44 protein-coding genes (1 of these 44 running past the window's edge) are annotated in these 44,370 nt (G+C 62.1%); 19 read left to right on the top strand and 25 right to left on the bottom strand.

The annotated features are described in order from the left end of the window. On the top strand, nucleotides 1–249 hold a 249-nt coding region (locus AC1DZU_RS04760), incomplete at its 5' end, for a hypothetical protein (RefSeq protein ID WP_477282159.1). A gap of 64 nt (nucleotides 250–313) precedes the next feature. Here the strand turns inward: AC1DZU_RS04760 and AC1DZU_RS04755 are convergent. The 9 genes from AC1DZU_RS04755 to AC1DZU_RS04715 form a co-directional block, all read right to left on the bottom strand. Continuing rightward, nucleotides 314–1,336 carry a type II secretion system F family protein gene (locus tag AC1DZU_RS04755; protein ID WP_477282157.1) on the bottom strand — a complete coding sequence of 341 codons (1,023 nt, stop codon included), beginning with the start codon at nucleotides 1,334–1,336 and terminating at the stop codon, nucleotides 314–316. A gap of 9 nt (nucleotides 1,337–1,345) precedes the next feature. Next, on the bottom strand, nucleotides 1,346–2,359 hold the full coding sequence (locus tag AC1DZU_RS04750; protein WP_477282155.1) for a type II secretion system F family protein: 1,014 nt from the start codon (nucleotides 2,357–2,359) through the stop codon (nucleotides 1,346–1,348). A gap of 20 nt (nucleotides 2,360–2,379) precedes the next feature. Beyond that, nucleotides 2,380–3,885 carry a CpaF family protein gene (locus tag AC1DZU_RS04745; protein ID WP_477282153.1) on the bottom strand — a complete coding sequence of 502 codons (1,506 nt, stop codon included), beginning with the start codon at nucleotides 3,883–3,885 and terminating at the stop codon, nucleotides 2,380–2,382. A gap of 29 nt (nucleotides 3,886–3,914) precedes the next feature. Next, on the bottom strand, nucleotides 3,915–5,198 hold the full coding sequence (locus AC1DZU_RS04740; RefSeq protein ID WP_477282150.1) for a CpaE/TadZ family protein: 1,284 nt from the start codon (nucleotides 5,196–5,198) through the stop codon (nucleotides 3,915–3,917). Nucleotides 5,199–5,241: 43 nt separating this feature from the next. Beyond that, nucleotides 5,242–5,979, bottom strand: a complete 738-nt coding sequence (locus AC1DZU_RS04735) for a CpaD family pilus assembly protein (RefSeq protein ID WP_477282148.1) — start codon at nucleotides 5,977–5,979, stop codon at nucleotides 5,242–5,244. 12 nt (nucleotides 5,980–5,991) lie between these two features. Beyond that, nucleotides 5,992–7,509 (bottom strand): type II and III secretion system protein family protein, encoded by a 1,518-nt coding sequence (locus tag AC1DZU_RS04730; RefSeq protein WP_477282146.1) that lies wholly within the window; start codon nucleotides 7,507–7,509, stop codon nucleotides 5,992–5,994. After that, entirely contained in the window at nucleotides 7,506–8,321 is an 816-nt protein-coding gene (gene cpaB, locus AC1DZU_RS04725; protein WP_477282144.1) for a Flp pilus assembly protein CpaB, read from the bottom strand. The genes AC1DZU_RS04730 and cpaB overlap by 4 nt, the downstream gene beginning before the upstream one ends. A gap of 214 nt (nucleotides 8,322–8,535) precedes the next feature. Continuing rightward, a complete protein-coding gene (locus tag AC1DZU_RS04720) occupies nucleotides 8,536–9,054 on the bottom strand; it encodes an A24 family peptidase (protein WP_477282142.1) in 519 nt (172 codons plus the stop codon). A 169-nt stretch (nucleotides 9,055–9,223) separates the two neighbouring features. Next, nucleotides 9,224–9,403, bottom strand: a complete 180-nt coding sequence (locus AC1DZU_RS04715) for a Flp family type IVb pilin (RefSeq protein WP_477282140.1) — start codon at nucleotides 9,401–9,403, stop codon at nucleotides 9,224–9,226. 328 nt (nucleotides 9,404–9,731) lie between these two features. On the opposite strand from AC1DZU_RS04715, the gene AC1DZU_RS04710 reads away from it, so the two are divergent. The 3 genes from AC1DZU_RS04710 to AC1DZU_RS04700 all read left to right on the top strand — a co-directional run bounded on the left by AC1DZU_RS04710 (nucleotide 9,732) and on the right by AC1DZU_RS04700 (nucleotide 11,530). Continuing rightward, entirely contained in the window at nucleotides 9,732–10,154 is a 423-nt protein-coding gene (locus AC1DZU_RS04710; RefSeq protein ID WP_477282138.1) for a pilus assembly protein N-terminal domain-containing protein, read from the top strand. 138 nt (nucleotides 10,155–10,292) lie between these two features. Then, nucleotides 10,293–10,874 (top strand): TadE/TadG family type IV pilus assembly protein, encoded by a 582-nt coding sequence (locus AC1DZU_RS04705; RefSeq protein ID WP_477282136.1) that lies wholly within the window; start codon nucleotides 10,293–10,295, stop codon nucleotides 10,872–10,874. 44 nt (nucleotides 10,875–10,918) lie between these two features. Then, complete coding sequence (locus AC1DZU_RS04700) at nucleotides 10,919–11,530, top strand: TadE/TadG family type IV pilus assembly protein (RefSeq protein WP_477282239.1); 612 nt, start codon at nucleotides 10,919–10,921, stop codon at nucleotides 11,528–11,530. Nucleotides 11,531–11,574: 44 nt separating this feature from the next. Here the strand turns inward: AC1DZU_RS04700 and AC1DZU_RS04695 are convergent, their stop codons facing one another. Beyond that, entirely contained in the window at nucleotides 11,575–12,540 is a 966-nt protein-coding gene (locus AC1DZU_RS04695) for a phosphate/phosphite/phosphonate ABC transporter substrate-binding protein (protein WP_477282133.1), read from the bottom strand. A gap of 280 nt (nucleotides 12,541–12,820) precedes the next feature. Between AC1DZU_RS04695 and AC1DZU_RS04690 the strand changes: the two genes are divergently transcribed. From AC1DZU_RS04690 to AC1DZU_RS04650, 9 genes are all read left to right on the top strand, one after another. After that, complete coding sequence (locus AC1DZU_RS04690; RefSeq protein WP_477282131.1) at nucleotides 12,821–14,062, top strand: phosphopentomutase; 1,242 nt, start codon at nucleotides 12,821–12,823, stop codon at nucleotides 14,060–14,062. Next, the gene (gene mutM / locus AC1DZU_RS04685; protein ID WP_477282129.1) at nucleotides 14,055–14,945 is read left to right on the top strand and encodes a bifunctional DNA-formamidopyrimidine glycosylase/DNA-(apurinic or apyrimidinic site) lyase; all 891 of its coding nucleotides are present in this window, start codon (nucleotides 14,055–14,057) and stop codon (nucleotides 14,943–14,945) included. Before AC1DZU_RS04690 ends, mutM begins: the two co-directional genes overlap by 8 nt. Before the next feature lie 133 nt (nucleotides 14,946–15,078). After that, a complete protein-coding gene (locus AC1DZU_RS04680) occupies nucleotides 15,079–15,852 on the top strand; it encodes an enoyl-CoA hydratase (protein ID WP_477282127.1) in 774 nt (257 codons plus the stop codon). A 160-nt stretch (nucleotides 15,853–16,012) separates the two neighbouring features. Continuing rightward, entirely contained in the window at nucleotides 16,013–16,279 is a 267-nt protein-coding gene (rpsT, locus tag AC1DZU_RS04675) for a 30S ribosomal protein S20 (RefSeq protein WP_095084274.1), read from the top strand. Between the two features lie 846 nt (nucleotides 16,280–17,125). Further along, nucleotides 17,126–18,673, top strand: a complete 1,548-nt coding sequence (gene dnaA, locus AC1DZU_RS04670; protein ID WP_477282125.1) for a chromosomal replication initiator protein DnaA — start codon at nucleotides 17,126–17,128, stop codon at nucleotides 18,671–18,673. Nucleotides 18,674–18,975: 302 nt separating this feature from the next. Beyond that, a complete protein-coding gene (gene dnaN / locus AC1DZU_RS04665; protein ID WP_095082385.1) occupies nucleotides 18,976–20,094 on the top strand; it encodes a DNA polymerase III subunit beta in 1,119 nt (372 codons plus the stop codon). 186 nt (nucleotides 20,095–20,280) lie between these two features. Beyond that, nucleotides 20,281–21,420, top strand: a complete 1,140-nt coding sequence (gene recF, locus AC1DZU_RS04660) for a DNA replication/repair protein RecF (protein ID WP_477282122.1) — start codon at nucleotides 20,281–20,283, stop codon at nucleotides 21,418–21,420. 156 nt (nucleotides 21,421–21,576) lie between these two features. Then, entirely contained in the window at nucleotides 21,577–22,332 is a 756-nt protein-coding gene (locus tag AC1DZU_RS04655; RefSeq protein ID WP_477282120.1) for a molybdopterin-synthase adenylyltransferase MoeB, read from the top strand. A gap of 31 nt (nucleotides 22,333–22,363) precedes the next feature. Next, nucleotides 22,364–22,825, top strand: coding sequence for a GNAT family N-acetyltransferase (locus AC1DZU_RS04650; RefSeq protein ID WP_477282237.1), 462 nt, complete (start codon nucleotides 22,364–22,366; stop codon nucleotides 22,823–22,825). Between the two features lie 27 nt (nucleotides 22,826–22,852). Here the strand turns inward: AC1DZU_RS04650 and AC1DZU_RS04645 are convergent, their stop codons facing one another. Then, nucleotides 22,853–23,854: a 2-hydroxyacid dehydrogenase gene (locus AC1DZU_RS04645; protein ID WP_477282118.1), complete on the bottom strand. Its 1,002-nt coding sequence runs from the start codon at nucleotides 23,852–23,854 to the stop codon at nucleotides 22,853–22,855. A 151-nt stretch (nucleotides 23,855–24,005) separates the two neighbouring features. Here AC1DZU_RS04645 and AC1DZU_RS04640 point away from each other — a divergent pair, with 151 nt between their 5' ends. Continuing rightward, a complete protein-coding gene (locus tag AC1DZU_RS04640) occupies nucleotides 24,006–24,566 on the top strand; it encodes an SH3 domain-containing protein (RefSeq protein ID WP_095084275.1) in 561 nt (186 codons plus the stop codon). Between the two features lie 55 nt (nucleotides 24,567–24,621). Here AC1DZU_RS04640 and AC1DZU_RS04635 read toward each other — a convergent pair whose 3' ends face one another. Further along, nucleotides 24,622–24,981: a DUF4260 domain-containing protein gene (locus AC1DZU_RS04635; protein WP_477282116.1), complete on the bottom strand. Its 360-nt coding sequence runs from the start codon at nucleotides 24,979–24,981 to the stop codon at nucleotides 24,622–24,624. A 60-nt stretch (nucleotides 24,982–25,041) separates the two neighbouring features. After that, entirely contained in the window at nucleotides 25,042–25,473 is a 432-nt protein-coding gene (gene irrA / locus AC1DZU_RS04630) for an iron response transcriptional regulator IrrA (protein ID WP_167458528.1), read from the bottom strand. Between the two features lie 243 nt (nucleotides 25,474–25,716). On the opposite strand from irrA, the gene fabA reads away from it, so the two are divergent. The 4 genes from fabA (at nucleotide 25,717) to AC1DZU_RS04610 (ending at nucleotide 30,088) form a co-directional block, all read left to right on the top strand. Beyond that, complete coding sequence (fabA, locus tag AC1DZU_RS04625) at nucleotides 25,717–26,235, top strand: 3-hydroxyacyl-[acyl-carrier-protein] dehydratase FabA (protein WP_095082399.1); 519 nt, start codon at nucleotides 25,717–25,719, stop codon at nucleotides 26,233–26,235. A 36-nt stretch (nucleotides 26,236–26,271) separates the two neighbouring features. After that, the gene (gene fabB, locus AC1DZU_RS04620) at nucleotides 26,272–27,492 is read left to right on the top strand and encodes a beta-ketoacyl-ACP synthase I (RefSeq protein ID WP_095082401.1); all 1,221 of its coding nucleotides are present in this window, start codon (nucleotides 26,272–26,274) and stop codon (nucleotides 27,490–27,492) included. A gap of 32 nt (nucleotides 27,493–27,524) precedes the next feature. Beyond that, nucleotides 27,525–28,337: an enoyl-ACP reductase FabI gene (fabI, locus tag AC1DZU_RS04615; RefSeq protein ID WP_477282112.1), complete on the top strand. Its 813-nt coding sequence runs from the start codon at nucleotides 27,525–27,527 to the stop codon at nucleotides 28,335–28,337. Nucleotides 28,338–28,543: 206 nt separating this feature from the next. Next, complete coding sequence (locus tag AC1DZU_RS04610; protein ID WP_477282111.1) at nucleotides 28,544–30,088, top strand: putative bifunctional diguanylate cyclase/phosphodiesterase; 1,545 nt, start codon at nucleotides 28,544–28,546, stop codon at nucleotides 30,086–30,088. Between the two features lie 65 nt (nucleotides 30,089–30,153). On the opposite strand, the gene AC1DZU_RS04605 is transcribed toward AC1DZU_RS04610, so the two are convergent. From AC1DZU_RS04605 to rimP, 10 genes are all read right to left on the bottom strand, one after another. Further along, entirely contained in the window at nucleotides 30,154–31,173 is a 1,020-nt protein-coding gene (locus AC1DZU_RS04605) for a class I SAM-dependent methyltransferase (RefSeq protein ID WP_477282109.1), read from the bottom strand. A 114-nt stretch (nucleotides 31,174–31,287) separates the two neighbouring features. Then, nucleotides 31,288–33,435, bottom strand: coding sequence for a polyribonucleotide nucleotidyltransferase (gene pnp / locus AC1DZU_RS04600; protein WP_184877565.1), 2,148 nt, complete (start codon nucleotides 33,433–33,435; stop codon nucleotides 31,288–31,290). 276 nt (nucleotides 33,436–33,711) lie between these two features. Then, entirely contained in the window at nucleotides 33,712–34,023 is a 312-nt protein-coding gene (gene rpsO, locus AC1DZU_RS04595; RefSeq protein ID WP_269470859.1) for a 30S ribosomal protein S15, read from the bottom strand. Between the two features lie 140 nt (nucleotides 34,024–34,163). After that, nucleotides 34,164–35,258, bottom strand: coding sequence for a magnesium/cobalt transporter CorA (gene corA / locus AC1DZU_RS04590; protein WP_477282106.1), 1,095 nt, complete (start codon nucleotides 35,256–35,258; stop codon nucleotides 34,164–34,166). A 98-nt stretch (nucleotides 35,259–35,356) separates the two neighbouring features. Beyond that, entirely contained in the window at nucleotides 35,357–36,352 is a 996-nt protein-coding gene (gene truB, locus AC1DZU_RS04585; protein WP_477282104.1) for a tRNA pseudouridine(55) synthase TruB, read from the bottom strand. Next, on the bottom strand, nucleotides 36,352–36,777 hold the full coding sequence (gene rbfA / locus AC1DZU_RS04580; protein WP_477282102.1) for a 30S ribosome-binding factor RbfA: 426 nt from the start codon (nucleotides 36,775–36,777) through the stop codon (nucleotides 36,352–36,354). Before rbfA ends, truB begins: the two co-directional genes overlap by 1 nt. Nucleotides 36,778–36,916: 139 nt before the next feature. Next, a complete protein-coding gene (gene infB, locus AC1DZU_RS04575) occupies nucleotides 36,917–39,484 on the bottom strand; it encodes a translation initiation factor IF-2 (protein ID WP_477282100.1) in 2,568 nt (855 codons plus the stop codon). Continuing rightward, nucleotides 39,481–40,131 carry an RNA-binding protein gene (locus AC1DZU_RS04570; protein ID WP_477282098.1) on the bottom strand — a complete coding sequence of 217 codons (651 nt, stop codon included), beginning with the start codon at nucleotides 40,129–40,131 and terminating at the stop codon, nucleotides 39,481–39,483. Before AC1DZU_RS04570 ends, infB begins: the two co-directional genes overlap by 4 nt. Before the next feature lie 38 nt (nucleotides 40,132–40,169). After that, nucleotides 40,170–41,765 carry a transcription termination factor NusA gene (gene nusA / locus AC1DZU_RS04565; RefSeq protein WP_184877555.1) on the bottom strand — a complete coding sequence of 532 codons (1,596 nt, stop codon included), beginning with the start codon at nucleotides 41,763–41,765 and terminating at the stop codon, nucleotides 40,170–40,172. 49 nt (nucleotides 41,766–41,814) lie between these two features. Beyond that, nucleotides 41,815–42,462, bottom strand: coding sequence for a ribosome maturation factor RimP (gene rimP, locus AC1DZU_RS04560; RefSeq protein WP_477282096.1), 648 nt, complete (start codon nucleotides 42,460–42,462; stop codon nucleotides 41,815–41,817). Nucleotides 42,463–42,751: 289 nt separating this feature from the next. Here rimP and AC1DZU_RS04555 point away from each other — a divergent pair, with 289 nt between their 5' ends. Next, nucleotides 42,752–42,916, top strand: a complete 165-nt coding sequence (locus AC1DZU_RS04555; RefSeq protein ID WP_095084276.1) for a hypothetical protein — start codon at nucleotides 42,752–42,754, stop codon at nucleotides 42,914–42,916. Between the two features lie 66 nt (nucleotides 42,917–42,982). Here the strand turns inward: AC1DZU_RS04555 and trmB are convergent, their stop codons facing one another. Together trmB and metK are read right to left on the bottom strand one after the other, a co-directional pair. After that, nucleotides 42,983–43,684 (bottom strand): tRNA (guanine(46)-N(7))-methyltransferase TrmB, encoded by a 702-nt coding sequence (trmB, locus tag AC1DZU_RS04550; protein WP_477282094.1) that lies wholly within the window; start codon nucleotides 43,682–43,684, stop codon nucleotides 42,983–42,985. Nucleotides 43,685–43,707: 23 nt separating this feature from the next. Continuing rightward, nucleotides 43,708–44,370: the 3' portion of a methionine adenosyltransferase gene (metK, locus tag AC1DZU_RS04545; RefSeq protein ID WP_477282092.1), read on the bottom strand. Its footprint extends 603 nt past the window's final position; 663 of the gene's 1,266 nt are visible here — the last part of the coding sequence; the start codon falls outside the window, past its right edge; it ends in the stop codon at nucleotides 43,708–43,710.

The raw sequence follows: 44,370 nt of genomic DNA, 5'->3' as shown, positions 1-44,370 counted from the left end.
CAAAACCGCCGCTACAACCCGCTCGCGAAGATCATTGGAAAGAGGTCGGGTCATCAGATGCTGGCCTCCATTCCCAGCCAGCATCTTGAATCACACAACCGACAAATCGGGAATCCCCTTCGATTCCATCAAAGCGTGAACCGCTCTAGAGCCCGTCTCTCCGAACGTGCTTTAAGTCTTTGTTTCATGCATGAACCGCTGCGCACTTTTGGGCGACATGCATTAGACGACCATCCGCGACAACCTTGAAATGAAGAAGCCGCGCTGCGTTCAGCGCGGCTTCGTCATTTGTGATGCGGGACGAGCCTCGCCTCTATTGCGCGGTCGATGATGGTGCCGAACGATCGCCGAAGATGCCGCGCTGGCTGACCTGAATGCCGGCGGGGCCCAGGATGATGGCGAAAAGCACCGGCAGGAAGAACAGGATCATCGGTACGGTGAGCTTCGGCGGCAAGGCCGCAGCCTTCTTCTCCGCCGCGTTCATGCGCATGTCGCGGCTTTCGGCGGCCAGCACGCGCAGTGCATGCGCCACCGGCGTGCCGTAACGTTCGGCCTGGACGAGTGCCTGCGACACCGACTTGACCGATTCCAGGCCGGTGCGGCTTGCCAGATTCTCGTAGGCCTGCTTGCGCTCCTGCAGAAAGGAAAGCTCGGCGTTGGTGAGGATGAACTCTTCCGCCAGCGCCACCGACTGGGCGCCGATCTCGTCGGCGACCTTGCGCAGGGCTGCTTCCACCGACATGCCCGATTCGACGCAGATCAGCATCAGATCGAGCGCATCCGGCCATGCCATCTGGATCGACTGCTTGCGCTTGGTGGCGCGGTTGTTGACGTAGACGACCGGAGCGTAGAAGCCGGCATAGGCCACGAGGATGCAAACGAACAGCCGGATGACCAACGGTTTGTCGGGCAGTCCTCCGAGCACGAAAATGTAGATCGAGGCCAGCGCGAAGCCGACAAAAGGAAGCACGAGCCGGAAGAAAAGAAACTGCGTCAGGGGGTTCTGCCCGCGAAACCCGGCCACCTTGAGCTTCTGCAACGTGCCCTCATCGGCAAGCGCGCGCCTCAGATCCAGCCGGTCGACAATGTTGCGCATGCCAACTGACTGTTCCTCGCGCAGGCCCTTACGACGGCGATCTGCCTCGACGGCAAGCCGGGCGCGCTGCTTGGCGCGCAGTTCGTCGCGTTCCAGCGCGACCGTTTTCATGCGTGACTTGAGCTGGTTTCCGCCAAACGCCGGCAGCAAGGTGAACACGGTCGCAAACACCGCTACGGCGACCAGCAACGCGATCAGGAAGCTCGGATCGGTCAGGGATTTGATGACTTGGTCGGTCATGCCAGCATCCTAGACTTCAAAGTTCATCATCTTGCGCATCACAAAGATACCGATCGACATCCAGACTGCCGAGCACCCAAGGATCAGGTGTCCAACACTGGTGACGAACAGCGGCATCAGGTAGTTTGGGCTCGACAGGTAGACGAGAAACGCGACGATGAAGGGCAGCGCGCCGATGATGGCGGCGGACGCTTTTGCTTCCATCGACAGTGCCTGGACCTTGGCTTTCATCTTCTTGCGATCGCGAAGCACGCGCGAAAGGTTGCCCAACGCCTCGGACAGATTGCCGCCAGCCTGAGACTGAATCTGGATGACGATGCCGAAGAAGCTTGCCTCCGTGCAAGGCATGGTTTCGGGCATGCGCAAGGTGGCATCGGGGATCGACAGGCCCATCTGCTGTGAATCCACGATACGACGAAATTCGGTCTTCACCGGTTCGGGCGATTCGTTGGCAATCAGGCGCACGGCGTCGTTCAGCGGCAGGCCGGATTTGACGGCGCGCACGATGATATCGAGCGCGTTTGGAAATTCGTTGAGGAATGCCTTGACGCGGCGGGTGCGACGAAACGAGACGAACCAGCGCGGCAGGCCGAGTGCGCCGGCCAGCAGCACGCCAGGCAGAACGACCATCGGCGCTCCGGCCACAAAGGCAGCTATCGTCAAAGCGAGACCGCATATGGCGGAGTATACATAGAAGCGCTCGACGGTGGTCTTCAGGCCGGCCTGACGGAGCTGGGCCTTCAGCGGTGGCTTCTTGACCACGCTGTCCTTGGTTTTCTGCTTTGCGTCGAGCTCGTTCAGTGAATCCTGAACCGATTTGCGCCGCTTGGCGGCTTCCGCCACGCGGTCGCGCGAGGCCTTGACGACGGAGCGATCGGTCTCGGCCGACTTGATCGTTTCAAGCCGCTTGCCGACCTGTTTCTCGTTGCTGATCCGGGTGAACAAAAATGCATAGGCGACCGCGCCGGCGCTGAAGCCGGCGAGCACGACAAACGCCAGTACTGTGCCGTCAATTCCAAACATTGGCCAGAACCCTCACGCCGTCAGTCAGCGCGTTTCTCCATCGCCTCGAGCGCAGTGGCGAGGCGCTGCTCCTCGCCATAATAGCGAGCCCGGTCCCAGAAATGCGGACGACCGATGCCGGTCGACACATGCTCTCCCAGCAGCCTGCCACTGGCGTCCTCGCCCTTGATGTTATAGAGGACGATATCCTGTGTGATGATGACGTCGCCTTCCATTCCGATCACCTCGGTGATGTGGGTGATGCGACGCGATCCATCGCGCAGGCGCGCCGCCTGGATGATCACGTCGATGGAGCCGACGACGATTTCGCGCACGGTCTTCTGCGGCAGCGAGTAACCGCCCATCGCGATCATGGATTCGATACGGTTCAGGCATTCGCGCGGGCTGTTCGAGTGGATCGTTCCCATCGAACCGTCATGGCCGGTGTTCATCGCCTGCAGAAGATCGAAGACCTCGGGTCCGCGCACTTCGCCGACGATGATGCGCTCGGGACGCATGCGCAGGCAGTTCTTGACGAGGTCACGCATCGTCACCTCACCCTCGCCCTCCAGATTGGGCGGGCGGGTTTCGAGGCGCACGACATGCGGCTGCTGCAATTGCAGCTCGGCCGAGTCCTCGCAGGTGATGACGCGCTCTTCGCGGTCGATATAGTTGGTCAGGCAGTTGAGCAGCGTCGTCTTGCCCGAGCCGGTGCCGCCCGAGATGACGATGTTGCAGCGAACACGGCTGATGATCTTGAGAACTTCGGCTCCCTGCGGTGAGATGGCGCCGAACTTGACCAGCTGATCGAGGGTCAGCTTGTCCTTCTTGAATTTGCGGATGGTGAGCGTGGCACCGTCGATGGAGAGTGGCGGTGCGATGACGTTGACGCGGGAGCCGTCGGGAAGACGCGCGTCGCAGATCGGGCTGGATTCGTCGACCCGGCGGCCAACCTGGCTGACGATGCGCTGGCAGATGTTGAGGAGCTGCTGGTTGTCGCGAAAGCGGATGCCGGTCTGTTCGACCTTGCCGTTGACTTCGATGTAGACGTTCTTGGAGCCGTTGACCATGATGTCGGCGATGTCGTCGCGCGCCAGCAACGGCTCGAGCGGCCCATAGCCGAGCACATCGTTGCAGATGTCCTCGAGCAGTTCCTCCTGCTCAGCGATCGTCATCGCGAAATTCTTGATCGCGATGATGTCGTTGACGATGTCGCGGATTTCTTCGCGTGCGCTTTCGGGATCAAGCTTGGAGAGCTGCGACAGATCGATCGTGTCGATGAGCGCGGAGAAAACCTGGCTCTTGGTGTCGTAGTAGGATTCGCTCTTTTCGCGCTGGACCCGCTTCAGGTCCGGCGCCGATGGCGGCGCCTCGATTGTGCGGCGCGCCGGTGGCGCGACAGGTGCGCTTGGCAAAGGCGCGGCGGGGCGGGCAAGCACCGCCGTATCCGCAGAACTTGCGGCCGCCGGCGCAACCGGGGTCGGTGCCGGCTGGCGAAATTCCGGCGTGAACCGGTTTCCGTCGTCGCTGCCTCTTTTACCAAACATGATCTGCTACCGATTCCACCGCTGAAACGTCACTTCTTCTTGCGCGAGAGCTTGCCAAGCAGGTTGCCGAGGCCAGCTTTCTTCTTCGTCTTGATTTCACTGCGCCCGGTCAGCACATGCGCGATTTCGTTGATCATCGCGACAACCGAGTTCTTGGCATCCATTTCGCCAAGCATGCGCCCGTTGTTGGCGGCATTGCCGAACAGCAACGGATCAAAGCCAATGACCGACATCGGCGACAGGCCGAGCGGCTCCGCGAAATCGGACGGTGAAATCTCCGGGCGCTTGGGAACGCCGGCCTGGTTGATGATCAGCTTCGGCGGCGGGTCGTTGGGACGAAGCCGCTTCAACATGTCGACCATGTTCTTGGTGTTGCGCAGATTGGCCAGTTCCGGCGTCGCCGTGATGACGATCTCGTCGGCCTTGATCAGCGTGTTCTTGGTCCAGCCCGTCCAGGCATGTGGAATATCGAGCACCAGCAGCGGCACGCTGCGCTGGGCGGTGTCGATGAGCTGCGCGAAGGCTTCGGGATCGAAGTCATAGACCCGTTCGAGCGTCGAAGGGGCTGCCAGCAGCGACAGGTGTTCGGCGCACTGGGTCAGCAGACGGTCGAGATAGACTTCATCGATGCGCTCCGGCGAAAACACCGCTTCAGCGATGCCTTGCGCCGGATCCTGATCGAAATTGATGTTGGCGGTACCGAAAGCGAGGTCGAGATCGGCGACGACCACCTCGGATTTGAACAAGGAGGACATCGCCCAGGCCACATTGTGGGCAATCGTCGAGGAGCCGACACCACCCTTGGCGCCGATAAAGGCGATCGAGCGGCCGAGCGGCTCGGCTTCCGGATCAATGAAAATCGACGACACCACGCTGACGATGTCAGCCATCGACACAGGCGCGATCACATATTCGGAAATGCCGGAGCGGATAAGCTCACGGTAGAGACCGACATCATTGTAATGACCGATCACCACCACCTTCGAGGTCGGATCGCAATATTCCGAGAGCTGGGCGAGTTGCTCCAGCAATTGCTTCGGCTCGCTGCGCGATTCCAGCAGGATCAGGTTGGGCGTTGGCGCCGACTGATAGAATTCAATGGCTGTGGGGACGCCGCCCATATGGACCTTGAGATGCGCCTTCGTCATGCGGCGGTCCTCGCCGGCGCGCTCGACCGGATTGGCAACGCCCTCGGTCTCGCAGAATGCCTGGATCGAGATGCGCGGGATCGGCCGCAATGCCTGCATCGCGGCGATGTCCTGCTGCGAAGTATCGCTGCCATCCACCGGGGCGTCGTAGGCAAGGTTGCTCATGGTCATACTCTTTCGCGTGGCCTGTTCTGTCCGAGACGGCGGCTCAGTAGTCTACTTCCGAATTGCCAAGGAAATCGCCCGAGATGCCCCTCTGACGGTAGACATCGATCACCGCGCCGCGATTCTCGGCATCGATGTCGGTGGATTTGCGCGGGCCGAGCAGATCGGCCGGGTTGGCCATCTGGGCGGCGAGATTGTTCTGATAGGAGCAACCGAAGTCGGCATAGTGCTTGTTTTCCGAGGTATTGACCAGGTCATCTGGCCAGCGTCCGCATTTGTCGGTCTGGGCTCTCACCGAGACAAAGGAGACGCGAACCGGCGAGGAGACCTCGCTCGAGGCGGCCTGATAGGAGGTGACGACGACCCGGTTGCGCTTGACACCGGCGGCGACCGCGAGCCGGGCGAAATCGCGGGCGGCCGCCGTCGCGGCGACCTCGTTGGCCGACCCGCTCGGGACCTGGATCGTCAGCGTCGGGGCGGCACTCTTGTCATAGCTGTCGAGGAAGCCCAGAAGCGTGTCGCGCTGCGATCCGGTCATGCCGCGATCGCCGGCGCCGACAGGCAGATCGATCTTCTGGTTCTTCTCCGCGATCACGATCGGATGATTGGTGCGATAATCATCCGGAATCGCGCCGACGGTGACGCTGTCACGATTGGCGCAGCCGGACAGCAGCGCCGCCAACGCAATTGCCAGGACCGGAACGGCTCGCCCGCAAATCCGCGAACGGCCAAACGGCATCGTCGTGGCGCTGGTGCTTGCCTTCAATGCTGACTGAGACATATCCGCTCCCGCCTATTTGTAGATGAAGCCGACAACGCCATGGTAACGGCCGTTGGGCTTGTCAGTCTGCATGGTGCCGTAGACGCGATTGACCCTGCCAAGGAACATGGCGGCGCCATCGCTGGCAGCGTTGAAATTGTCGTCCGGCTTGGCAAGGTCGTTGCGTGCCACGGGCCGTGCGAGATACGGCGTGATGATGATCACCAGCTCTGTTTCGTTGCGCACGAAATCCCTGCTGCGGAAGAGCGCGCCGAGCACCGGGATCTTTGTCAGCCCTGGCAACCCGTTGACGGCTTGCCTGACATCGTCGCGAACCAGGCCGGCGATCATCATGGAGCCGCCCGAGGGCAGTTCAACGGTCGTATCGGCAAGGCGCTTGCGCAGTGACAGGGCATTCATGCCGGGGCTGGTCACGCCACTGGAAAACGAAACCGACCCCTCCGTCGTCGGCTCGGAAACCGAGGTTCTGACTTTCAGGCTTATACGGCCGGGAGACAACACCACCGGCTGGAATTCCAGACCGATGCCGTACTCGATCTTGTCGACGCTGTAGGTCTTCAGGCCGGTCTGGTTGTCGGTCGATACATTCTGGGAGACGCCGCTCACCATGTTGTATTCACCACCGACCTTGAAGGTCGCCTTCTCGCCGGACACGGCGGTCAGGGTCGGCTCAGCCAGGGTCTTCATGACCCCGGACTGCTCCATGGCGTTGATATAGGCCTGCAGCCCCGAGGCGCCGATGTTGAAGCCCGAATTCGACAGCTGCTTGCCGAGGCCGGTGAAATTGTCGCTGACCGCGCCGTAGCTAATGCCGTTGCTGCCGCCACTGCCGACCATGTTGACGCCGAGCTGCTTCATCACCGAGCGGCTGACTTCGGCGACCGTCACCTTCAGCGTGACCTGGTCGTCGCCGATGATCTGAAGCAGGTTGACGATCTTGCTGGTGCGGCGCTCCTGGTCCGGATTGTTGATGTCGACACCGCTCTGGGCCGAACCGCCGGCCGCGGTCTGCGAATATTGTCCCGTCGTCGCTTCACCGCCGGAGACGAAGATCGTCGCCAGGTCGACAGCGCGTTTTGCGTCCAGCGGCGTGTCGACCGTTCCGGTCAGTACGACGTTGTCATTCAGCAATTCCACCTTGATGGCCGACGTCGGAATGAAGCGCTTGATATAGTCCTCAAGGCCGGCAACGTCGCGTTCGACGGCCAGATCCAAACTGACGATCTGCTCGCCATTCGGGCCGAAGACAAAGATATTCGTCTCGCCGACCGACTTACCGAACAGATAAATGCGCCTTGCGGTGCGGGTCACCGCGTCGGCAACCACCGGGTTGGCGACGAGAATGTCGTAGGCATCGCTCGGCAGGTCGATGACCACCGACTTGTTAAGACCGAGCTTGACGCGCTGGGTGGCCGTCGATGCAGTGACGTGGGCGTTCTTTGCCTCGACGACGCCTTGCACGTTCGTTCCGATGAGCAGCAGGCCGAATGCCGCGGCCACGATTGCCGGCAGTTTACCACTTAGCCTCATTTCCTTGCCCCTACTTCGGAAACTTCGCCCGACTTGATCAGCCTCACCGTTCCCCTGCGGCCATTGCCGGAAACGAGATAGTCGGCCTCGCCCAGGTTCTTTTCCTGGGTGTCCGCGACCGCCCGCAGCGCCAGGGTCAGGCGATCCGCCATCTGCTGGGCAACCGTGATGATCTCAGCCTGACGTGGTGTCAGTTCCAGCGTGGCGGTCTGGCCCACCCTGGTCTTCTTGCCTTCCTCGTCCTCCTGAATGGTCTGGTCGATCGCCAGCACGCGGATGTTCTTGAGGATGGTTTCAGTGTTGAAACTGGTGGCGCCGCCGCCGCTGGCATCGCCCCTGCGGGTCATGATGACATCGACGTAGTCGTTCGGAAGAATGAAGCCGCCGGCCGACGTGTCGGCCGAGATGGCGGTGGCGACCGCCCGCATGCCGGAAGGCAGGATCGACGACATGAAGCTCTGCCCCTCGCCGATCAGCTTGGAACGCCGCAGAGGCTCTCCGGCGTACATCGCCACGCGGGCAACGGAACCCTTCAGCTTTTCCAGCGCCTCTGGCTCGGCGGTGCGGGTGATGAAATTCGCGTTGATGCCGTCGGCTGGCCAGGATTGCCAGGCAATGTTTTTTTCGAGCGGGCTGCCCATCTGGACATCGCCCGAAAGCACAAGCACATCCTGCAGCGACACCGCCGGCGCCTGGGGGCCGGAATCGACGACGATCTGGGGCGGCGGTACCACCATGTTTTTCGCGACATAACCGGCACCACCCGCCGCGGCCACCGCCACGCTCAGAATTATCAATCGCGATGCTGGCATCTGTCCGAACCCTTGCCTTGGCAAACCACGTAGCCAGGCCGGACTTTGCAGCGGCAATCGTCAAAACAAGGTTAATGTAATGCTTACGATCGTGATTAATTTAACGTTTACATAAATTAGCCGGAATGTGGCCCGAGCGGTCAAAAAAGGCCGGTCCGGCGTTGTTGGAAGCCGGCCGCGGCAATGCTGATAAACAACCGAAATCGGATCGTCTTTAGGACGCCAGCCTGGTCAGCGCCCAAACCATCAAAGGCGAATCCGGATAGGTCAGCAACCCGCCAAGGCCAAGCGCGATGCCGTAGGGAACGCCGTTTGCCTCTTCGGCGAAATGGCGCAGAAACGGATTTCCGCCGGTGACGGCCGCAAGCAGCGATTTCCGGTAGAGGAGGATGGCGAGCGTCAGCAGGCCGCCGATGATTGTCGAGACCACAAGATATTCGACGAGATGTATATTGAGACCCATCCACATCGCGGAGGCGGCCAGCAGCTTGGCGTCGCCGCCGCCCATGCCACCCATTGCAAACAGGCCGAACGTCACGGCCAGGACCAGGGCGCCGGCGGCGATATGTCCTCCATAGGCGCTCCATTCCATACCCGTCAGCGGGGCAACCAGCGCGAAAACAACAACAAGCAGCACCGGCACGCGATTGGCGATCGTCATCGACAGCATGTCGGAGATCGCGGCAAACAGCATGCAGAACGGAAACACAACGAAGATCAGGGCTTCAAGCATCGGCGCTATGCCTATTGTCCGATTTCACCGGGCTCAATCTAGCCATCTTCGATTAACGATTGATGAGGCCCGGAACGAAAAGACGGATGATATTGACAACAATAGAAAAGGGCCGCCACGTGGCGGCCCTTTTCCAGAACGCAATCTGAACGCGTAGCGATACGGCGGATCAGCTGCCGGTCGGGTTGTTGACGGCGTTGCCGATGATCAGGAAGCGGTTGTTGATTGCATTGCCGAGCGCGCCGGCGCCGGTGATGATGGCAAGCGCGATGAGAGCGGCGATCAGACCATATTCGATAGCGGTCGCGCCGGATTCGTCCTTCACAAAACGTGCGATGAGATTAGACATTCGAGAGCTCCTACTCCACGGTGTTACAGCACTTCCGTCAACTTCTGTGATGGTTGATCGGATACTGGCAATCTAGGGAGAAGCTCTTTCGATCGGCTTAATAAACAGCCTTACCGATTCCTTTCCCGGGTCGAACATATTGCGTGGTTAACCTCGGTTTAAATGCCCGCCGGCCCCTTCCGTTTCCCGGGGTCGATGGCGGGGAGATTGCGTTATGCCGGCAATCAAGTTGGCACCCCGCACCCTTCTGCTGGGGTGTCCGCTTAACCGTTGGTTCACCAATCTCGTTCATGTTCCGTTGATCAGTCTGCTTGCGTGGAGCGCCTCAATGGCCCAGCCGAGATCGTCAATCGTGATTGCTGCGCTTCTCGCCGCCGCGAGCTTCGTGGCGCCCGCCCTGGCCGGTGCCGGCATCGAGGTCACGATGAACCAGGCCAAGATCGTCAAACTGTCGCGTCCCGCCGATACGATCGTGGTCGGCAATCCGGCAATCGCCGACGCTTCCGTACAGGACGCGTCGACGATCGTGCTGACCGGCAAGGGTTTCGGCGTCACCAATCTGGTCGTGCTCGATACGGACGGCAGCCCGATCGTCGACGAACAGGTTACCGTCGTGCGGCAGGCCGCCTCGTCGGTGCGTATCTATCGCCGTGCAGAAATACAGACCATGTCCTGCACGCCCTATTGCGAAAGCTCCTATAAGAGTGATGCGGAGAAATCCTCCGAGGCTGAGATGAACGGCACCCGATAGGATGGCGCGGTGGAACGCCGTCCAGGTTATCGGCTGGTTAAGACGCCATCGACGACTTTAACGATCATTCAAACCGGGCCTCAATTGGTTTGCGCTAATACGCCTTCCGAGACCGCATAGAGATCGGCAGGATCAGACATGAGCAAGGAATTCGGCTCCTCAGACGAGCACAAAGCGAGACGCCCAAGATTTTTCGCTCGCTTCCTTCGCGACCGGCGCGGCAGTACGGCAATTGAATTCGGAATCCTTGCAATCCCGTTCGCCCTGCTTGTCTTTGCCATTCTGGAAAGCTGCATCGCATTTGCCGGCCAGGAAGTGTTGTCCAACATCACCGACGATGTCGCGCGCCGCTTGCGCACCGGCCAGCTAAGGGCGGCCGACGTCGCCGGAGACAATTTGAAGAACATGATCTGCAACAAACTGGAGATCATCGTCTCGCAGGACTGTCCCAATCAACTGGACGTGGATCTCCGCCAATATACGACGTTCGCCGCCGCCGCCTCGGCCGGCTTCAAGATTCAGGCTGGCCAAGTCGTCCTGACGAACGGCGGCGCCAACCAGTCTTTTGCTGTTACGGCGGGTGCTGCGGAATCGAAGAACATGCTGCGGGTCTTTTACAAATGGCCGATCATGACCGATCTGCTTGCCCAGTCGATCGGCGGTAACAAGACGCTGCATTTTGCGTCGGTAACTTGGCAGAACGAGCCGTTCGACAATTGAGTTCGACGCGGATGCGCGAGCAGTAAAAGAAAAGGGCAATGGGCATGATGCGTGCGGGGGCACATCTCAAGACTTCAGGGATTTGGCGCAAGGCAATTCGATTCGGGTCCGATCGCCGTGGTGTTGCGGCAGTCGAATTCGCCTTGATCGTGCCTCTTCTGCTGGCCTTGTACTTCATGACCATGGAGGCGTCTCAAGCCATCGAGACCAGCAAGAAGGTCAGTCGTCTCGGCAGCATGGTGGCTGATCTCGTCACCCAGCAGACGACAGTCGTCAAGGCGGACATCGACGCCATCATGGCGATCGGCGCCGTCACCCTTCAGCCTTACAACCGCTCGGTCCCGAGCATCACCATCACGGCCATACAGGTCACGACCGACGCAACGCCGCTGGTGCAGGTGGTGTGGTCGCGCAAGCTGGTCAATGGCGTCGCCAGCACTGGCCCCACCACCACCACGGTTCCAGCAAAACTCAAGGTCGCCGGCACCTTCCTCATCCGCGTCGACAGCACGCTCGGCTACAAGCCGGTCATCACCTGGTCGGCGGGCAACCAACAGAAGCTTGGATTGACCTCGGCTTTCAACGCCCTGACGATGGGCGAATCCTACTATCTGCGTCCGCGCAGAAGCGTGACGATCCCTTGCGGCGACTGTTGAACCGGACCCGCTGAGCCGTGCGCAAACGGCTCCAAAGCGTCGCGTTATTGCCGCGGACCAATGCCCGAGACTAAGCGCACGACAGCGGCGGCCATCTCGTAATCCTTTGGCGTCACGACAGCGAAACCACCGGAATGCTTCGATTCCAACAGATCGTAGATGTCTGGCGTCATCGACTTGAGGTTGGTGAGGAAGACGGTGAGCCGGCGCTTGGCTTCCGGGTCGAGATCGCTGCGGACGGCGTGGGGACCATATCTCAGCAGGCCCGACTTCCAGACGACTTGAAGCGCGGCTGCCGAAAGCCCCGCCGCTTCGAGCCTCGCCTGGGTGCCCGATGCCTGCGTGCCCATGGCTTGAGTGCCCGACGCTTGAGCGCCAGATGCTTCCGGCTGGCCGTCGGCAGCGGCCGTTACCCAGCCGAACAGGCCATCGGCCTTGCCATCGAGCAGCATCGTTTCCGCCGCCGCAGCCGACTCGGCATGGACCAGAAATGGTGCATCTTGCGCAATCCTGCGGCCTTCCGCTGTCAACGCCGCCAATGGCAACAGAGAACCGCCGACACTGTCCGAAGGGGCCATGGCAATGCGATGGCTTTCCATTGCCGCCAGATCAGGCAGCTTGCCGTCCCGCGTCAGCAGAACGGAGCGGATGCCGATCGCGCCGTCAAAATCGACCGGAGCCACAAGCGGCTCGATGCATCCGCAGCGTTGCGACGCCGTCGCGTAGGCGGTCGCCGAATAGATCGCGTATTCGATGCGGGCATTGGCCTGCGCCTCGATCAGCGCGGCATAGTCGCGGGCAACGACAATCTCGACCTTCATCCCCAAGGCCTTGGTATAGGCGTCGGTCAACCGAGCCAGCCCCGGAACGGTGTTGCCGGCGCCTGGCTCGGCAACGATGCCGATGCGGAACGTACCGATATCATCGCGCCAGTCGGCATGCGCCGAATTGGACCAGAGCGCACCCTGCACCAGCATGAGAGCGGCGTATGCCTTCAGGGCAACCCTCATGACAGAACCGCCGCCTGCTTTCCTCGATCCATACCCATGCCCGCCGCATCGTTGCGACATGCCAAAACCGCCACGCGCTATGCATGTCGTTGTCCCAAAACCGCCGCGCACTTTTGGGCAACATGCATTCTCAGTTTATGCATGTCGTTGCCCCAAAACCGCTTCGCACTTTTGGGCAACATGCATCGGACTATCGCGCCTGGTCGTTGCCGATTGGTTTCCGAATTGCCAACGAAGTCGCGGAACCCTATGTCTGGGCGTTCAAACTGGCAACAATTCGATGGCGCGTGCTTTCCTCTTCGTTCTGGACTCCTTCGGCATCGGCGGGGCGGCCGACGCCGACCGCTATGGCGACGCAGGCGCCAACACATTCGCGCACATCGCGGAAGCCTGCGCCGAAGGCCGCGCGGATCGCGGAGGGCTCCGCAGCGGACCGTTGTTTGTCCCCAACATGGCCTCGCTCGGGCTTGGCAAGGCTGCCGAAACCGCCACGGGACTGGGCTTCGCCAGCAGCGGCACGGATCTGCTCACCACGGCCTTCCACGGCGCGGCGCAAGAGATTTCGAGCGGCAAGGACACGCCGTCGGGCCATTGGGAAATCGCCGGCCTGCCGGTGCGCTTCGACTGGGGCTATTTCCCGGATACTGTTCCCGCGTTCCCTGCAGCGCTGACCGAGGCGATCATCCGCGAGGGCAAGGTGCCGGGCATTCTCGGCAACTGTCATGCGCCGGGTACCGAAATCATCGAGCGGTTGGGCGAGGAGCACATCCGTACCGGCAAGCCGATCTGCTACACGTCGGTCGACTCGGTCCTGCAAATTGCCGCGCATGAAGCCCATTTCGGCCTCGAGCGGCTTTATGAGTTCTGCAAGGTGGTGCGCAGGCTGGTTGACCCGCTGAGGATCGGGCGGGTGATTGCACGGCCGTTCGTCGGCGAAACCACCGCGACCTTCGAGCGAACCTACAACCGCCATGATTACGCGGTGCCGCCGCCGGAGCCGACGCTGCTCGACCGGCTGACGGCGCGTGGCAGCCGTGTCATCGCCATCGGCAAGATCGGCGACATCTTCGCCCATCGCGGAATTTCGCAAGTGCGCAAGGCGGCGGGCAACATGGCGATGTTCGACGAGGCGCTGGGCGCGATGGATGATGCCGGCGACGGCGACCTCGTCTTCGCCAATTTCGTCGACTTCGACACCGAATTCGGGCATCGCCGCGATGTTGCCGGTTATGCTGGCGCGCTCGAGACCTTCGACCGGCGGCTGCCGGAGGCGTTTGCAAGGCTGCGGCAGGGCGATCTTCTCATCCTGACGGCCGACCATGGCAACGATCCGACCTGGCGCGGTACCGACCATACGCGCGAACGCATTCCGGTGATCGGCACCGGACCGGGTTTCAAGGGCGGTGACATCGGACTGAGAACGACATTCGCCGACATCGGTGAAACCGTGGCCGAGCATCTTGGGCTGGCGGCCGGCCGTTACGGCACGTCTTTCTATGCAGCGATTGGCGGCCATGCCTGAACTGCCCGAGGTCGAAACGGTCCGGCGTGGGCTGCAGCCGGTTCTGGAAGGTGCCATCATCACCCGTGTCGAGGCGCGCCGACCGGATCTGCGCTTTCCATTTCCCGAAAAATTCTCGCAGCGGCTGACCGGCAAGAGGGTCACCGCGCTCGGCCGCCGGGCCAAATATCTGACGATGGACGTTGAAGGTGGTCCGGTGCTGATCTGCCATCTCGGCATGTCGGGCTCATTCCGCATCGAGACGGCGGATGGCAGCGACATGCCTGATATCTTCCACCACGACCGCTCGAAGAGCTCCAACCACGACCACGTCGTCTTCCATGTCGTATCCGCGGGCGGCGCCAACTCGCGCGTGATCTTCAATGATCCGCGCCGCTTCGGCTTCATGTTGTTTGCCGAAGGGCCGCCGGACGTCCATCCGATGCTGGCCGGGCTCGGCGTTGAGCCAACCGGCAACACATTGGACGGCGCGCTGCTTGCCTCATTGATGAAGGGGCGGAGATCACCGCTCAAGGCAGCGCTTCTCGACCAGAGACTGATCGCCGGGCTCGGCAACATCTATGTCTCGGAGGCGCTGTGGCGCGCCAGCCTGTCGCCGCTGCGCGAGGCGGGCACGATCGCCAAGCCCGGGAAGAAGGCCCAGGCCCAAAGCGAGCGCCTCGCCGAAGCCATTCGCTCGGTGATATCAGATGCGATCGCGGCCGGCGGGTCCTCGCTCCGGGACTATATGCAGGCTGATGGCTCGCTGGGCTACTTCCAGCATTCCTTCGCCGTCTACGACCGCGAGGGCGAGCCTTGCTTGAAACCCGGCTGTAGCGGCCACATCGAGCGGATCGTGCAAAGCGGCCGATCGACCTTCTATTGCCGGACGTGTCAGCGGTGAGTTAGAGCAATTCCAGGAATGTGTGAACGGATTTCCGTCCGTAATTGCCTCAAAACAAAGAGATAGAGCGGATCTGCGTTTCCGTGAAATGATGAACCGCTCTCGACGATGGGCGAGCGAGGAGAAGCAAGTCATGGCCTATGAGACGATCATCACCGAAGCGCGCGGCAAGGTCGGGTTGATCACGCTGAACAGGCCGCAGGCGCTCAACGCGCTGAATTCCCAGATCCTGGCCGAACTGGTGGCAGCCGTGAACGGCTTCGACGCCGATGCCGGCATCGGCGCCATGGTCATCACCGGTTCCGAAAAGGCCTTCGCCGCCGGCGCCGATATCAAGGAGATGCAGGCAATCTCCTATGTGGATGCGTATCTGCAGGACTTCTTCGTCGGCTGGGAGGAGTTTACGCGGGCACGGAAGCCGATCATCGCTGCGGTGGCCGGCTATGCGCTGGGCGGCGGCTGCGAGCTGGCGATGATGTGCGACTTCATCATTGCCGCCGACACGGCCAAGTTCGGCCAACCCGAAATCACGCTCGGCGTCATTCCCGGCATGGGCGGGTCGCAACGGCTGACCCGCTTCGTCGGCAAGTCGAAGGCGATGGATATGTGCCTGACCGGGCGGATGATGGATGCAGCCGAAGCTGAGCGTTCGGGCCTGGTGTCGCGGGTCGTGCCGGCCGGCGAGCTCGTCGAGGAGGCGCTGAAGGCGGCTGCCAGGATCGCCGACTTCTCGCTGCCATCGGTGATGATGGCAAAGGAGGCTGTCAACCGCGCCTTTGAGACGACGCTTGCCGAGGGATTGCGGTTCGAGCGCCGACTGTTTCACTCGCTGTTCGCGCTCGAGGACCAGAAGGAAGGCATGGCGGCCTTCGCCGAGAAGCGGAAGCCGAATTTCAACAACCGCTGACGCCAGTCTGATGGCCGCCAAAAAGAAGGCCATGCAGCGTTGACGCGCCGGAAAAGCTGAACTATAAGCCGCACCAACCGAGGCGGCCCCGTGGCTGCCCGTTTGTTTTTTGCGCCCTGCGGCATCCCGCATGCGCCGACCAGATCAGAAGAGAGGCATCATGGCCAATACATCCTCGGCCAAAAAGGCAACGCGCAAGATCGCACGCCGCGCGGCGGTCAACAAGAACCGTCGCTCGCGCGTCCGCACCTATATCCGCCAGGTCGAAGAGGCACTTGCCTCCGGTGACAAGGCTGCCGCACAGGCTGCCTTCAAGATCGCAGAGCCGGAATTGATGCGCGCCGCAACCAAGGGCGTGATCCACAAGAACACGGCGTCCCGCAAGGTGTCGCGACTGGCCCAGCGGGTCAAGGTTCTGTCTGCCTGACATCACGTCCTAGACTGACGTTCTGCGAACCCGGCCGATTGTGCCGGGTTTTTTCGTTTGCCGGCAAGCACTTAAAAAAGGATGGCCGAAAACGGCCTCCGGTGCGGGCTTAGCTGTTCGAAATGCTTTGCCGGCACTGCCATGCCGGTTGATCGCCGGTATCCCTGAAAAGGGTTCTCTCGAAAAAAGTCGACACTCAGAAATAATCTATAGTTTTCAGATAGTTGCGGATAGTCGTCCACAGCTTGTTCACATCGAGCCGGGGCGATGGGGGACAAGTAGCTGTCAAGCGAATTATTTCATAAAATTTCGTGCCGGGCCGGCTTTTTCATATTCGCCGGAAAAGAGTTTGAATCACAATGGCTTTGTTAAAATGTGCCGTTGCGGCATGCCACTCGAACCCGCCTTCAGTAACCAGATTCCTTAAAAATCGGTTAGTCCCGGCCTTGCCCTATCCACAGCGATTTCGGTAATGTCGGTCTATCGAAAGGGAAGGGCTCCGGCCCTTAACCCAGCCAGAAACGGCCAGCTTAAATTGGCGGGATTTGCGACGCGGATCAAGTCCGTGGACGGGTTTGGTTTGTCTTTTTCGATACGGTAGGGGACTGGCGTAACTAGACATGGCAGGTAGTTGGCGCGCCGGCGCACTTTCGCCGGACGGCGCTGTATTGCCCTGACTTACCTGAACGCGGACTGGCTTCCATGGGCCGGCACCGGTTTCCCCCGGATATTGGCGATGTCATCTGCCGGCGGCGGCAGCAAGCATCGTAGCGACGCAGTTGCCGGGACACGGGTGCAGGGGCGCATCCCCGGTGGAACAGGGTACGGAAAGACAAGGAAGAGACCATGCAGAGCGGCATCGAAAGGGAGCTTACGGGCGACCTCCCATTTCCTGGAACTTTGACCGGAGCAAACGACATGGCGGTGTCCAGCGACGCGGAACAGAAGTTCGACCGGGTCAAGACCCAGTTGAAGGCGCGCCTGGGAACTGAAGTCTATTCGAGCTGGTTCGGCCGCATGAAGGTCGCGGAGGCTTCCAAGGGCATTATCCGCATCTCGGTGCCCACCGCCTTTCTGCGCTCATGGATCAACGGTCACTATCTCGACCTCATTTCCGAGCTGTGGAAACAGGAGGATCCCGATCTCCTCAAGATCGAGATCGTCGTGCGGACTGCGACCCGCCAGGGGCACAGCCATGCCGAGCCGGAGGTGGCGCCTGCGCGAGCCAAGATGACGCGGCAGACGCAGACGGCGCTCGCCGCCGGCACTGTCAGCCCCGGCCGGGCAGAGCGTGCACCGGCTCCGCGTCCGGGCACTCCGGTCGAGAGCGAGTTCCGGCACAATGTTCTGGGATCACCGCTTGATCCGCGCTACACATTCGGCTCCTTCATCGAGGGACCGTCGAACCGGGTGGCCTTCGCCGCCGCCAAGGCAGTTGCGGAATCGCAATCGAGCGCGGTGCGCTTCAACCCGCTTTTCCTTCACGCAACCGTCGGGCTCGGCAAGACACACCTGTTGCAGGCGATCGCCGCGGAATCGCTGAAGCAGAACCCCAAGTCGCGCGTCGTCTATCTCACGGCCGAGTATTTCATGTGGCGCTTTGCCACCGCGATCCGCGACAACAATGCGCTGACGCTCAAGGAACAGCTGCGCGACATCGACCTGCTCATCATCGACGACATGCAGTTCCTGCAGGGCAAGTCGATCCAGCATGAATTCTGCCACCTGATCAACATGTTGCTCGACAGCGCCAAGCAAGTCGTCGTTGCCGCCGACCGGCCGCCGTCGGAATTGGAATCGCTCGAACCGCGGGTCCGGTCGCGCCTCAATGGCGGCGTCGCGCTTGAAATGTCGGCGCCCGATTTCGCCATGCGCCTTGGCATGCTCAACTTGCGCCTTGCCACCGCAAGGATCGATGACGCATCGCTCAATATTTCGGAGGAGATCCTCAATCACGTCGCCCGCACCGTGACCGGCAGCGGACGCGAGCTGGAAGGGGCGTTCAATCAGCTGCTGTTCCGCCAGTCCTTCGAACCGCAGATCACCATCGACCGGATCGACGAGATCCTCGGCCACATCTATCGCACTGGCGAGCCGAAGCGGGTCCGTATCGAGGACATCCAGCGCATCGTCGCGCGCCACTACAACGTGTCGAAGACCGAGTTGCTGTCCAACCGGCGCACGCGCACCATCGTCAAGCCGCGGCAGGTGGCCATGTACCTGTCGAAGGTGATGACGCCGCGCTCCCTGCCCGAGATCGGACGGCGTTTCGGCGGCCGCGATCACACCACGGTGCTGCACGCAGTGCGCAAGATCGAGGACCTTTCCGGCAACGACAACACGCTGGCGCAGGAACTCGAGCTCCTGAGGCGGTTGATCAACGACCAGGCCTGACCGGTCTGGGCAAGTCGAGACCAGAATAGCACCGGAATTCAATGACTTGCCGGTGCGGTCCTGGATCCGAAATGGGTTCGTGGTGTCGCCTTGGGGCGACCCGGATTTTGGTTTTGCGACACCGGCTCGCGGACTTCGTGGCCTTTATCCCCAGAAAGCCAGCGTAGCCGGCCCGAACCGATGGCGCGGGCTTGCGTTTGCTGGTTTTTTCCTGTCAGCTTACGCAGATTCTGAGCCTGTTCAGACCTTTCGCGGGGCACTCACTGGTGACCCGTCATTCATTCAAGCGAGCCTGTTTCGTCATGCGTGTTATCCTGGAACGGTCAAATCTCCTGAAGTCGCTCAACCACGTCCACCGTGTCGTCGAGCGGCGTAACACCATACCGATCCTGTCCAACGTGCTGCTCAGCGCCGAGGGCGCCAGCCTCGAAATGAAGGCGACCGACCTTGACCTGGAGGTGACCGAAGCGACGCCAGCCAAGGTCGAGCGCGGCGGGGCGACGACGGTTCCGGCACATCTGCTCTACGACATCGTGCGCAAGCTCGCCGACGGCGCCGAGGTGATGCTGAAGACGGACGAGGACGGCAACGCCATGACGGTGACGTCCGGCCGTTCGAGCTTCCGCCTCCAGTGCCTGCCGCAATCCGACTTCCCCGAGCTTTCGGCCGGATCCTTCTCGCATATCTTCCGTCTCGACTCGGTTGCCCTGAAGGGCCTGATCGAAAAGACACAGTTCGCCATCTCCACCGAAGAGACGCGCTATTATCTGAACGGCATCTACCTGCACACGCACGAGGTCGGCGGCAAGCTGAAGCTGCGCTCGGTGGCGACCGACGGCCACCGCCTGGCACGCGCCGAGATCGACGCGCCGGCGGGTTCCGAGGGCATGCCGGGCATCATCATTCCGCGCAAGACCGTGAGCGAGTTGCAGAAGCTGGTCGACGATCCGGATGTCGCGGTCACCACCGAACTGTCGGACACCAAGATCCGCTTCACCATCGGCAGTGTGGTTTTGACCTCGAAGCTGATCGACGGCACCTTCCCGGACTATCAGCGGGTCATTCCGACCGGTAACGACAAGAGGCTGATCATCGACCGCCAGAGTTTCGCCGCCGCTGTCGATCGCGTCTCTACCATATCCTCCGAACGCGGCCGCGCGGTTAAGCTTTCGATCAGCGACGGTCAGGTGACGCTTGCGGTCAACAATCCGGATTCAGGTAGTGCTACCGAGGAACTGGCCGCCGACTATTCGTCCGATCCGATCGAGATCGGCTTCAACGCCAAGTACCTGCTCGACGTTGCCGCGCAGCTGACCGGCACGGAGGCCAAGTTCATGCTGGCCGACGCGGGTTCGCCGACTCTGATCCACGACATGGCCGACGAGACCGCGCTTTACGTGCTGATGCCGATGCGGGTCTAGCCGGCGCGGCGTCACCAATCAGGCCCCGCGACTGGACCGGCAGCGAGAATTATGGTTGCGGCGACTTCCAGAGCAATTCCAGGAAAAATATGAAACGGTTTTCCGCCCGGAATTGCGTCAAAACAAAGAGTTAGAGCAGGTCTGCGTTTCCTTGAAACGACGAACCGCTCTACAGGCGGATAGCGGTTGCCGGCACAGACTCACATAAGTAAGCTTACACTTACTAATTTCCGCAACTATGCGGGATTGGCGATCGACCTGGCGCCTGGTGCCGTGGTCTTTTCCGGCGATAACGGTGCGGGCAAGACCAATCTTCTCGAAGCGATCTCCTTGCTGACACCGGGACGCGGCTTGCGCCGCGCGCCTTACGCGGATGTCGCGCGCGAAGGCGGCGACGGCGGCTTTGCCCTGCACGCGCGGCTCGATGGGCCCGACGGCCAGGTCGAGATCGGTACGGGCATTTCAGGCGGCGACAGTGCCGGCGAAGGCGGCAGGCGGGTGCGTATCAACGGCGCTTCGGCGCGATCGGCCGAGGAGATGCTGGAGTGGCTGCGCGTGGTGTGGCTGACGCCGGCAATGGACGCCTTGTTCACCGGACCGGCCGCGGATCGCCGGCGCTTTCTCGACCGGCTGGTGCTGGCGATCGATCCCGGGCACGGCCAGCGCGCGATCGACTACGAAAAGGCGATGCGCGGCCGCAATCGGTTGCTTACTGAAGGTTCCCGGGACGACCGCTGGTTCGACGCGATCGAGACACAAATGGCCGAAACCGGTGTGGCGATCGCCGCCGCGCGCGCCGAGATGGTGCGCCTGCTGGCCGCGATGATCGACAGGCTGCCCGACACCGGACCGTTCCCGCAGGCCGATATCGGCCTTTCGGGTGACCTCGAGGCCGAAATTGCCATCGCACCGGCGGTCGATGTCGAGGAGCGATTCCGCCGGACACTTGCCGAGGGCCGCGACCGCGACCGCGCCGCCGGGCGCACGCTCGAGGGACCGCACCGTTCGGATCTGGTGGTTCGGCACCGTCCCAAGGCGATGCCGGCCGAACTCTGCTCGACAGGCGAGCAGAAGGCGCTGCTGGTCGGCATCGTCCTGTCGCACGCCCGGCTGACCGGCGAGATGTCAGGGATGACACCGATCCTGCTGCTTGACGAAATCGCCGCGCATCTGGATGGCGGGCGGCGCGCGGCGCTGTTTTCCATCCTCGAAGACCTGAACTGCCAGGCGTTCATGACCGGAACCGATGCAGCGCTGTTTTCCAGTCTCAAGGGGCGTGCGCAATTCCTGACTGTCGACCACGGCACGGTTGGGCCAACGATCTAGATCTTTGTCTACGCATGTCGTTGTCCTCAAAACCGCTGCACACTTTTGGGCGACATGCATCGGGTTTATGCATGTCGTCGTCCCAAAAACGCTGACACTTTTGGGCGACATGCATTAGCTCCTGACAAGGTTTCTCAGCCGCTATATGGTCCGGCTATGACCGCTGCCGCCCTGACCGACGAAGAGATCGAACGCTATGCCCGACACATCGTGCTGCCCGAGGTCGGCGGCGCCGGCCAGCAGAGGCTGAAGCAGGCGCGGGTGCTGGTGATCGGCGCCGGCGGGCTGGGTGCGCCGGTGCTCGAATATCTTGCCGCCGCCGGCGTCGGCACGCTCGGCGTGATCGACGATGACACCGTTTCGCTTTCCAACCTGCAGCGCCAAGTCATTCACGGCACCGACACCATCGGCATGCTGAAAACCGATAGTGCCAAGGCGGCAATCGCGCGCATCAATCCCAACACCACTGTCGAGATACACGCGTTTCGGCTGACCGCGGACAACGCCGCTGCCCTCGTCGCTCGTTATGACATCGTCGTCGACGGTTCCGACAATTTTGAAACGCGCTATACGGTGGCCGACGCCTGCGCGAGCGAGGGGAAACCGCTGGTGCACGCCGCCGTCGGACGCTTCGATGGTTCGGTGACCGTGCTGAAGCCGTTCGAAGACGGCAAGGACGGGAAGCCAAATCCGGGCTATCGAGATCTGTTTCCGGAAGCGCCGCCGCCTGGCCTGGTGCCCTCCTGTGCCGAGGCCGGGGTGCTTGGTGCACTGACCGGTGTCGTCGGCACGCTGCAGGCGATGGAGGCGATCAAGCTGATCACCGGCATTGGCGAGCCGCTGGTTGGCCGGCTGCTGCTCTATGATGGGCTGGCCGCGCGCTTCGACACGATCCGCTACAAGAGAAGCTGACATCGTGGATCGGACCGAAGTTGTCACCGTCATGAGGATCGCGGCCGATTTCGACCATTGGGACGATATGCTCGCACTGATCATGCACGCGTTCGCCACCATGGACGGTGTCATCGACCCGCCCTCCTCGGCGCACCTTCTGACCGCCGACACCTTGCGCGACAAGGCGCGGCAGGAGGCCGGCTTCGTGGCGTTCGAAGGAGACAGGATCGTCGGCTGCGTTTTTGCCCTTGAAAGGATGGCGGAATTTTACGTCGGCAAGCTCGCCGTCGCGCCGGATTGTCAGGGAAAAGGCATTGGCCGGCGGCTGATGCTGGCGGTCGAGGATCTTGCCCGCAGCCGCGGCAAGGCTGCGGTCGAACTTCAGACGCGGATCGAGCTGACCGGAAACCATGCTGCCTTTGCCCGCCTCGGCTTTCACGAGACCGAACGGACGGCGCATGAGGGCTACATCAGGCCGACCTCGATCACCATGCGCAAGGTCCTTGCGTAAGCCTGGACTTTCGTTCGAAGGCTAACGTCAGGTTCTGAGCGGCAGCACGCGATCCGGCGGCCGATGGCCGTCGACGAATGCGCGGATGTTGATGATGACCCTTTCGCCCATGTCGATGCGGCCTTCGAGCGTCGCCGAGCCCATATGCGGCAGAAGCACGACCTTGCCCTTGGCGGCGAGCTTCAGCAGCTTGCCGTTCAGTGCCGGCTCGTGCTCATAGACGTCGAGGCCGGCTCCGGCGAGCTTGCCGTCCTGGATCATCTTCACCAGCGCCTCTTCGTCGATGATGTCGCCGCGGGCGGTGTTGACGACATAGGCCGTAGGCTGCAGCAGCGCCAACCGCCGCGCCGACAGCAGATGGAAGGTCGCCGGCGTTGACGGGCAATTGACCGAAATAATGTCCATGCGGGCCAGCATCTGGTCGAGGCTCTCCCAATAGGTCGCCTCCAGCTCGTCTTCCACGGCCGGCAGCACGCGATGGCGGTTGTGGTAGTGGATCGACAAGCCGAAGGCCTTGGCGCGCCTAGCGACCGCGGTGCCGATGCGCCCCATGCCGACAATGCCCAGCCGTTTGCCCCAGATGCGGCGGCCAAGCATCCAGGTCGGCGACCAGCCGGCCCATTTCTTGTCGCCGGTGAGCACGTTGGCGCCTTCCGCCAGCCGCCGCGGCACAGCCAGCATCAGCGCCAGGGTCATGTCGGCAGTGTCCTCGGTCAGCACATTGGGCGTGTTGGTGACGGTGATGCCCTTCCTGGCCGCCGCCGTGACATCGATCTTGTCGACGCCATTGCCGAAATTGGCGATCAGCTTGAGATTGTCGCCGGCCTGGGCAATCAGCGCCGCGTCGATCTGATCGGTCACCGTCGGCACCAGCACGTCGGCTTCCTTGACCGCCGCGACCAGTTCCGGCTGCGTCATCGGCCTGTCCTCGACATTCAGCCGGGCGTCGAACAGTTCGCGCATGCGGGTCTCGACCGGATCGGGCAGCTTTCGCGTGATGACCACGAGAGGCTTCTTTTTGCCTACCATTGTTTCCTCGTACCCCGATCTCGTTGAGACCTCTTTAACCAAGACCGGCGAAACTGAAAGCCGGTCGCGGTGCCGATTACCCCATGTAACAAGCGGTGCCGCCGAAGACAAAGAAAAAGGGGCGCCAAGGCAAGCGCCGAAAGGAATGAAAGTGTCTGGTTTCGCGTCGCTTCGCCTGACCCTCAGTGCAGCATTTCTCGGCGCTCTGCTTCATTCTCCGCTTGCCGCGGCGCAGAGTGCGGCCGCACCTGCCCAGAGCGTCGTCACGCTCGGCCCGAGCGGTCTGCCGCTGCCCCGATTCGTCAGCCTGAAATCCGGCCGCGTCAACTCGCGCGTCGGCCCCGGCGCCAACTACTCGGTCGACTGGATGTATATGAAGGCCGGCCTGCCGATGGAGATCATCCAGGAATTCGATACATGGCGCCGCGTACGCGATGCCGACGGTTCGGAGGGCTGGATCAACCAGTCGCTGCTTTCCGGCCGGCGCACCGCAATCGTCGCCCCGTGGCAGCGCGGCAAGGGCGCCCAGGTCAACCTTCTCAACAGCCCTGAGCAGGACGCAAGGGTGGTCGCGATGGTCGAGCCTGGCGTCATGGGCACGATCAAGTCCTGCGACGGCCAGTGGTGCGAAATGACGTTCGAGGGCCACACCGGCTGGCTCGCCCAGTCGCTTGTCTGGGGCGCCTATCCCGGTGAACGGGTCAAGGACTGATCTTTTGACCCTTTGACCACGATCGTTCCGGACCGAAGACTTTCCTAACAGCCGCTTAGCGGCCGATACGGCCAAGATGCGTGTCCTGAAAACCGGTTGACAGCTTCAGGCCGTAGCCCAGCGCACGATCGATGGCGACGTGGGCGATCCAGATCAATGCAACCGCCGTCGCGGTCGCTTTGCCTGACAGGTGACCGGCAAGCAGCAGCAGCACAGGCACGATCAGGATATGCAAGGCGTTGTAGGCCAGGGCACCGACGCGCGGCCCCGCCAGATAACCGAACATAGACAGGTCAGGCGCCAGGATAAGCAATCCGAAGAGCCACCAGCTTATACCAGTTGAAGCGTAGAAGACGACGGCAGCCACCGCAACGATGGCCCATTCGGACCGGATTGTCAGGTCGAGGGGTTTCATTCCTGGCCGATCATTCTTGGCCGATCATTCCGGCCTTGCCGTTTATTCGGGCGTCACCGTTCATTCGCAGCGCTTGGGGCGCAGCCTCACCACGATGTCGACATTGGCGATCTCCATCCCCTCCGGCGGCTCCGGCAGGTTGGCAACCGTCACCGGACCGCTGTCGATGTCGAATATGCGGTTTTCACCTTCGATGTAGAAATGGTGGTGGTCGGAGGTGTTGGTGTCGAAATAGGTCTTCGCGCCCTCGACGGCGAGGATGCGCAACAGGCCCGCCTGGGTGAACTGGTGAAGGGCATTGTAGACGGTGGCCAGCGACACCGGCACGCCGGCGGCGACCGCCTCCTCGTGCAGTTCCTCGGCCGACAGATGGCGGTCGCCCTTGGCGAAAAGCAGGTCGGCCAGCGCAATGCGCTGGCGTGTCGGCCTCAGGCCGGCTTCACGGACCCGCTTGTCCACAGCGACATTTTCCTTCCGACCGTCCAGGCCCATCTTCTCGTCGAACCCCACAGTTCCGCCCTAAGACACGCCCAGAATGGCAAAAAAATGAATGTCTGCCGAAACCGGACCCCTGCTGACATATATTCTGTCGTCCGAATGCGATCAATAGCGCGCATTGACCCGAGCAGACGAGCAGGTTAAGCGCAAACGCCGGTTTCCGGCCTGAAACAGATTGTGTTAGGAAACCAACGACAAGGGCGCCCGATAGCCCGGAACGATGTGGGGACGAAATTGATGGCGGGTTCGAAATCCAGCTACGACTACGACGAATTGCTGGCCTGCGCCCGCGGCGAACTGTTCGGACCGGGCAATGCCCAGCTTCCCTATCCGCCCATGCTGATGTTCGACCGTATCACCGAGATCAGCCAGACGGGCGGCGCCTTCGACAAGGGCTTCATCCGCGCGGAATTCGACATCAAGCCGGACCTGTGGTTCTTTGCCTGCCATTTCATTGGCAATCCGATCATGCCCGGGTGCCTCGGCCTCGACGCCATGTGGCAATTGACGGGCTTCTATCTCGGCTGGCTCGGAGAACCCGGCAAGGGAATGGCGCTGTCCACAGGTGAGGTAAAATTCAAGGGCATGGTGACGCCCTCAGTGAAAAAGGTCGAGTATGGGATCGACTTCAAGCGCGTGATGCGCGGCCGGCTGGTGCTCGGCATTGCCGATGGCTGGCTGAAGGCGGATGGCGAACCCATATACGCGGCAACGGATTTGAAGGTCGGTCTGTCCAAGCAGTCGGCGGTCGGCTGACCGGCATCACCGGCTGACCCCTGGAAGGAGTTGCGAATGAGACGTGTCGTAGTCACAGGCCTCGGCATCGTGTCGTCGATCGGTAACAATGCCAACGAGGTTCAGACCTCGCTGCATGACGCCAGATCCGGCATCAGCTTCTCCGATTCCTTTGCCGAGCATGGTTTTCGCTGCCATGTCTGGGGAGCGCCGACGCTCGATCCATCCGCCATGATCGATCGTCGTGCGATGCGCTTCCTGTCGAAAGGTGCCGCCTGGAACCACGTCGCCATGGATCAGGCGATCGCGGATGCCGGCCTCAGCGAGAGCGACATCACCAATGAGCGCACCGGCATCGTCATGGGATCGGGCGGACCATCCACCAGCACCATCGTCGAGGCGGCAGAGATCACGCTGAAGAACGGCAGCCCCAAGCGCATCGGTCCGTTCGCGGTGCCGAAAGCGATGTCGTCGACCGCATCGGCAACGCTTGCCACCTGGTTCAAGATCCACGGCGTCAACTACTCGATCTCGTCGGCCTGCTCGACCTCGGCGCATTGCATCGGCAATGGCTACGAACTGATCCAGTGGGGCAAGCAGGACATGGTCTTTGCCGGCGGCCACGAGGACCTCGACTGGACGATGTCCGACCTGTTCGACGCCATGGGCGCCATGTCGTCGAAATTCAACGACCGGGCATCCGCCGCCTCGCGCGCCTATGACGCCAATCGCGATGGCTTCGTCATCGCCGGCGGCGCCGGCGTGCTGGTGCTGGAAGAGCTGGAACATGCCAAGGCGCGCGGCGCCAAGATCTATGCCGAGATCGTCGGTTACGGCGCGACCTCGGACGGCTTCGACATGGTGGCGCCATCCGGCGAAGGCGCGGTCCGCTGCATGCGCCAGGCGATGGCGACGGTTTCCGCACCGGTCGACTACATCAACACCCATGGCACGTCGACGCCCGTGGGAGATTCCAAGGAAATGGCCGCGATCCGCGAGGTTTTCGGCCAAGAGATGCCGTACATCACGTCAACGAAATCGCTGACCGGCCATTCGCTGGGCGCGGCCGGCGTGCAGGAGTCCATTTACTCGATCCTGATGATGCAGGGCGGTTTTATCGGCGAAAGCGCCCATATCGAGACCCTCGACCCCGAATTCGAGGGCATGCCAATCGTGCGAAAGCGCATCGACAACGCCAAGATCGACACTGTTTTGTCAAATTCGTTCGGCTTCGGTGGCACCAACGCAACGCTCATTTTCCAGCGCTATTCCGCATAAGGCCAGCGTTGTTTTCATAAGGATTGGCGGCCATGGACGGATTGATGAAGGGCAAGCGCGGGCTCGTCATGGGTGTCGCCAACGATCATTCGATCGCCTGGGGCATCGCTCGGAAATTGTCCGAACATGGAGCGGACCTTGCCTTCACCTATCAGGGTGACGCCTTCGGGCGCCGGGTCAAGCCACTCGCCGACAAGCTCGGCGCCTCGCTGGTCGTGCCGTGCGACGTCGAGGACAGCGCTTCGGTCGCCGCCACCTTCGAGACCCTGGGCAAAGCTTGGGGCGGGCTTGATTTCGTCGTCCACGCCATCGGCTTTTCCGACAAGAATGAACTGAAGGGCCTCTACGCCGACACCAGCCGGGACAATTTCGTCCGCACCATGGTGATCTCCTGCTATTCCTTCACCGAGATCGCCCGCCATGCAGCCGTCTTGATGAAGGACGGCGGATCGATGATCACGCTGACCTATGCGGGCTCGGTCCGTGTCATGCCGAACTACAATGTCATGGGCGTCGCCAAGGCCGGGCTTGAGGCCAGTGTGCGTTACCTCGCCAACGACTACGGTCCGCGCGGCATCCGGGTGAACGGCATATCGGCTGGACCGGTGCGCACGCTCGCCGGCGCCGGGATTTCCGATGCGCGCCACATGTTCTCCTACCAGCAGCGCAACTCGCCGCTGCGCCGCACCGTGACCATCGACGAGGTCGGCGGTTCCGCGCTTTATCTGTTGTCCGATCTGTCTTCGGGCGTTACCGGCGAAATCCATTATGTCGATTCCGGCTATCACATCGTTTCCATGCCTACGCTCGATGAATTGAAGCAGACCGATAACGGGCGAGACTAATGCATGGCGCCCAAAAGTGCGCAGCGGTTTTGGGACGACGACGCGCATAAAACAAAAGCTTAAAATGCGCCGACTAAACCCGTTTCAACGCGACGCGCTCTAATCCGCCCAAGAAATACTACCGGTCCAATAAAATTGGACGCATTCGCGGAAACTCATTTTAAGGACATATCCGCTAGAAAGCCCTGTACTCTGGGGACCTTTCAATGTCGGCCGTCAGCAACCCGAAGCGAACACCGGTGTTCCGGCTGCTCACCATAGCAAGCTCGGGTATCGGCAGTTTCGTCCTCGGACTCTGGGGCCTGAAGCACGGTCTCGGCGATAGTTTTGTCGGGATATCGGCGGACATGATTGTCGCGATGATGGCCGCCCTGTGCGCACTGGCGGCGTCGGTGGCCGCGATGTCCTTCTTCGCCGGCGTCGATGAATCGGCGGATTTCGTCTTCGAGGAAACCCATTTCGACAAGCTGACCGGCCTGCTGGCCCGTCCGGCGATGGTCGGCAAGATCGCCGAGGCGGCATGCGCGACGAGCCGGACCGGCGAGCCGGTGTTCCTCATCGACATCGACATCGATCGGTTCAAGCAGATCAACGACGCCATCGGCTACAGCCACGGCGACGAGTTGATCCGTGAGTTCACTAAGCGATTGAAGACTTGCCTGCCGCAACGCGCGGTGATCGGACGCATCGGCGCCGGTGAATTCGCGATCCTCCTCCCCGACAATCAGGTGTCAGGGTCACTGGAAAGTGCCATCGAGAGGCTCATCGACGAGATGATGGAGCCCTATGAGCTCAGCACGCACATGCAATCGGTCAGCCTGTCGGTGGGCATCGTGGCGATGCCAAAGGACGGTGTCGATCCCGTCCTCATCCTGCGCCGCTCCAATCTGGCACTGCAGAATGCACGCGCCAGCGGCCTCGGCAACTGGTCGGTCTTCCACGCGGAAATGGGCAGGGTCGCCGACCATCGCCAGTGGGTCGAATCCGAGCTGAACGTTGCCTTCGAGCGGGGCGACTTCGACCTTCACTACCAGCCGCAGCTCGATCTCCCGACCGGCCGCATCGTCGGCTATGAGGCGCTGATCCGCTGGCGGCATCCCGAACGCGGCATGATCCCGCCGATGGAGTTCATTCCGATCGCCGAGGAAACCGGCATGATCGGTCCGATCGGAGAATGGGTGCTGCGCAAGGCCTGCAGCGACGCGCGCCATCTGCCCGAAGACTGCTTCGTCGCCGTCAACATCTCGCCCGTGCAGTTCATGACCAAGGACTTCGTCGGTATCGTGCGCGACACCATGACCAGCACCGGCATCAAGCCGTCGCGGCTGGAACTGGAAGTGACCGAGACGGCGATGATGCAGGACCGCGACCGCGCCGCCACCATCCTGAAGGAGCTGGCAGACATGGGCATCTCGGTTGCCGTCGATGATTTCGGCACCGGCTATTCCAATCTGAGCTACCTGATCGACTTCTCGTTCGGCAAGCTGAAGATCGACCGCTCCTTTGTCAGCCGCCTCGACACGGACACCAGTTCCGGCGCGGTCGTTTCGACCATCGTCGGACTTTCGCGCGCACTCGGCGTCAGCATCATCGCCGAAGGCGTCGAGACCGAAAGCCAGGCGACGCTGCTTAGGGCTGCCGGCTGCGAAGTGGTGCAAGGCTATCTGTTCGGCAGGCCGGCGCCACTCAGGTTCAGGGTCGGCGACGCTCACGTCACCGACGAGACGCGGCGAGTCGCCAATCTGCATTGAAGGCGGCGCCGCTCTCTCGAGCATGATCTTTCCGAAAACCGGTTTCCACTTTTCGGGATCAAGCTTTAACGACGCGCGACAAGCACCTTGAACATGCCGTCGCGGGCGAGCTCTGCATGGCTCGAAAAGGCAGCCGACAGCACCGGCTCGTAGGGGAGCTGGCGGTTGGCCACCATGAACAGCCGCCCGCCGGGCTTCAGGGCCTTGGCCGCCGCACGGATCATGCCGGCGCCGATCTCCGGCTCGGCCGCGCGGCTGCGATGAAAGGGCGGATTCATGGCGATCGCGTCATAGCGCTTCTCGACCGGCTCCTTCAGCAGATCAGTCCAGAAGAATTCCCTGGTGATCGACTGGCCAACCTCTGCCAGATTGAGCTTTGCGGCTTCGAGCGAGGCGAAGTCCGCCTCATAGAGGTCGAGTGCCGAGATGCCCGGCGCCCGGGCGGCTATCTCGGCAGCCACATACCCCCAGCCGGCGCAGAAATCGGCAACGCTGCCGCGCAGATCATTGGGCAGGTTCTCGGCCAGTAATCTCGAGCCTGTATCGACCCGATCGAAGGAAAACATGCCGGGGGCCGTGCGGAACCGGCCTTCCACCAGCAGAGCGGGATTGGCGGCGCGAAGATCCTGCGCGGCGGCCAGATCGGCAGGCCGGCGGAACCAGAAGGCGATGCCGTGATATTTCGGCAGATGGCCCTCAAGCGGCACCAGTTCGCCTACGCGCTTGCGCAGGCTGGCAATACCGTCGTCCTTGCCGCCGGCAACGACGATCAACCCGCCCGGCGCCACGCGCTCGAGCGCCTCGGCGAGGCGCAATTCGTTCAGGCCGCGATGCCGGCCGGCAAGCACAAGTGCCATGTCGAAGCCGCCGCCTTCGGCTTGCGCGGTGACGATGAGCCCGGACGCCTGCAACGGGCGAAAATATGGCCGGAAGCCTTGTACCAGGTGAAGTGAGCCCTCGAAGCCTTCGGGCGAGCGAAAGCCCGGTTCAGCGCCAAGAAACAAGACGCGATCGCCCTTTCCCGGCAACGGAACCGCCTCGGCCTCGAAGGGATGAAAAAGCGTCTTCAGTGGCTCGGCGGACATTGCTCGATCTCGAAACGAGGACTGAGGAAGGCGGGCTAAAAATGAAACCCGGGCTGAAAATGAAAACGGGCGCGACCATAGCCGCGCCCGCTTCGATTTACGATCTCAGGCCGATCAGGCGGCGTTTTCTTCGCCTTCGGTCTTCTTGTCGCGGGCGAGTTCCTTGCCGGTGGCCTGGTCGACGACCTTCATCGACAGGCGGACCTTGCCGCGCTCGTCGAAGCCCATCAGCTTGACCCAGACCTTGTCGCCTTCCTTGACGACGTCCGAGGTCTTGGCGACCCGGTCGTTGGCAAGCTGCGAGATGTGGACGAGACCGTCACGCGGACCGAAGAAGTTCACGAAAGCGCCGAAGTCGGCGGTCTTGACGACCGTGCCTTCGTAGATCTCGCCGACTTCCGGCTCGGCGACGATGGTGTGGATCCACTTCTTCGCCGCTTCGATCTCCTTGGCGTTCGACGAAGCGATCTTGACCGTGCCGTCGTCCTCGATGTTGATCTTGGCGCCGGTCTTTTCGACGATCTCGCGGATGACCTTGCCGCCCGAGCCGATAACGTCACGGATCTTGTCGGTCGGGATGTGCATGACTTCGATGCGCGGCGCGAACTCACCGAGTTCCGAACGCGCGCCGGAGAGCGCATTCGACATCTCGCCGAGGATATGCAGGCGGCCGTCTTTGGCCTGGCCGAGCGCGATCTGCATGATCTCCTCGGTGATGCCGTCGATCTTGATGTCCATCTGCAGCGAGGTGATGCCGTTGGCGGTGCCGGCGACCTTGAAGTCCATGTCGCCGAGGTGATCCTCGTCGCCAAGGATGTCGGAGAGAACGGCGAACCGCTCGCCTTCCTTGATCAGGCCCATGGCGATACCGGCAACTGGCTTGGCCAGCGGAACGCCGGCATCCATCAGCGCCAGCGAGGTGCCGCAAACGGTTGCCATCGACGACGAGCCGTTGGACTCGGTGATCTCCGAGACGACGCGCAGCGTGTAGGGGAACTGGTCAGCGCTCGGCAGCATCGGGCGGATAGCGCGCCAGGCGAGCTTGCCATGGCCGATTTCGCGGCGACCCGGCGAACCCATGCGGCCGGTCTCACCGACCGAGTAGGGAGGGAAGTTGTAGTGAAGGAGGAACTTCTCCTTGTACATGCCGGTCAGCGAATCGACATACTGTTCGTCCTCGCCGGTGCCGAGCGTGGCAACGACCAGTGCCTGGGTCTCGCCGCGGGTGAACAGCGCCGAACCGTGGGTGCGCGGCAGGACGCCGACTTCGGAAACGATCTTGCGGACCGTCTTGAGGTCGCGGCCATCGATGCGCGAACCGGTGTCGAGGATGTTCCAGCGCACGACCTTGGCCTGGAGTTCCTTGAACACGGCGCCGATCTGCTCGGACGTGTACTTGGCGTCTTCGCCCTCAGCCGGAGCAAACGCGGCCTTGACCTTCGCCTTGACGGCGTCGACGGCGGCGTAGCGCTTCTGCTTGTCGGTGTTCTTGTAGGCATCGCGAAGCTCGCCTTCGACGATCTTCAGCATTTCTGCTTCGAGCGCGGAATAGTCCGGCGCGGTGAAGTCGCGCGGCTCCTTGGCGGCAACTTCGGCCAGCTTGATGATGGCGTCGATGACCGGCTGGAAGCCCTTGTGGCCGAACATGACGGCGCCGAGCATCAGCTCTTCGCCAAGTTCCTTGGCTTCGGACTCGACCATCAGAACGGCGTCGGTGGTGCCGGCGACGACGAGGTCGAGCTTGGATTCCTGCATCTCGTCGACATGCGGGTTGAGCACGTATTCGCCGTTGATGTAGCCGACGCGGGCGCCGCCGATCGGGCCCATGAAGGGAACGCCCGAAAGGGTCAGAGCCGCCGAGGTGGCGACGATCGACAGGATGTCGGGATCGTTCTCGAGGTCATGCTGGACGACGGTGACGACGATCTGGGTGTCGTTCTTGTAGCCTGCGGCGAAAAGCGGGCGGATCGGGCGGTCGATGAGGCGGGAAACCAGCGTTTCCTTTTCGCTCGGACGGCCTTCGCGCTTGAAATAGCCGCCTGGGATCTTGCCGGCGGCGTAGGTCTTTTCCTGGTAGTTGACGGTCAGCGGGAAGAAATCGAGACCTGGCTTCGGCTCCTTCATCGAAACGACGGTGGCGAGAACCTTGGTCTCACCGTAGGTCGCGAGCACCGCGCCGTCGGCCTGGCGCGCGATCTTGCCGGTTTCGAGGATGAGCGGACGACCGCCCCATTCGATTTCCACTTTGTGGTGATTGAACATATCTTGTCCTTAATAAGCGGAAAGGGCCGCGCCGTTTCACGGTGCGCGGATGCCCTTCCCTGGCTTCCTTTCTCGGGCAGCCACGGGCAAGACAACGGGAAGCTCGGGTGATTTCAGCGCGGCGAGCGCGCGAGCGTCCTGCAATCCTGCCCCATGACCGTCCATGGGCGGTTTCGAGTGGCCCTCTGCATGCTCGAAACCGGGTCTGGCCAGTCGATGCGACTGGCAGAATGCGCGACCGGCGGGCCCTCCGAAGAAAGCCCGCCGGTCAATTCGTCAACGGCGCAGACCGAGCTTCTCGATCAACGTCTGGTAGCGCGCGTCGTCCTTGCGCTTGAGATAATCAAGCAGGCTGCGGCGCTGGGAGACGAGGGCGAGCAGACCACGGCGGGAATGGTTATCCTTCTTGTGGTCCTTGAAATGGTCGGTCAGGTTCTTGATGCGCTCGGAAAGGATGGCCACCTGGACTTCCGGAGACCCGGTATCGCCCTTGGCGGTTGCGAATTCACCCATCAATTCCTGTTTGCGCTCGGCAGTAATCGACATCGTGTTTTTCCTTATCTGTTTGAGGAAACGGGTCGCCCTCAGCCGGGATGTCGTCCAGCAGGGGCCGGTGCAAGCAAAGCGTCATAGCGCTATGCTGCGGCGCGTATAGTGCAATTCCCGGGAAAACACCAGCCCAATTCACAAGCCGGCTTCTCAGCCCAAAATGACAGGTTTTATCCTTTTCAAAGCCATTTCTTCCATTTGAAGAAGGCGATCAGCCCAAACGCGACAAGCGCCATGAACAGCAACGATGCCGGATAGCCATAATAGGCTTTCAGCTCCGGCATGTTCCAGGGCGAAGACTCCGGATCGAAATTCATGCCCCAGATGCCGACCAGGAAGGTGAGCGGCATGAAGATGACCGAGACGATGGTGAGGTAGCTGATGACGTCGTTGGTGCGCGCCTGACTGAGCGACAGATGCATCTCGATCAGGCCGGTCAGCATGTCGCGCTGGGTTTCGACCAGTTCGATCAGCCTGAGCGAATGGTCGAGCGTGTCGTTGAGGAAGATCTTGGTCTCGGCCTTCACATAGGGCACATCGTTGCGGATCAGCGTTGCCAGCGCATCGCGCATCGGCCACAGCACCCCCTTCAGCACATTGGCGTCGCGCCGCAATTCATGCAACTGCCGCATCTGATGCTTTTGCGTCGTGTGCAGCATCTGGTCCTCGATGCCGTCGACCATGTCGCCGGCGGCCTCGATCGGCGGGAAATAACTGTCGACGATGGCGTCGATCAGTGCATAGGCGAGATAATCGGCGCCGCGTGCGCGCAGCCGGTTGGGCGCCGAGCTCTCGATGCGCTTGCGCACGGGATTGAACGGATCGCCTTCACGCTCCTGGAAGGTGACGACGAAGTTGTTGCCGAAGAAGACGGCGATCTGCTCGTAGCGGTGCGACGTGACATCGTCGATCATCCTGACGACGACGAAGGCATGATCCTCGAAGAAGTCGACCTTCGGCCGCTGGCCGGTGTTGACGACGTCCTCCAGCGCCAGCGGATGCAGGCTGAAAATGCGGCCGATCTCCTCGATCAGCGGAATGTTGGCGAGGCCGGTGCAGTCAAGCCAGATGACCGGCCATTTGTCGCAATGGGTGTTCAGGTCGTCGATGCTGGCATTTTCGATGGTCTTGAATTTCTGCGGCGAGATGAGGGTCAGCCGCAGTTCCGAGCGCCGCGCCGCCGGATCGGCGATCAGCGTGCCAGGCGACGCCCCGACCGGCGGCCGCCGCGTCTTCACCGGCGCCCGCTTTTTCACCGCCTCGGCCTTTTCCATATGCCCCTCGAGCGTAAAGTCGACCTGAAGTTAAAACCTCGTTTTGTCGCAATTCCGGACGGAAACCGCTCTCGCCTTTCCTGGAATTGCCTTGGCCGTCAGCCGGCAAAGACCCGCTTGGGCTTGAACATGCCTTGCTCGATGGCACCGATGGCGACCAGCTTGCCGCGCGCCGTGGCGCAGGCTTCTTCGGCTTCCACCGGTGCGTCGCGGCCGCGGATGATGACCGGATTGCCGAGGCGGATTTTCGTCGCCGCGTCGTCGCTGATGGCGACCTGCGGTAGGCAGTCGAGGGCAGCGGATGTATCCACCAGAAGTGCGTCGATGGCGTCGAAGTCGATCGGCGCTTCCACCGCGCCAGCGGCTTCAACCGTGTCAGCGGCATCTGTCGCCTCCGGGTCGTCTTCACCCGGCACGCCGAAACGGGCGGCCTCCAGGTCGGCGATGGTGACGAAGTCCTCCGGCGTGAACGGCTCGACCTCGACCCGGCGCAGTTCGGAAATATGGCCGAAACAGCCGAGATCGCGGCCCATGTCGCGGGCTAGCGAGCGCACGTAGGTGCCCTTGCCGCATTCGACTTCAAAAACAGTATGGTCGGCATCGTGCTCGACAATATCGAGTCGGCCGATCTCGACCTCTCGTGCGGGTATGTCGACCGTCGCGCCGTCACGGGCCAGATCATAGGCGCGCTCGCCCGATATCTTGATGGCCGAGAATTGCGGCGGCGTCTGCATGATGACGCCGGTGTATTTCGGCAGCAGCGCCAGCACCTCGGCTTCCGCTGGACGCAGGTCCGAACTCTTCGTCACAGGACCTTCGAGGTCATCGGTCGAACGCTCCTGCCCCCAGGCAACGGTGAAGCGATAGATCTTGGCGCCGTCCTGGACGTAAGGCACGGTCTTGGTGGCTTCGCCAAGCGCGATCGGCAGCATGCCGGACGCCAGCGGATCGAGCGTGCCGGCGTGGCCGGCCTTCTCCGCCTGAAACAGCCATTTGATCTTGGAGACGGCTTCGGTCGAACCCATGCCGACCGGCTTGTCCAGGACCAGCCAGCCCGAGATCGGCCGGCCCTTCTTCTTGCCGCGACGCGCCACTATTCAGAGTCCTTGTTGTCTTCTTTGTCCTGGCCTTCGGAACCGAGATCGCGCGCCACTTCGGGCGACTTCAAGAGATCGTTGATCCTGGCGAAATTGTCGAAGGAAGTGTCCAGCTTGAAGCGAAGCTCCGGCATGAACTTCATCTGCCGCAGCGCGCCGGAGACACGGCCACGCACGAACTTCGCATGCTTGTTCAGCGCCTCGACCACCGCATCGGTATCCTTGGCGCCGAGCGGCGAGACGAAAGCGGTGGCAACCTTCAGGTCGGGCGACATGCGCACTTCCGAGACCGAAACCACGGTGTTCTCGATCAGCGGATCGATGATCTCGCCGCGCTGCAAGGTTTCGGACAAGGCATGGCGCACCTGTTCGGCGACGCGCAGCATGCGCTGGGATGGGCTGGATGTGGTTGGACGGGGCATTTTTCTCGATCCTGAAAGCGTGAGGCGCGGGATGGAACCGTGCCGCATGTCTCATATGGCATTCTCAATAGGACCTGCTCAATAGACTTGGGGGCGGCGGTCTTTCGACCACCGCCCGGTGTCGACAAGTCACTCGAACTCAGAGCGTACGGGTCACCATCTCGACGCGGAAGCACTCGATGATGTCGCCGACGCGCATGTCCTCGTAGTTCTGGAAGGCCATGCCGCACTCCTGGCCGCCGGGAACTTCCGCAACCTCGTCCTTGAAGCGCTTCAGGGTCTTCAGCGTGCCTTCGTGGATGACGACGTTGTCGCGGATCAGACGCACGCCCGCACCACGCTCGACCTTGCCTTCGGTGACACGGCAGCCGGCGATCTTGCCGACCTTGGTGATGTCGAAGATTTCGAGGATCTGCGCATTGCCGATGAAGGTCTCGCGACGCTCCGGCGACAGCAGGCCCGACAGAGCCGCCTTCACGTCATCCACAAGGTTGTAGATGATCGAATAGTAGCGGATCTCGATGCCCGCGGCAGCGGCAGCGGCACGTGCCTGCACGTTGGCACGAACGTTGAAGCCGATGATCGCCGCACCCGAAGTCTCCGCCAGCGACACGTCGCTCTCGGTGATGGCACCGGCGCCGGCATGGACGATGCGCGCACGCACTTCGTCGGTGCCGAGCTTGTCGAGCGCCGCGTTGATCGCCTCGATCGAACCCTGCACGTCGCCCTTGATGACCAGCGGGAATTCCTTCAGCCCGCTCGTCTGCAACTGCGACATCATCTGCTCGAGCGAACCGCGCTGACCGGCATGCTTGGCAACCGCCTTCTCGCGCGCCAGACGCTGGCGATATTCGGTGATCTCGCGGGCACGGGCTTCGTTGTTGACCACGGCGAAGCGGTCGCCGGCCTGCGGGGTTCCCTGCAGGCCAAGCACTTCGACCGGCATCGCCGGCGGTGCTTCCTTGATTTGCCCGCCACGATCGTTGACCAGCGCGCGCACCCGGCCCCATTCGTTGCCGGCGACAAGGATGTCACCCGGCATCAGCGTTCCGGTCTGCACCAGCACGGTGGCGACGGGACCACGACCCTTGTCGAGTTGGGCCTCGATGACGACACCCTCGGCGGTACGGTCCGGATTGGCCTTGAGGTCGAGGATTTCGGCCTGCAGCAGGATCGCCTCGAGCAGCTTGTCGAGATTGGTGCCCTTGGTCGCCGACACTTCGACGTCCAGCACTTCACCGCCCATGGATTCGACGAAGACCTCGTGGCGCAGCAGTTCGGAGCGCACCTTCTGCGGATCGGCATCATGCTTGTCGATCTTGTTGATCGCCACGATGATCGGAACGCCGGCCGCCTTGGCGTGGCTGATCGATTCGATCGTCTGCGGCATGACGCTGTCGTCGGCCGCAACCACCAGGATGGCGATGTCGGTCGCCTGGGCGCCACGAGCACGCATCGCCGTGAAGGCAGCGTGGCCGGGCGTGTCGATGAAGGTGATCTTGTGACCGTTCTTCTCGACCTGGTAGGCGCCGATATGCTGGGTGATGCCACCGGCTTCACCGGAGACGACATTGGCATTGCGGATGGCGTCGAGCAGCGAGGTCTTGCCGTGATCGACATGGCCCATGATCGTCACGACGGGCGGACGCGTCACCAGGTCCTCGGCATTGTCGGCGATGTTGAACAGGCCTTCCTCGATGTCGGACTCGGCGACGCGGCGGACCGTGTGGCCGAATTCGGTGGCAACCAGTTCCGCCGTATCGGCGTCGATGACGTCGCCCGGCTTCAGGATCTGGCCCTGCTTCATGAAGAACTTGACCAGGTCGACCGCACGCTCGGACATGCGCTGCGCAAGTTCCTGGATGGTGATGGTCTCTGGCAAGATCACTTCGCGCATGACTTTCTCGCGCGGCTCATTGTGCATCGCGCGCTTGAATTTTTCCTGGCGGCGGCGCATCGACGACAGCGAACGGGCCCGCGCGTCCTCATCGGACAATGCGGAATTCAGCGTCAGCTTGCCACGGCGGCGATCTTCCTCGGCCTTGGTCGGCTTGGCCGGACGCGCCACTTCAGGCGTGACCGGACGGCGCACTGGCGCGCCAGCGCCAATCCGCTTCGGCTTGACCTCTTCCTCGTCGTCGACCGTTGCCAGTTCCGCGGCCAGCGGCGCGCGGCGGCGTGCCTCTTCCTCGGCGCGACGGCGGGACTCGGCCTCGGTCTGCAACCGCGCCTCTTCCTCAGCCTGGCGGCGCGCGGATTCCTCGCGTTCGCGGCGACGGCGCTCTTCGTCCTCGGCGCGGCGCTTGGCGTCCTCGGCAGCGCGCTGACGGTCCTCGACCTCGCGCACCTTCGAGCCTTCGAGCGCCCTACGGCGCGCTTCCATTTCACTGCGCGACAGTTCGTTCAGCACCATGCCGCTGCGCTCGACCGGAGGCGGCGGCGGTGGCGGCGCCTTCGGCGCTTCCTGGACGACGGGCGCGGCCACAACCGCCGGCTTCGGTGTGAAGACGGGTGCGGCAACCGGCTCCGGCTTGTCGCCGGGCATCGAGAACTTGCGCTTCTTGGTTTCGACGACGACCTGCTTGGTGCGGCCGTGCGAGAAGTTCTGGCGCACAGTGCCCTGTTCCATACCGGGGCGCTTTAGCGTCAAGGTCTTCTTCGGCGTCACACTCAGCGTATTGTCGTCACCCGATTTCGTATCGCTCATTCCATATCCTCTGCGGCATCATCTTCGTCAGCAACAGCCGCAAGCATTGCCAGATCGTCCGGGGAACCGCCCCGATACCGGTCGAGCGCAACCATGCGCTTCTGGACCGCCCTACCCGCGTCTCCCGCGAGAACGGCAGCATGTATCACATTTGTACCCCCCAATGCCAAGCTCAACTCGGCCTCGGAGAAAAGTTTGTAGGCAAGGATAGCGGGCCCGCCGAGATGGACTGTCGCCCGTCGCGCCTGGCTGATCTTGCGCACGCCGTCGTCGGACGCCTCGGTCGCATGGAGCACGAAAAGCGCCAAGCCGCCGCGCACCGCGCTCTCGACCTTTGTGGCTCCAAGAGAAATCGCGCCTGCCTTGCGAGCAAGCCCAAGCATGCCCAGAGCGGATCTGGAAAGCAGCCCGTCGACCATGCCGCCAAGATCGGGCGGCACGACCACCTGCGCCTTGAAGGCGCGGGCAAAAAGGTTCTTCGCCGCCGCCTTGTCGATATGTAGGCGGTCGGCGGTCACCCAGCAACCACGGCCGGGCAGATTTCTCTTGATGTCGGGAACGACGGCCGAATCCGGGCCGACGACGAACCGGATCAATTCATCCGGTTCGGCCTGCCTGCGGGTGACGATGCAGGTGCGATCGTTCATCTCGTCCAAGGGCGGGTTCGGTGCGATGCGGTTTCACCTCACGCACCAACGGCTTCGTCAGCCGTTTCTTCTTCGGCTGCAAGCTCGTCTTCGGTGATCCAGCCAGCCTTGAGGCGGGCGGCCAGAACCATCTGTTCGGCATCGGCGCGTGTCACGCCATGACTGGCCAGCACGCCCGGATACACCTTCGTTTCGCCGTCCTTGCGTTCCTTCCAGCCAGTCAGGTCGTCGGCGGCATAGCCGGCGAAATCCTCGATCGTCTTCACGCCGTCCTCGCCGAGCGTCACCATCATGGCGGTGGTGATGCCGGGGATTTCGCGCAATTCGTCGGAGACGCCGAGAGCCTTGCGCTTGTCGTCGTGCTCGGCTTCGATCTTCTCCAGGTACTCGCGGGCGCGGGTCTGGATTTCCGAAGCGGTGTCTTCGTCGAAGCCGTCGATCGAGGCGATCTCGCCGGAATCGACATAGGCGACTTCCTCGACGCTGGTGAAGCCTTCCGAGGCCAGCACCTGGCCGACCATCTCGTCGACGTCGAGGGCCTCCATGAACAGCGACGAACGCTCGACGAATTCCTTCTGGCGACGCTCGGATTCTTCGGCCTCGGTCAGGATGTCGATGTCCCAGCCGGTCAGCTGCGAAGCGAGCCGCACATTCTGGCCGCGGCGGCCGATGGCCAACGACAGCTGGTCGTCAGGAACCACGACTTCGATGCGTTCGGCATCCTCGTCGAGCACGACCTTGGCGACTTCCGCCGGCTGCAGCGCGTTAACGATGAAGGACGCAGCCGAAGGCGACCACGGAATGATGTCGATCTTCTCGCCCTGCAATTCGCCGACGACGGCCTGGACGCGGCTGCCGCGCATACCGACGCAGGCGCCGACCGGATCGATCGAGGAATCACGCGAGATGACGGCGATCTTGGCGCGAGAACCAGGGTCGCGGGCGACCGACTTGATCTCGATGATGCCGTCATAGATTTCCGGCACTTCCATGGTGAAGAGCTTGGCCATGAACTGCGGATGGGTGCGCGACAGGAAGATCTGCGGGCCGCGCTGCTCGCGGCGAACGTCGTAGACATAGGCGCGGACGCGGTCGCCATATTTGTAGTTTTCGCGCGGGATCAGTTCGTCGCGACGGATGATCGCCTCGCCACGACCGAGATCGACGATGACGTTGCCATATTCGACACGCTTGACGGTGCCGTTGACGATCTCGCCGATGCGGTCCTTGTATTCGTCATACTGGCGGTCGCGCTCGGCCTCACGCACCTTCTGCACGATGACCTGCTTGGCCGACTGGGCGGCGATGCGGCCGAAATCCATCGGCGGCAGCTGTTCGGCGATGAAGTCGCCGAGCTGGGCGTCGGGATTGCGCTCGCGCGCCGAGGAAATGGCGATCTGGGTGGCGTAGTCGTCGACCTTCTCGACCACTTCCATCAGCCGCTGCAGCTTCATCTCGCCGGTGTTCGGGTTGATGTCGGCGCGGATGTTGGTCTCCTGGCCGTAACGCGAACGCGCCGCCTTCTGGATCGCATCGGCCATGGCGGCGATGACGATCGACTTGTCGATCGACTTTTCACGCGCGACCGCATCGGCGATCTGCAGCAGTTCAAGCCTGTTGGCGCTTACAACCATCGTTTTTCTCCCGAGCCTGTTTGCCGGACCTTTGCGCCCGGCAGCTCAATCATAGTTCCTGTTCGGTTTCGTTTTCCGCGCCGGCTTCCGCACCCTCTGGTGCATCGTCGTCCGGTTCGCCGCGGCGTTTCTTGGCTTCCTTGCGCGCCCTGTTGTCTTTCGACAGGGCATCGCGAATGAGATCGTCGGTCAGGATCAGGCGCGTTTCGGAAATCGCGTCATAGGGGACCCGCACCGTCGGCTCCTCGCCATAGGCGGCCTTTTCGCGCTCGATCAGCACATCGTTGTCACCGGCCTCGACGATCTTGCCCTTGAACCGCTTGCGGTCGGCGACGATGATCGACGTCTCCATCTTGACCAGGTGGCCGGTCCAGGTCGCGAAATCCGATTTGCGGACCAGCGGCCGATCGATGCCGGGCGACGAGACTTCGAGGTGATAGGCCTTTTCGATCGGATCATCGACGTCGAGGGCCGGCGACACCGCGCGGCTGACCTCTTCGCAATCCTCGACGGTCATGGTGCCGTCCTCGCGTTCGGCCATGATCTGCAGCGTCAGGCCGTTCTGGCCCGACAGATGCACCCGCACGAGGCGGAAGCCGATGCCGCGCAGAACCGGCTGGACGATCAGCGCGATGCGCGCATCGATGCCGCTTTCGCGGATGATGCGGTCGTCGCCTTCGCTTGCCGTTGCAGTCATTCGATCCCTGTCGTTCTACCCGAAGCTACCGGCAGGTAATAAAAAAGAGCGGGACCGGGTGGACCCACTCTTCGTCATACCGACCAAGAATTTGAGGCTGATATAACCGATCATGGCCGCTGTTTCAAGCCCGCCGTACCCGCGCGGACAAAAGCCGTGGCAACGCCAGTGTTGCGCCAGACGCATGGCCTCCATGCGGTGGTGCCCCTGTGAGCCACAACGCTGCATCACCATTTGTGTTGCATCGCACAAAGATGACGACACGTCACAGCAGCGAAAGGATACGACCATGACCAACCGTAAGATTCTATCCGCCATAGGCGATCTCTTCACGACATTTGGCAGCGCAGTCGCTGCCTCGCGTTCCGTGGAAGCCGGCCGCAGGCCGCGCGCGGACGACCTGCGCAAGCTCGGCATGGATCCGGCTGTCTTCAACAGGATCGGCCGTTTCTAAGGGTTTGGCGGGCTGATGACGCGCGCCCTGCCGCCGGCGAACGCCGGAGCCGTGCGATCGGCCCGCTTACGTCCTGACGAAGGTAAGATAGGCGGGCCGCCGGCCCTCACGAACAGCCTTCGCCTCGTAACGGGTACCCGGCCAGCCATCGTAGGGCCGATGCCAATCCGCCGCCTCCGAAGCCTGCCACGCGAATGCACCATGCGCCCGACAGTGCAGCAAGGTCCAGTTCACATAGGTGTCGATATCGGAGGCAAAGCGGAATTTTGAACCCGGCTTCAGCACGCGCGCGAAACGGTCGAGATTGATCGGGCTGACGAAACGGCGCTTCCAGTGCTTCTTCTTCGGCCACGGATCCGGATAGAGAAGGTCGATGCCGGCGAGTGACGCTTGCGGCAGCCAGTCGAGCAGCCGGGTGGCGTCGTCGTCATAGACCTTGAGATTGGCAAGCGGCTTTTCCCTCACCGCCATCATCATCTTGGCCATGCCGTTGACGAATGGCTCGACGCCGACAAAGCCAATCGATGGCGCCTCGGTGGCGCGATGCAGGAGATGTTCGCCGCCGCCGAAGCCGATTTCGAGACGAACCGCCGAAACATCTGCTTCAAACAGGGTGCTGAGATCTGCCGGCGGTTCAGCCGTCAGATCGAGCCGATATGTGCCAAAGCCGCTTTCCAGTGCAGCCGCCTGCTGCGGCCGCATGGTCTTGCCGCGCCGGCGACCGAAGAAGGCTTCGGTCGCGCGGCTTGGTCTGTCCTTCGGGTCCATGGCAGGACTTTGCGGCGCCGCTGTCAGGCGGCGACCGCGTCCTTGAGCGCCTTGGCGAGATCGGTCTTTTCCCAGGAGAAGGACCCATCGCGGCCGGCCTTGCGGCCGAAATGGCCGTAGGACGACGTCTTGGCGTAGATCGGCTTGTTGAGATCGAGATGGCGGCGGATGCCTGACGGCGACAGATCCATCACCGTGCGCAGCGCCTCTTCGAGCTTGGCCTCGTCGACCTTGCCGGTGCCGTGCAGGTCGACATAGACAGACAGCGGCTGGGCGACGCCGATGGCGTAGGAAAGCTGAATGGTGCAGCGGTCGGCGAGTTTCGCCGCCACGACGTTCTTGGCGAGGTAGCGCGCTGCATAGGCGGCGGAACGATCGACCTTGGTGGTGTCCTTGCCCGAAAAGGCGCCGCCGCCATGCGGTGCGGCACCGCCATAGGTGTCGACGATGATCTTGCGGCCAGTCAGCCCGGCGTCGCCATCCGGCCCGCCAATGACGAATTTGCCGGTCGGGTTGATGTACCACATGCAGTTGTCGGCGATCTTGAGCTCGCCCAGCGCCTCGCGAATATAGGGTTCGACGACCTTGCGGACCTTCTTCGAATCCCAGCTCGCATCGAGATGCTGTGTCGACAACACGATCTGCGTCGCCTCGGCGGCCTTGCCATCGACATAGCGGACAGTGAC

The sequence above is a fragment of the Mesorhizobium sp. P2_A12 genome (genome assembly GCF_056405075.1).
This window is presented reverse-complemented; position numbering and strand designations above follow the sequence as displayed.

What these genes read in the sequence shown, in the direction of transcription:
- AC1DZU_RS04755 (WP_477282157.1), bottom strand. Translation starts at nt 1,336, where the DNA reads ATGACCGACCAAGTCATCAAATCCCTGACCGATCCGAGCTTCCTGATC.
- AC1DZU_RS04750 (WP_477282155.1), bottom strand. Translation starts at nt 2,359, where the DNA reads ATGTTTGGAATTGACGGCACAGTACTGGCGTTTGTCGTGCTCGCCGGC.
- AC1DZU_RS04745 (WP_477282153.1), bottom strand. Translation starts at nt 3,885, where the DNA reads ATGTTTGGTAAAAGAGGCAGCGACGACGGAAACCGGTTCACGCCGGAA.
- AC1DZU_RS04740 (WP_477282150.1), bottom strand. Translation starts at nt 5,198, where the DNA reads ATGAGCAACCTTGCCTACGACGCCCCGGTGGATGGCAGCGATACTTCG.
- AC1DZU_RS04735 (WP_477282148.1), bottom strand. Translation starts at nt 5,979, where the DNA reads ATGTCTCAGTCAGCATTGAAGGCAAGCACCAGCGCCACGACGATGCCG.
- AC1DZU_RS04730 (WP_477282146.1), bottom strand. Translation starts at nt 7,509, where the DNA reads ATGAGGCTAAGTGGTAAACTGCCGGCAATCGTGGCCGCGGCATTCGGC.
- cpaB (WP_477282144.1), bottom strand. Translation starts at nt 8,321, where the DNA reads ATGCCAGCATCGCGATTGATAATTCTGAGCGTGGCGGTGGCCGCGGCG.
- AC1DZU_RS04720 (WP_477282142.1), bottom strand. Translation starts at nt 9,054, where the DNA reads ATGCTTGAAGCCCTGATCTTCGTTGTGTTTCCGTTCTGCATGCTGTTT.
- AC1DZU_RS04715 (WP_477282140.1), bottom strand. Translation starts at nt 9,403, where the DNA reads ATGTCTAATCTCATCGCACGTTTTGTGAAGGACGAATCCGGCGCGACC.
- AC1DZU_RS04710 (WP_477282138.1), top strand. Translation starts at nt 9,732, where the DNA reads ATGGCCCAGCCGAGATCGTCAATCGTGATTGCTGCGCTTCTCGCCGCC.
- AC1DZU_RS04705 (WP_477282136.1), top strand. Translation starts at nt 10,293, where the DNA reads ATGAGCAAGGAATTCGGCTCCTCAGACGAGCACAAAGCGAGACGCCCA.
- AC1DZU_RS04700 (WP_477282239.1), top strand. Translation starts at nt 10,919, where the DNA reads ATGATGCGTGCGGGGGCACATCTCAAGACTTCAGGGATTTGGCGCAAG.
- AC1DZU_RS04695 (WP_477282133.1), bottom strand. Translation starts at nt 12,540, where the DNA reads ATGAGGGTTGCCCTGAAGGCATACGCCGCTCTCATGCTGGTGCAGGGT.
- AC1DZU_RS04690 (WP_477282131.1), top strand. Translation starts at nt 12,821, where the DNA reads ATGGCGCGTGCTTTCCTCTTCGTTCTGGACTCCTTCGGCATCGGCGGG.
- mutM (WP_477282129.1), top strand. Translation starts at nt 14,055, where the DNA reads ATGCCTGAACTGCCCGAGGTCGAAACGGTCCGGCGTGGGCTGCAGCCG.
- AC1DZU_RS04680 (WP_477282127.1), top strand. Translation starts at nt 15,079, where the DNA reads ATGGCCTATGAGACGATCATCACCGAAGCGCGCGGCAAGGTCGGGTTG.
- rpsT (WP_095084274.1), top strand. Translation starts at nt 16,013, where the DNA reads ATGGCCAATACATCCTCGGCCAAAAAGGCAACGCGCAAGATCGCACGC.
- dnaA (WP_477282125.1), top strand. Translation starts at nt 17,126, where the DNA reads ATGCAGAGCGGCATCGAAAGGGAGCTTACGGGCGACCTCCCATTTCCT.
- dnaN (WP_095082385.1), top strand. Translation starts at nt 18,976, where the DNA reads ATGCGTGTTATCCTGGAACGGTCAAATCTCCTGAAGTCGCTCAACCAC.
- AC1DZU_RS04655 (WP_477282120.1), top strand. Translation starts at nt 21,577, where the DNA reads ATGACCGCTGCCGCCCTGACCGACGAAGAGATCGAACGCTATGCCCGA.
- AC1DZU_RS04650 (WP_477282237.1), top strand. Translation starts at nt 22,364, where the DNA reads ATGAGGATCGCGGCCGATTTCGACCATTGGGACGATATGCTCGCACTG.
- AC1DZU_RS04645 (WP_477282118.1), bottom strand. Translation starts at nt 23,854, where the DNA reads ATGGTAGGCAAAAAGAAGCCTCTCGTGGTCATCACGCGAAAGCTGCCC.
- AC1DZU_RS04635 (WP_477282116.1), bottom strand. Translation starts at nt 24,981, where the DNA reads ATGAAACCCCTCGACCTGACAATCCGGTCCGAATGGGCCATCGTTGCG.
- irrA (WP_167458528.1), bottom strand. Translation starts at nt 25,473, where the DNA reads ATGGGCCTGGACGGTCGGAAGGAAAATGTCGCTGTGGACAAGCGGGTC.
- fabA (WP_095082399.1), top strand. Translation starts at nt 25,717, where the DNA reads ATGGCGGGTTCGAAATCCAGCTACGACTACGACGAATTGCTGGCCTGC.
- fabB (WP_095082401.1), top strand. Translation starts at nt 26,272, where the DNA reads ATGAGACGTGTCGTAGTCACAGGCCTCGGCATCGTGTCGTCGATCGGT.
- fabI (WP_477282112.1), top strand. Translation starts at nt 27,525, where the DNA reads ATGGACGGATTGATGAAGGGCAAGCGCGGGCTCGTCATGGGTGTCGCC.
- AC1DZU_RS04610 (WP_477282111.1), top strand. Translation starts at nt 28,544, where the DNA reads ATGTCGGCCGTCAGCAACCCGAAGCGAACACCGGTGTTCCGGCTGCTC.
- AC1DZU_RS04605 (WP_477282109.1), bottom strand. Translation starts at nt 31,173, where the DNA reads ATGTCCGCCGAGCCACTGAAGACGCTTTTTCATCCCTTCGAGGCCGAG.
- pnp (WP_184877565.1), bottom strand. Translation starts at nt 33,435, where the DNA reads ATGTTCAATCACCACAAAGTGGAAATCGAATGGGGCGGTCGTCCGCTC.
- corA (WP_477282106.1), bottom strand. Translation starts at nt 35,258, where the DNA reads ATGGAAAAGGCCGAGGCGGTGAAAAAGCGGGCGCCGGTGAAGACGCGG.
- rbfA (WP_477282102.1), bottom strand. Translation starts at nt 36,777, where the DNA reads ATGCCCCGTCCAACCACATCCAGCCCATCCCAGCGCATGCTGCGCGTC.
- infB (WP_477282100.1), bottom strand. Translation starts at nt 39,484, where the DNA reads ATGAGCGATACGAAATCGGGTGACGACAATACGCTGAGTGTGACGCCG.
- AC1DZU_RS04570 (WP_477282098.1), bottom strand. Translation starts at nt 40,131, where the DNA reads ATGAACGATCGCACCTGCATCGTCACCCGCAGGCAGGCCGAACCGGAT.
- nusA (WP_184877555.1), bottom strand. Translation starts at nt 41,765, where the DNA reads ATGGTTGTAAGCGCCAACAGGCTTGAACTGCTGCAGATCGCCGATGCG.
- rimP (WP_477282096.1), bottom strand. Translation starts at nt 42,462, where the DNA reads ATGACTGCAACGGCAAGCGAAGGCGACGACCGCATCATCCGCGAAAGC.
- AC1DZU_RS04555 (WP_095084276.1), top strand. Translation starts at nt 42,752, where the DNA reads ATGACCAACCGTAAGATTCTATCCGCCATAGGCGATCTCTTCACGACA.
- trmB (WP_477282094.1), bottom strand. Translation starts at nt 43,684, where the DNA reads ATGGACCCGAAGGACAGACCAAGCCGCGCGACCGAAGCCTTCTTCGGT.